52 protein-coding genes, 5 tRNA genes and 1 pseudogene (2 of these 58 running past the window's edge) are annotated in these 56109 nt (G+C 67.4%); 35 read left to right on the forward strand and 23 right to left on the reverse strand.

All coding sequences use genetic code 11. The features are described from left to right. Nucleotides 1–187: the beginning of a transglycosylase domain-containing protein gene (locus AC5RWG_RS12650; RefSeq protein WP_494074227.1), read on the reverse strand. The gene continues 2099 nt to the left of window position 1, outside the view; 187 of the gene's 2286 nt are visible here — the first part of the coding sequence; its start codon is at nt 185–187; the stop codon falls past the left edge of the window. A 463-nt stretch (nt 188–650) separates the two neighbouring features. After that, nucleotides 651–860, reverse strand: coding sequence for a hypothetical protein (locus AC5RWG_RS12655; protein WP_494013068.1), 210 nt, complete (start codon nt 858–860; stop codon nt 651–653). Between the two features lie 293 nt (nt 861–1153). On the opposite strand from AC5RWG_RS12655, the gene AC5RWG_RS12660 reads away from it, so the two are divergent. The 13 genes from AC5RWG_RS12660 (at nt 1154) to AC5RWG_RS12720 (ending at nt 11267) form a co-directional block, all read left to right on the forward strand. After that, nucleotides 1154–1342, forward strand: a complete 189-nt coding sequence (locus AC5RWG_RS12660; RefSeq protein WP_494013067.1) for a hypothetical protein — start codon at nt 1154–1156, stop codon at nt 1340–1342. A 126-nt stretch (nt 1343–1468) separates the two neighbouring features. Beyond that, the gene (locus tag AC5RWG_RS12665; protein WP_494074226.1) at nt 1469–1822 is read left to right on the forward strand and encodes an ArsR/SmtB family transcription factor; all 354 of its coding nucleotides are present in this window, start codon (nt 1469–1471) and stop codon (nt 1820–1822) included. Nucleotides 1823–2120: 298 nt separating this feature from the next. Then, nucleotides 2121–2729 carry a gluconate 2-dehydrogenase subunit 3 family protein gene (locus tag AC5RWG_RS12670; protein WP_494013065.1) on the forward strand — a complete coding sequence of 203 codons (609 nt, stop codon included), beginning with the start codon at nt 2121–2123 and terminating at the stop codon, nt 2727–2729. Next, on the forward strand, nt 2722–4440 hold the full coding sequence (locus AC5RWG_RS12675) for a GMC family oxidoreductase (protein WP_494048859.1): 1719 nt from the start codon (nt 2722–2724) through the stop codon (nt 4438–4440). Before AC5RWG_RS12670 ends, AC5RWG_RS12675 begins: the two co-directional genes overlap by 8 nt. Nucleotides 4441–4452: 12 nt before the next feature. Then, nucleotides 4453–4653, forward strand: coding sequence for a tautomerase family protein (locus AC5RWG_RS12680; protein WP_494013062.1), 201 nt, complete (start codon nt 4453–4455; stop codon nt 4651–4653). 83 nt (nt 4654–4736) lie between these two features. Then, nucleotides 4737–5549, forward strand: coding sequence for a cyclase family protein (locus AC5RWG_RS12685; protein WP_494024350.1), 813 nt, complete (start codon nt 4737–4739; stop codon nt 5547–5549). Between the two features lie 153 nt (nt 5550–5702). Beyond that, entirely contained in the window at nt 5703–7112 is a 1410-nt protein-coding gene (locus tag AC5RWG_RS12690) for an MFS transporter (RefSeq protein ID WP_494013060.1), read from the forward strand. A 74-nt stretch (nt 7113–7186) separates the two neighbouring features. Continuing rightward, nucleotides 7187–7585, forward strand: a complete 399-nt coding sequence (locus AC5RWG_RS12695) for a GlcG/HbpS family heme-binding protein (protein ID WP_494074225.1) — start codon at nt 7187–7189, stop codon at nt 7583–7585. A gap of 9 nt (nt 7586–7594) precedes the next feature. Next, complete coding sequence (locus tag AC5RWG_RS12700) at nt 7595–8350, forward strand: SDR family NAD(P)-dependent oxidoreductase (protein WP_494074224.1); 756 nt, start codon at nt 7595–7597, stop codon at nt 8348–8350. Between the two features lie 256 nt (nt 8351–8606). Next, a complete protein-coding gene (locus AC5RWG_RS12705) occupies nt 8607–8810 on the forward strand; it encodes a cold-shock protein (protein WP_494002279.1) in 204 nt (67 codons plus the stop codon). Nucleotides 8811–9138: 328 nt separating this feature from the next. Then, a complete protein-coding gene (locus tag AC5RWG_RS12710) occupies nt 9139–9318 on the forward strand; it encodes a zinc-ribbon domain-containing protein (protein ID WP_494074324.1) in 180 nt (59 codons plus the stop codon). Between the two features lie 269 nt (nt 9319–9587). Further along, nucleotides 9588–10895, forward strand: a complete 1308-nt coding sequence (locus tag AC5RWG_RS12715; RefSeq protein ID WP_494074223.1) for a Glu/Leu/Phe/Val family dehydrogenase — start codon at nt 9588–9590, stop codon at nt 10893–10895. Nucleotides 10896–11069: 174 nt separating this feature from the next. Continuing rightward, the gene (locus AC5RWG_RS12720) at nt 11070–11267 is read left to right on the forward strand and encodes a hypothetical protein (protein WP_494002281.1); all 198 of its coding nucleotides are present in this window, start codon (nt 11070–11072) and stop codon (nt 11265–11267) included. Between the two features lie 136 nt (nt 11268–11403). Here the strand turns inward: AC5RWG_RS12720 and AC5RWG_RS12725 are convergent. After that, a tRNA-Ser gene (locus AC5RWG_RS12725) sits at nt 11404–11491 on the reverse strand. Between the two features lie 61 nt (nt 11492–11552). Continuing rightward, nucleotides 11553–12032 carry a tRNA adenosine(34) deaminase TadA gene (gene tadA / locus AC5RWG_RS12730; RefSeq protein ID WP_494110395.1) on the reverse strand — a complete coding sequence of 160 codons (480 nt, stop codon included), beginning with the start codon at nt 12030–12032 and terminating at the stop codon, nt 11553–11555. A gap of 60 nt (nt 12033–12092) precedes the next feature. Between tadA and upp the strand changes: the two genes are divergently transcribed. Together upp and AC5RWG_RS12740 are read left to right on the forward strand one after the other, a co-directional pair. Continuing rightward, nucleotides 12093–12728, forward strand: a complete 636-nt coding sequence (gene upp, locus AC5RWG_RS12735) for a uracil phosphoribosyltransferase (protein WP_494002283.1) — start codon at nt 12093–12095, stop codon at nt 12726–12728. Nucleotides 12729–13297: 569 nt separating this feature from the next. Continuing rightward, nucleotides 13298–14161 (forward strand): winged helix-turn-helix domain-containing protein, encoded by an 864-nt coding sequence (locus AC5RWG_RS12740; RefSeq protein WP_494074221.1) that lies wholly within the window; start codon nt 13298–13300, stop codon nt 14159–14161. Between the two features lie 26 nt (nt 14162–14187). On the opposite strand, the gene AC5RWG_RS12745 is transcribed toward AC5RWG_RS12740, so the two are convergent. Further along, nucleotides 14188–15639 carry a dihydrolipoyl dehydrogenase family protein gene (locus tag AC5RWG_RS12745; protein ID WP_494074220.1) on the reverse strand — a complete coding sequence of 484 codons (1452 nt, stop codon included), beginning with the start codon at nt 15637–15639 and terminating at the stop codon, nt 14188–14190. 55 nt (nt 15640–15694) lie between these two features. On the opposite strand from AC5RWG_RS12745, the gene AC5RWG_RS12750 reads away from it, so the two are divergent. Next, the gene (locus AC5RWG_RS12750; RefSeq protein ID WP_494013019.1) at nt 15695–16216 is read left to right on the forward strand and encodes a SixA phosphatase family protein; all 522 of its coding nucleotides are present in this window, start codon (nt 15695–15697) and stop codon (nt 16214–16216) included. Nucleotides 16217–16282: 66 nt separating this feature from the next. Here AC5RWG_RS12750 and AC5RWG_RS12755 read toward each other — a convergent pair whose 3' ends face one another. The 3 genes from AC5RWG_RS12755 to AC5RWG_RS12765 form a co-directional block, all read right to left on the reverse strand. Next, nucleotides 16283–17371, reverse strand: a complete 1089-nt coding sequence (locus AC5RWG_RS12755) for an NAD(P)-dependent alcohol dehydrogenase (RefSeq protein WP_494074219.1) — start codon at nt 17369–17371, stop codon at nt 16283–16285. A gap of 101 nt (nt 17372–17472) precedes the next feature. Then, entirely contained in the window at nt 17473–18363 is an 891-nt protein-coding gene (sigJ, locus tag AC5RWG_RS12760; RefSeq protein ID WP_494167077.1) for an RNA polymerase sigma factor SigJ, read from the reverse strand. Nucleotides 18364–18678: 315 nt separating this feature from the next. Further along, nucleotides 18679–18755 (reverse strand) — tRNA-Arg (locus tag AC5RWG_RS12765). Between the two features lie 402 nt (nt 18756–19157). Here AC5RWG_RS12765 and AC5RWG_RS12770 point away from each other — a divergent pair. Together AC5RWG_RS12770 and AC5RWG_RS12775 are read left to right on the forward strand one after the other, a co-directional pair. Beyond that, entirely contained in the window at nt 19158–20996 is a 1839-nt protein-coding gene (locus AC5RWG_RS12770; protein ID WP_494002289.1) for a phosphoenolpyruvate carboxykinase (GTP), read from the forward strand. Between the two features lie 231 nt (nt 20997–21227). Continuing rightward, the gene (locus tag AC5RWG_RS12775) at nt 21228–21791 is read left to right on the forward strand and encodes a hemerythrin domain-containing protein (RefSeq protein WP_494002290.1); all 564 of its coding nucleotides are present in this window, start codon (nt 21228–21230) and stop codon (nt 21789–21791) included. 25 nt (nt 21792–21816) lie between these two features. Here AC5RWG_RS12775 and AC5RWG_RS12780 read toward each other — a convergent pair whose 3' ends face one another. The 3 genes from AC5RWG_RS12780 to AC5RWG_RS12790 all read right to left on the reverse strand — a co-directional run bounded on the left by AC5RWG_RS12780 (nt 21817) and on the right by AC5RWG_RS12790 (nt 24292). Beyond that, nucleotides 21817–22266 (reverse strand): RrF2 family transcriptional regulator, encoded by a 450-nt coding sequence (locus AC5RWG_RS12780; protein ID WP_494002291.1) that lies wholly within the window; start codon nt 22264–22266, stop codon nt 21817–21819. A 62-nt stretch (nt 22267–22328) separates the two neighbouring features. After that, nucleotides 22329–22817, reverse strand: coding sequence for a hypothetical protein (locus tag AC5RWG_RS12785; RefSeq protein ID WP_494002292.1), 489 nt, complete (start codon nt 22815–22817; stop codon nt 22329–22331). Continuing rightward, complete coding sequence (locus AC5RWG_RS12790; RefSeq protein WP_494074217.1) at nt 22814–24292, reverse strand: phosphohexomutase domain-containing protein; 1479 nt, start codon at nt 24290–24292, stop codon at nt 22814–22816. The genes AC5RWG_RS12785 and AC5RWG_RS12790 overlap by 4 nt, the downstream gene beginning before the upstream one ends. 70 nt (nt 24293–24362) lie before the next feature. Here AC5RWG_RS12790 and AC5RWG_RS12795 point away from each other — a divergent pair, with 70 nt between their 5' ends. The 4 genes from AC5RWG_RS12795 to AC5RWG_RS12810 all read left to right on the forward strand — a co-directional run bounded on the left by AC5RWG_RS12795 (nt 24363) and on the right by AC5RWG_RS12810 (nt 29945). Beyond that, complete coding sequence (locus AC5RWG_RS12795; RefSeq protein WP_494074216.1) at nt 24363–26552, forward strand: RecQ family ATP-dependent DNA helicase; 2190 nt, start codon at nt 24363–24365, stop codon at nt 26550–26552. 90 nt (nt 26553–26642) lie between these two features. Beyond that, nucleotides 26643–27005 (forward strand): PadR family transcriptional regulator, encoded by a 363-nt coding sequence (locus AC5RWG_RS12800; RefSeq protein ID WP_494002295.1) that lies wholly within the window; start codon nt 26643–26645, stop codon nt 27003–27005. Next, nucleotides 27005–28348, forward strand: a complete 1344-nt coding sequence (locus tag AC5RWG_RS12805; protein WP_494074215.1) for a permease prefix domain 1-containing protein — start codon at nt 27005–27007, stop codon at nt 28346–28348. Before AC5RWG_RS12800 ends, AC5RWG_RS12805 begins: the two co-directional genes overlap by 1 nt. A gap of 139 nt (nt 28349–28487) precedes the next feature. Beyond that, nucleotides 28488–29945, forward strand: coding sequence for an FAD-dependent monooxygenase (locus tag AC5RWG_RS12810; RefSeq protein WP_494074323.1), 1458 nt, complete (start codon nt 28488–28490; stop codon nt 29943–29945). 102 nt (nt 29946–30047) lie between these two features. Here AC5RWG_RS12810 and AC5RWG_RS12815 read toward each other — a convergent pair. After that, nucleotides 30048–30136, reverse strand: a tRNA-Ser gene (locus tag AC5RWG_RS12815). A gap of 65 nt (nt 30137–30201) precedes the next feature. Next, a pseudogene (locus AC5RWG_RS12820) lies at nt 30202–32268 on the reverse strand (prolyl oligopeptidase family serine peptidase). A gap of 58 nt (nt 32269–32326) precedes the next feature. Here AC5RWG_RS12820 and AC5RWG_RS12825 point away from each other — a divergent pair. Further along, nucleotides 32327–34330 carry an FAD/NAD(P)-binding protein gene (locus tag AC5RWG_RS12825; protein WP_494074213.1) on the forward strand — a complete coding sequence of 668 codons (2004 nt, stop codon included), beginning with the start codon at nt 32327–32329 and terminating at the stop codon, nt 34328–34330. A gap of 60 nt (nt 34331–34390) precedes the next feature. On the opposite strand, the gene AC5RWG_RS12830 is transcribed toward AC5RWG_RS12825, so the two are convergent. The 3 genes from AC5RWG_RS12830 to AC5RWG_RS12840 form a co-directional block, all read right to left on the reverse strand. Continuing rightward, nucleotides 34391–38803, reverse strand: a complete 4413-nt coding sequence (locus tag AC5RWG_RS12830) for an ExeM/NucH family extracellular endonuclease (RefSeq protein WP_494074212.1) — start codon at nt 38801–38803, stop codon at nt 34391–34393. Nucleotides 38804–39110: 307 nt separating this feature from the next. Next, nucleotides 39111–39611 (reverse strand): septum formation family protein, encoded by a 501-nt coding sequence (locus AC5RWG_RS12835; RefSeq protein ID WP_494002301.1) that lies wholly within the window; start codon nt 39609–39611, stop codon nt 39111–39113. Nucleotides 39612–39802: 191 nt separating this feature from the next. After that, nucleotides 39803–39890 (reverse strand) — tRNA-Ser (locus AC5RWG_RS12840). A gap of 88 nt (nt 39891–39978) precedes the next feature. Between AC5RWG_RS12840 and AC5RWG_RS12845 the strand changes: the two genes are divergently transcribed. The 5 genes from AC5RWG_RS12845 to AC5RWG_RS12865 all read left to right on the forward strand — a co-directional run bounded on the left by AC5RWG_RS12845 (nt 39979) and on the right by AC5RWG_RS12865 (nt 44697). Beyond that, on the forward strand, nt 39979–40959 hold the full coding sequence (locus AC5RWG_RS12845; RefSeq protein WP_494024634.1) for an NAD(P)H-quinone oxidoreductase: 981 nt from the start codon (nt 39979–39981) through the stop codon (nt 40957–40959). Between the two features lie 82 nt (nt 40960–41041). Then, nucleotides 41042–43339 (forward strand): carbon starvation CstA family protein, encoded by a 2298-nt coding sequence (locus tag AC5RWG_RS12850; RefSeq protein ID WP_494024633.1) that lies wholly within the window; start codon nt 41042–41044, stop codon nt 43337–43339. Further along, nucleotides 43339–43545: a YbdD/YjiX family protein gene (locus AC5RWG_RS12855; RefSeq protein WP_494014752.1), complete on the forward strand. Its 207-nt coding sequence runs from the start codon at nt 43339–43341 to the stop codon at nt 43543–43545. Before AC5RWG_RS12850 ends, AC5RWG_RS12855 begins: the two co-directional genes overlap by 1 nt. Before the next feature lie 52 nt (nt 43546–43597). Further along, nucleotides 43598–44236, forward strand: coding sequence for a bacterial proteasome activator family protein (locus tag AC5RWG_RS12860; RefSeq protein WP_494024324.1), 639 nt, complete (start codon nt 43598–43600; stop codon nt 44234–44236). Nucleotides 44237–44241: 5 nt separating this feature from the next. Beyond that, nucleotides 44242–44697, forward strand: coding sequence for a hypothetical protein (locus tag AC5RWG_RS12865; protein ID WP_494002306.1), 456 nt, complete (start codon nt 44242–44244; stop codon nt 44695–44697). Nucleotides 44698–44777: 80 nt separating this feature from the next. Here the strand turns inward: AC5RWG_RS12865 and AC5RWG_RS12870 are convergent. From AC5RWG_RS12870 to tmk, 4 genes are all read right to left on the reverse strand, one after another. Further along, nucleotides 44778–44853: transfer RNA gene (locus AC5RWG_RS12870), tRNA-Thr, on the reverse strand. 90 nt (nt 44854–44943) lie between these two features. After that, the gene (locus AC5RWG_RS12875; RefSeq protein ID WP_494024632.1) at nt 44944–46497 is read right to left on the reverse strand and encodes an alpha/beta hydrolase; all 1554 of its coding nucleotides are present in this window, start codon (nt 46495–46497) and stop codon (nt 44944–44946) included. 41 nt (nt 46498–46538) lie between these two features. Then, nucleotides 46539–47678 carry a DNA polymerase III subunit delta' gene (locus AC5RWG_RS12880; RefSeq protein ID WP_494024631.1) on the reverse strand — a complete coding sequence of 380 codons (1140 nt, stop codon included), beginning with the start codon at nt 47676–47678 and terminating at the stop codon, nt 46539–46541. After that, complete coding sequence (tmk, locus tag AC5RWG_RS12885) at nt 47675–48325, reverse strand: dTMP kinase (RefSeq protein ID WP_494024630.1); 651 nt, start codon at nt 48323–48325, stop codon at nt 47675–47677. The genes AC5RWG_RS12880 and tmk overlap by 4 nt, the downstream gene beginning before the upstream one ends. An 82-nt stretch (nt 48326–48407) precedes the next feature. Between tmk and AC5RWG_RS12890 the strand changes: the two genes are divergently transcribed. Beyond that, nucleotides 48408–49574: a trans-sulfuration enzyme family protein gene (locus AC5RWG_RS12890; protein WP_494074211.1), complete on the forward strand. Its 1167-nt coding sequence runs from the start codon at nt 48408–48410 to the stop codon at nt 49572–49574. A 38-nt stretch (nt 49575–49612) separates the two neighbouring features. Further along, nucleotides 49613–49936 carry a DUF2516 family protein gene (locus AC5RWG_RS12895; RefSeq protein ID WP_493976898.1) on the forward strand — a complete coding sequence of 108 codons (324 nt, stop codon included), beginning with the start codon at nt 49613–49615 and terminating at the stop codon, nt 49934–49936. Between the two features lie 12 nt (nt 49937–49948). On the opposite strand, the gene AC5RWG_RS12900 is transcribed toward AC5RWG_RS12895, so the two are convergent. Continuing rightward, entirely contained in the window at nt 49949–50767 is an 819-nt protein-coding gene (locus AC5RWG_RS12900; RefSeq protein ID WP_494024628.1) for a class I SAM-dependent methyltransferase, read from the reverse strand. Between the two features lie 159 nt (nt 50768–50926). Between AC5RWG_RS12900 and AC5RWG_RS12905 the strand changes: the two genes are divergently transcribed. After that, the gene (locus tag AC5RWG_RS12905; protein WP_494024627.1) at nt 50927–51685 is read left to right on the forward strand and encodes a phosphoglyceromutase; all 759 of its coding nucleotides are present in this window, start codon (nt 50927–50929) and stop codon (nt 51683–51685) included. A gap of 83 nt (nt 51686–51768) precedes the next feature. Here the strand turns inward: AC5RWG_RS12905 and phoU are convergent, their stop codons facing one another. Beyond that, nucleotides 51769–52428 (reverse strand): phosphate signaling complex protein PhoU, encoded by a 660-nt coding sequence (gene phoU / locus AC5RWG_RS12910; RefSeq protein WP_494002321.1) that lies wholly within the window; start codon nt 52426–52428, stop codon nt 51769–51771. 175 nt (nt 52429–52603) lie between these two features. Here phoU and AC5RWG_RS12915 point away from each other — a divergent pair, with 175 nt between their 5' ends. Continuing rightward, nucleotides 52604–53806, forward strand: coding sequence for a sensor histidine kinase (locus AC5RWG_RS12915; RefSeq protein WP_494074210.1), 1203 nt, complete (start codon nt 52604–52606; stop codon nt 53804–53806). Beyond that, nucleotides 53803–54483, forward strand: a complete 681-nt coding sequence (locus AC5RWG_RS12920; protein ID WP_494002323.1) for a winged helix-turn-helix domain-containing protein — start codon at nt 53803–53805, stop codon at nt 54481–54483. The genes AC5RWG_RS12915 and AC5RWG_RS12920 overlap by 4 nt, the downstream gene beginning before the upstream one ends. Before the next feature lie 81 nt (nt 54484–54564). Here AC5RWG_RS12920 and AC5RWG_RS12925 read toward each other — a convergent pair whose 3' ends face one another. Further along, nucleotides 54565–55137, reverse strand: coding sequence for a hypothetical protein (locus AC5RWG_RS12925; protein WP_494024625.1), 573 nt, complete (start codon nt 55135–55137; stop codon nt 54565–54567). A 256-nt stretch (nt 55138–55393) separates the two neighbouring features. Between AC5RWG_RS12925 and AC5RWG_RS12930 the strand changes: the two genes are divergently transcribed. Both AC5RWG_RS12930 and ispD read left to right on the forward strand, forming a co-directional pair. Continuing rightward, entirely contained in the window at nt 55394–55876 is a 483-nt protein-coding gene (locus AC5RWG_RS12930; protein ID WP_127513280.1) for a CarD family transcriptional regulator, read from the forward strand. Nucleotides 55877–55965: 89 nt separating this feature from the next. Beyond that, nucleotides 55966–56109: the 5' end (the start) of a 2-C-methyl-D-erythritol 4-phosphate cytidylyltransferase gene (ispD, locus tag AC5RWG_RS12935; RefSeq protein WP_494024624.1), read on the forward strand. 627 nt of this gene lie beyond the right edge of the window; the window shows 144 of its 771 coding nt (coding positions 1–144); it begins with the start codon at nt 55966–55968; its stop codon lies beyond the right edge, outside the window.

Raw genomic sequence — 56109 nt, forward strand, 5'->3', positions numbered from 1 at the left:
GCAGGCCTTCCCACAGGTCCAGCACGGAATCCGTGGCAGCAGAGAAGGCGATGGCCCCCGGCGCTACCAGGGATCCCGCGCTGAGCGCGACGACGGCGACCGCACCGGCCCATCCGGCCACGCGGATCAGGGTGCCCTGCCGGTGCTCCGGCCGGGCCGCAGGCCGCAGCAACTCATCCAGCCCCACGGTTTCCCGCCGCCGGGGCCACCACCGCCGCGTTTTTCTCCGCAGGTGGGCGGCGCTTGGGCCCGCCGGAGCCGGTGTGTGACCGGCAGCCGTTATCGGGGCGCCGCTGGTTGCGCTGCCCGCCGGATCACGATCCTCGTGGTTCACCCGTAGCCCCCGTCCCCCTCAGCAGGCCCTGGACGTCCCCCGACGCCACCACAGGGAAAACCTGCAGACGAATTACCTCAAGGAGGCGGCTCTCGTCAGCCGCCGCGACCTGTGAGGTGGTCTTAGCGTACGGCTAAAATTCCACGACTCAACCTCTTTTTCCGGCGCTTTTCGATAGCTGTCGAAATGTGACATGGGCGGCATTTTTGTGATGGATGTGAAAGGCCGGATTGCGCCTGAAAGCATTGACAGGACCGCTGCCTGGCACTAAAGATGGCACCCGCCCAAGCGCCATCCGCGGCATGGAAGCACGCTGCTAGAGCACGCGCTGGTGAACCACGGCCGACCCTTCGGCGGGTACCGGGACCGGTTGCGGAACTCCCTGCAGATAGACCAGGAAATCCTCGCTGTGCTGCCTTCGGTGGAATGCGGTCAGGACGCCGACATGCTCGTCCCCGTTGGCCGTGGTCACTGAGACGACCCGGCCGATGGCGGTGGGCTTCAAAGCCTTGGCAGGGGTGGCCATTCTCTTACCTCCGAAAGCCAGAGAAGGTGCATGGATCAAGGCTACGCCCCACGTGGCGCAGCGGCAGGATGTTCAGCGAGACCAAGGTCCCGTGAGGGTCGGGTTGGCCGCGCCCGAGGGGTTGTGGACGTGTGCCGGATCGGCGACAGTGATAAGGAGCCGTGCTACGGGTTGGATGAGGGCGTTTGAAAAGAGCGCTGGACATCGACGCCTTCGTTGCGGGCGTGCTCCGGGGCCCCTGACGAACACCTGGTAAATCAGCTAAACAAAGTATCTCCGGATCAGGAGCAGTAATGACGGAAAACGTTCAGCCCGGCGGCGAAGACGCCGTCAGCGAAAACATCGAAGAGTATCAGCAGGATGACCGGCTTACCCCGGCCGACCGCATGGACCTCATTGCCAACGCCGTCGCCGAGGACGCCGACCGGGACGACGAATCCCGCAACCCCGTCAAGGACGAAGGAGCCGGCGATTCCTCCTAGAGAACCTGCGGCACGCTGCGGGACCGGCGGGCAGCCGAGGTAACGGCAGGACAGGGCTACGGCGACCGCTCGCGCCGACAACCCGCGGGCCTGGCCCCTCCGGTACGTGTTGAGGAAACAAGCACCATGATCGACTCCGTCCGGGCATCGAGTCACGGGCACCCGATCGCACTAAACCGGCACCAGCTGGAGGGTGCCGCTGAGACGCTGCGGCTGCTTGGAGAACCCACGCGATTGCACCTGCTGTTGGTCCTGACCGCCGGACCGGCGGGTGTCGCGGAGCTGGTCGAGGCGACCGGTTCTGCCCGCACCATCGTGAGTCAGCACTTGGCGAAGCTGCGCCTCAGCGGCCTGGTCAGTGCCCGCAAGGAAGGGCGCAAAGTCATTTATTCGATAAGCGACAACCACCTGAATCGGTTGATTCAGGAAGCCATCAGTCACGCTGGCCACGCCACGCCCGGGCACCCCGAGAAGGACTGAGGGCAGGTATCGGCCGGGCTCCGACATCCAGCGTGCCGAACCGGCAGCACCACCCGACGGAGGCGCCGTTACGCCGTCCTTCAAGCCGCCACGGGCATCTTTTATTGGGCAAGGCACTCCCGTTGACACTGGGTAATTACGGGGTGGAAAATTCTGAACATACCGATAGGTGCGCAGTTGCGGGGATATTTTTGCAACGGCGCAAACCTTCGTCCGGGTCTTCCCTGGTGGCGCTGAGGCAACCGGAGCGTCGGCGCATCTCGCGATTTGACGCGGGCGACGCCGAAGGAGGCGTTCTATGGACGCGAAGGATGGATCTCGGGGCGCGGTTACCTTCCTCAACAGGCATGAGGCGGAGACCCTCGATGCGCTGGCAGGACTGATAATACCGGGATCAGAGGAAGATCCAGGGGCCCAGGAAGCGGGAGCGGTTATCTATATCGACCGCGCTCTTGCGGGGCCTTACGGGAAACTGCAGCGGTTGTACCGTGCCGGCCTCGCAGCCCTTGACGAGAGTTGCGTCCAGCGACAGGGGCGTACGTTCGTCGAGCTTGACGAGGGAGAGCAGAACTCCGTCCTGGAACAGCTTGCAGGAAGTGGGCTGGACAGTGCGGTGGGCGCCGAACGTGCGGAATCCGACGGGGCGGAGAGGCCCGACCTCGGATTGCTGCCGTATTTTTTCGCCGTAGTGAGGCAGCACGTGGTCGAGGGGACATTTGGAGACCCCGTCTACGGGGGCAACAGGAACGCCGTCGGTTGGCGATTAGTTGGATTTCCGGGCGCCCATTGGGGATACGGCGAAGACGAGATGGACTACGGATTCGACGCCGCGGCCCTGCCCGTCGTAACCCTTCAGGACCTGCGGCATGAGCGAGAGCAGCGTAAAGGAGAGCCGGACCATGGCTGAGCATGTGGACATCGTGATTGTCGGCCTTGGTGCAGCCGGCGGGGTAATGGCGAAAGAGATGGCTCAGGCCGGCATGAGGGTTGTTGCCCTCGACAAGGGTCCGCGCTATGTGGATGAAGATGTCGAGGTCAAGCACGACGAGTTGCGGTACTTCGTCCGGCAGGAAATTTCCCCCAACATGGGCAGCGACCCCGTGACGTGGCGGCCCAACAGGGAGGGAACCGCAAGCGTTTTGCCGTGGTCGGTCGGACCACTCGCTCTCGGTCCTTTGTTTGTGCCTCCCTCCATCGGGGTGGGCGGGGGAACGATCCACTGGGCCGCGTGGGCTTGGCGGTTCCGCGATGCGGAGCTGCGCCTGCGGACTACGCTGAGCGAGCGTTTAGGCGCGGAAGCAGTGGCGGACACCGCCATTGTTGACTGGCCGATGGGGTACGACGAACTCGAACCGTATTACGAGCGGGCCGAGTACGAGATCGGAGTCGCGGGTAAGGCAGGTAACCTCGACGGGGAGATTCAGGAGGGTGGGAACCCGTTTGAACCGCCGCGGAAGCGTGACTATCCCATGCCGCCGCTGCGGATGACGGCGGGTGACAAACCATTCTCGGAGGCAGCGAAGCGGCTTGGCCTGCACCCCTTCCCTGCTCCGGCAGCGGTGAACTCCGTGGAGTACCAGGGAAGAAGCGCTTGCGTGTACTGCGGATTCTGTCGGGACTACCCCTGCCACGTTGGCGCCAAGTCGAGCAGTGCGGTCGCCCTCCTTCCGCAGGCTCTCGAAACGGGCAACCTCGAGATCCGCCCGTACTCGCGTGTTTTCGAGGTGAAGCGGGATGCGACCGGGAGGGCCTCCGGTGTGCGATACATCGATCTCGTGCGGGAACAGGAACGAGAACTCGACGCCGACTACGTAGTGCTCTCGGCATACGCCTTGGAGAACACCCGGCTGCTGTTGGCTTCGGGCATCGACGGGAACGGCGTCGTCGGCAAGTACTTCATGACACATAACTACGGCTGGTTCACCGGCACTCTTCCGGACTGGACTAACCCGTTTGCCGGTCCCGCGGTTGCGACCAGCGTGATCGATGACTACACCTCGGAGCTCGTATCCGGTGACGGCGCGGTCTGGGGCAGCCCGATTATTGGCTTTGGCGGGGATGTTCAGCCGGTGGAAGCCACCCGGAATATGCCGGATTCGGCACCGAAATTCGGGCAGGGGTTCAAGGACTGGATGCGGGACAACTACCGGCGTACTTTCAGCATGTACCACCAGACCGCGACCTTCCCACGTGAAGACTTCTTTTGCGATCTGGATCCGAAGGTTAAGGACGCGTTCGGTCAGCCGGCGCTGCGGATCACCCATGACTGGACGTCGCGCGACGAACAGGACGTGCAGTTTATGCAAGGCAAGAAGCGTGAAATCGCACGTGAGATGGGAATGCTTGAGTGGTGGGAGGCGCCGACCGCGCCGCCTTACCACGTGTCCACCCACGAGGTAGGTACCCACCGAATGGGCGACGATCCGGGCACCTCGGTCGTGGATCGCTACGGCCAATGCCACTCCGTGCCCAACCTCTTAGTTCTCGGCGGAGGACAGTTTCCCACCTACGGCGCCTATAACCCCACGTTGACGATCTATGCGCTGGCTTACATGGCGGCCGATCATCTTCGGGCGGAGACCGGGGCGAAAGCGCGCGCCGAGGTTCCTCATCGCTGAAAGGTTGGAAAGATGCCGGTCGTACAGGTCCACATGCGGGCGGGCCGGTCCGCAGAGGACAAGCGCAGGCTCATCGAGTCCATTACCGACGTCGTGGTAGATGTCCTGGGCTCAAAGAGGGAAAGAGTAGTGGTCCTCTTGGATGAGATCGATCCGGGGAGCTGGGGTCAGGGCGGCCGGCTTCTTGCTGACGAGTTATCGGAGAAGACGTGATGGGTGGTTCCCATGTCCTGTCCGGTGAACGATCTTTCGACGCGGTTCCGTAGCTCGAAACCTGGCACAGGGCGGGCGATGAGATGACTGTTTCCTCGGTGGCCTCGCTGCTGGCGACGCTCAACCAGGCCACTGTCTACGACCTTGAACAGCCCCGGTACGCCGGTGCACCGATCTTTGCGGCGCACCGTCCCGGGTTCATTTACACACTCCACCGGCGGCATGAATCCGGGCTAGGTGAAGCCAGGACCAGTGCCTCCGGATTGATCGTCACCGCAGAGCACGCCGGCACGCACATTGATGCGCTCTGCCACCAGGCGGTGGACCTGCGGATGTTCGGAGGCCTGCCGGCCGACGCCAGGACGCAGACTTCTTCCGGTTTCACGGAACTTGGCGTGGAGACAATAGCTCCCATCATCGCCCGCGGCGTGCTGGTCGACATCCCGCGGCATCGCGACGTGGAGCGGCTTCCAGCAGGCACGGTCGTTGGAGCGGATGAGCTGGAGGCTGCCGCCTCAGAGCAGCGTGTTCGGGTGACCGCGGGCGACGTCGTCCTCGTCCGCACAGGCAGCGGGTCTCTTTGGAACGAACCGGATGAATATCTTCAAGGCGCCGGCCTTTCCGCCGAAGCCTCGGAATGGCTTGCGGATCGTCGGGTGCAGGCTGTAGGAGCTGACAACGTTGCATGGGACGCCGTGCAACCGGACCCCCGGCGCGGGAGCCTGCCGGGGCACGTGGTGCTCATCGTCCGCAACGGGATTTACATCATCGAGAATCTGCAGCTCGAGGAGCTCGCTGCCTCCGGCAGTCAAGAATTCATGTTCATATGCCTGCCGCTCAAGATGGTCGGCGTGACAGGATCACCTGTTCGCCCGTTGGCTGTGGTGCCGGCATGAACAGCCGGCTGGATGCCGCCTTGCGGGCTATCTGCCGAGCCGACCCTTGCCTGCGCGGCCGGTGCCTTCGGCGGCTCCCCGGGACCCAGGGCCAGGCTATTGCAGACGCGTCAAGACCACTACGGTGACCGCCTGAGGAAAGGAGAAGGCGAAATGGCACACAAGGACGTGCCGGCTACCGGGCCGGCACAGGAAGGTCCCAAGAATCGGGGCCGCGTTCCGGCAACCGCCGTTGGAGCGCTCATTTTCCTGTGGCTCGTCTATGCGATGAACGCAAATACGCGCCAAATCTTCTACTACGTCCTGCCCCCGATGGTTGAAGAGTTCGATCTGACGCCGGAGGAAGCCGGTGTCGTCAGTACGATCGTGACGGTAGCTGTGGCATTGGTGGCAATTCCCGCCGGCGCCTGGTTCGATCGGGGCGGACATGGCTGGGCCCGCAAATACCGCAACGCGATCGTCGCGGCCGGATACTTCCTGTTCTCCATTCTCACGGGCATAGTCGCACTCACGAAGACGATCTGGAACGTCGTCGTCATCCAGTCCATCAAGAACGCCTTCGGCGGCGCAGGCGAAGCGGTCGAGGTCACGTCGATGGTCGAGTGGTATCCCGTGGAAAAACGGGGTCTGGCGCTCGGGATACAGCACGCGGCATACCCTTGGGGCACAGGCTTGGGCGCCATCGCCACCGGGGCGATTCTGGCCACCTTCGGGCCGGAGAACTGGCGGTATGTATTCCTGATCATTCCGCTGGCGATGATTCCTATCTGGATCGGCTGGTGGTGGTATAGCTCTCCGAAGCGCTACGAAAAGTTCGAAGACGACACCCAGGCCGCGGGGCTAACCAAGCCTCTCGCCGGTGGGGCCGGCGCCGAGCAGCGGCACGCCGAACCCGGTGCGCTGCGCCGCAGCCTTGCGAATCCGAACATCTTGGTTCCCGCGCTGGCATCAATGTTCGGGATCATGATCTACACGGGGATCAGCTTCTGGCTGCCACAGTACATCGCCTTCGTGGGCGGTTTCAGTTTCGCGGAAGCCGCCGCCTACAGCGCCGTGTTCACGATCACCGGCGGTATCGGGCAGATCTTCTGGGGTGTCGTTTCCGATTACATCGGGCGAAAGCTGAGCCTGATCATCGCCTTTGTGTGGCTGGCGATCGGCCTCTATCTCCTGCGGTTTTCGGCGGTGAGCTTGACCGTTCTGATCGTGGTGCAGCTCATCGCAGGTCTTGCGACGAACGCCATCTTCCCTGTCCTTTACGCGTTCGGCTCTGACTCGGCAGAGCCTGGTGCCATGGGGACGGCGAACTCGATTCTCCTGTTCTTCCTTTACATTGGAGGCGTTTCCCCCCTCGTCCTTGGATGGCTGATTGGACTCGGAGGCGGGTTCGAAAGTGAAACCGGATACTTCTACGGCCTCTACTTCTTGGTGGCCGTGGCGGTCATCTCGGCAATCATCATTGCGCTGTTCACACGCGAGACGGTGGGGCGGTTTAAGGACCGCGATAGGGCTCTGGTCTCCCGCGAGCGCACCCACGTGCGTCCGGGGCTGCCCCAGGAGTAAGTCGTCACCCTTGCGTCCCCGGGCCGCGGCCCATGGCAGTGATCTCAATCGATGATAAGGAGAAACCGATGGGAATGAGTTACCAACAAGCACGGCAGGCGCTGGAAGCGGCGCTCGACAAGGCCACGGAGATCGGGTCCCCCTCCAGTGTGGCCATCGTCGACTCCGGGCGTGAATTGGTTGCGTTCGCGCGGCAGGACGGGGCGCTTCTGGCTAGCACCGAGATTTCGGTGGGCAAGGCCTACACAGCGTGTTCGATGAAGATGGCAACGAAGGACATCGGACCCTTGACCCAGCCAGGTCAACCCCTCTATGGGCTCGAGTACACGCACCATCGCCCCCTCGTTACCTTCGCCGGAGGACGGCCCTTGGAGATCGCGGGGGAGATCGTCGGTGGCGTCGGAGTAGCCGGGGGAACCGTCGACCAGGATGACGAGATTGCGGCCGCCGCGTTCGCGGCTCTCACCTCGTAGGAGGAATGCATGCAGCTCCAGGGGAAAAAGGCGATCATCACGGGGGCGGCAACGGGTATCGGGGCGGTCACCGCCAGGGCGTTTGCTCAAGAAGGTGCGGCCGTCGTTGTGGCCGACATCAACGAGGACAACGGCTGGCGTGTGGTCGAGGAAATCCGCAGTCAGGGCGGCGCAGCAGAGTTCGTCCGCACCGACGTAACCAAGGAAAGCGACGTAGAGGCGCTCGTGAAGCAAGGCGCAGAGACGCTGGGTGGTCTCGACGTCTTGTTCAACAACGCAGGGGCCCAGCGCTCGGGGGCCATCACCGGTTTCGAGCAGGATCAGTGGGACCTGCTCATGGCGGTCAACCCCCGCTCCTGCTTCTTCGGTGTCAAGCATGCCGTACCTGTCCTTCGCGAACAGGGAGGCGGGTCGATCATCAACATGGCATCGCTGGCTGCAGTAAAGGGAGGTGCCGGCTTGACTGCCTACTCCGCGTCCAAAGGCGCCATAGTGGCTTTCACCAAGGCACTGGCCCCCGAGCTCGCGCCTTACCGCATCAGAGTTAACAGCGTTTGCCCCGGATGGATCGACACTCCGTTCAACCGGCCGGCAATCGAGTTCATGGGCGGTGCGGAGGAGCAGGAACGCGTCGTCAAACAGATCGTACCCATGGGCCGTCAGGGAACGCCGGAGGAAATCGCGCCCATCGTGGTGTACCTCGCCTCGGACGGCTCCACCTATATGACCGGACAAGCACTGGTAGTGGACGGAGGCGTGTACTGACGGGGCGCTTTACGGGTTCGCGCATGGAGCGGGTCGGTGACCTCGTCGCTCGCCCTGCCAGCGGAGTGTGCAAGGCGGTAGCGGTGTGGCCGGGGCAGGAGCTCACCTCAAAGTAGGGGAATCTCCCACTGCTTCTTTTGCGGTCCGGGCGCCGGCTCTTGCTGCACGGCCGGTGCTCACCTAGGTTGAAGGTGGACGGTCGCGGGCAGGTTCCCGTTGGGGGAGTCGGCGCTGCCGTTCCAGAAGGAAGATCAGCATGGCAACAGGCACCGTCAAATGGTTCAATGCCGAAAAGGGGTTCGGCTTCATCAGCCAGGACGACGGCGGGCCGGACGTGTTCGCACACTTCTCGGCCATCGCCGCCAGCGGCTACCGCTCGCTGGAGGAAAACCAGAAAGTTGAGTTCGACGTCGTTCAGGGACAAAAGGGACTGCAGGCCGAGAACATTCGCCCGCTTTAACACACGCTCAAACCAACGCCCCGCTCTCCGAAAGTGCGGGGCGTTTGTGTTGTAGCCGCCGTGAACCGCACAGGCTAGGGGACTCATTACTTACGCTGCGTCATCTTGGCAGACGTGAGAGCCCTCGAATTCCTTTCGCTCCGCGCTGGTAGGTAATCGCCAAGTATGCTTACTATCTTGACAAGGGCGTCCTCTGCCAAGAGAACGGAGATCCATGTCTGCGATGCCCGCATCCCATCCGGGACTGACTGGAAACAACCTCTGAAAGGCACGCACAGTGTTTCTTCTCTTCGGTCTCAAGACCGCCCTTCGCGATCTGCCCGGACGGATGGCTACGTGCCAGTATTGCGGCCGGTTCGTGCACCATCGCCTGCGGGAACGCGCCACCAAACTCACAGTCTTCTTTATTCCGGTCTTCACAACATCCAGGGGCTTAGTCATCACCTGCACGAACTGCGGGCGGAGCTCCACAACGAAATCCCGACAGAAGAACGCACTCTTTAGCTAGCTGAGAGACTGCGTTTCACCTGGAAGGACATTTTTCCGAGGCGGCATAGGGCCTCGTTGTCTTGGCCGCGCCGTTCATACCGGCAGGCGCGCGGCGAAGCGGAGCGGGCGTCTCGTCGCCGCTGGCCGGGTCTCAGGCCGCGGCCGCTGTTGAAGCTGCTAGTTGCGTCACGCCGTTTTGTGCACTCGCACACTGACGTCCCTTTCGCGCCCTTGTAGCGTCACATGCACACCCTCCGAAAGACCTAAGCCAAGAAGGAACCTCTGTCGATGACGACACCTGTCTTATCTCTGTCAACCGCACCATCCGAGCACGGCACGTCGGCTCCCACCCAGGACGCGGGACCGCTGGAGAACGCCCACAGGCAGCTTGCTTCAGCAATCCGTACGCTGGGATACAGCGAAGGGCTGCACCAGTTGCTGGCCCAGCCGCGCCGGGAGCTTTCCGTGAGCATCCCCTTGCGCCGGGACAACGGCAGCGTTGAGGTTCTCACCGGTTACCGCGTGCAACATAATTTTTCCCGCGGACCCGCCAAGGGCGGACTGCGTTACAGCCCGCACGTCTCCTTGGACGAAGTGCGTGCACTGGCAATGTGGATGACGTGGAAGTGCGCTCTGCTGGACGTCCCTTACGGCGGCGCCAAGGGCGGGATCACTATTGATCCGCGGAATTACTCGCAGCAGGAATTGGAGCGCGTTACGCGCCGCTACACCAGCGAAATCCTGCCGATCATCGGCCCTGAGAAGGACGTGCCGGCGCCCGACATCGGCACTGACGAACAGACCATGGCATGGATGATGGACACCTATTCGGTCAACGTCGGATACACGGTTCCAGGCGTGGTGACGGGCAAGCCTGTCAGCGTTGGCGGTTCCCTCGGCCGTTCGAGCGCCACATCCAGGGGCGTCGTGCACGTTGCGCTGGCAGCGCTTGCCCACGCCGGGCTTGATCCACGGCATAGCACCGCGGCTGTTCAAGGCTTCGGCAAGGTGGGAGCCGGAGCCGCAGAGTTCCTTGCCGACGCCGGAGTCAGCGTTGTGGCTGTGGGCGACCAGTATGGGGCCATCCATAATGCTGACGGCTTGAACATCCGTGCCCTGCAAGACCATGTCAAGGAGACTGGCAGCGTCGTCGGCTTTGCCGGCGCAGGTGCCATGCCTTCGGATGAGCTGTTGGAGCTTGAGGTGGACCTGCTGGTCCCCGCAGCAGTAGAAGGCGTGCTGCACGGCGGCAACGCCAACAAGGTGCGCGCCAAGGTCATCGTGGAAGGCGCCAACGGCCCCACCACGGCGGCGGCGGACGTCATTCTGCAGGACAAGGGCGTGCTCGTTGTTCCGGACATTCTCGCCAATGCGGGCGGCGTCATCGTCTCCTACTTCGAGTGGGTGCAGGGCAATCAGGCCTACTGGTGGACTGCTGCCGAAGTTGAAGAAAAACTGGAACACCGGATGTTGGCGGCGTGGGAGAACGTCCTGTCCATTGCGTCCAAGCGCGGCCTGAACCTGCGCGAAGCCGCTACGGTGACGGCGGTCGACCGTGTGGCACAGGCGCACCTGACCCGCGGGCTCTACCCCTGATCCTGACTGCGCGCGTCGGCGGGGTTTCGCATGCCCCGCATCAGGGACCGGGCCGGTTGGGGGATGTTGCGGAACGATGGCGACATCCCCCAACCGGTGGCTGCACCCTCGTTTTGCCTCTCTTACCACCACGCAGCGGTCAAAATACTGCACAAGATTGAGGAAAGGTCTCCCATGACGGTAGACAATTGGAAAGACCTAACAGGCCAGCACGTTCAGATCCGCAAGGATGGGAAGGCCGTCCGGAAGGGCCGGGTCGAAGAGGTGACGCGGGCAGCGGACGCGTTGTGGCTGGAATGGCATGGCGGACACCTGAGGCAGCTGTATGAAAAAGCTGAAGGTTATTCGGTAGAGCTCGTTCCAAGCCCGTAAGGCGCGGAACAGAAGAAGCTCTGGCCGTTACGGGTGGTCGTCGAACGGCGACTCAAGGTTGGCAAACTGTCCCGATCTGCGGCGAAAGCAAAAGGCCCCACTTCCCTTCTTTAGGAGGGGAGCGGGGCCTTGCTAGTGGCGGTGACGGTGGGATTTGAACCCACGTTGGCTTTCACCAAACAACATTTCGAGTGTTGCACCTTCGGCCGCTCGGACACGTCACCAACGCGTCAACTTTACCCGCTGTTGGCCCTGAGCCCCAAAACGGCGCGGCCGGCACCTGAGTCAGAGGGGGAGATCGCCGCGGTGCTGCGCGAAGAACGCGCGCAGCATGGCGGCTGATTCCTCCGTGCGGACCTCAGGGTAGACCTCCACCCAGTGGTTCAGCCGACGTTCGCGCAGGATGTCGAAAACACTGCCGGCCGCGCCGGCCTTCTCATCCCACGCCCCGAAGACAACTTTCGGGATGCGGGCGAGCACGATGGCGCCGGCGCACATGGCGCAGGGCTCCAGCGTGACCACCAGCGTGCAGCCGTCCAGGCGCCAGGAGCCAAGCTTTCTGGCCGCCTCCCGGATGGCCACCATTTCGGCATGGCCGGTCGGGTCGTGCAGCGCCTCCCGTTCGTTGCGTCCGGAACCCAGCACCGCGCCGTCGGGACCCATCACCACGGCGCCGATCGGCACGTCGGAGGTCTCCAGGGCCAACCGGGCCTGGTCCAGGGCAAGACCCATCCACTGGTGGTGCTGCGGATCAATTGGGCCCATGCCACCATTCTGGCAGGCCGATGTTTGTCCCTGCTATCCGGCTGCCGGTAGTTTTGTGGAATGCGCGTACTCGAAGTGGATCATCCCCTTGTTGCCCACAAACTCACCGTTCTCCGCGACAAGACCACTCCGTCGCCCGTATTCCGCCAACTCACCGAAGAACTGGTGACCCTGCTGGCCTACGAGGCCACCCGCGACGTCCACACCGAGCCGGTGGAAATCGAGACCCCGGTCACCCGGACCATCGGGACCGCCTTCACCAAACCAACCCCGCTGGTGGTGCCCATTCTGCGCGCGGGCCTCGGCATGCTCGAGGGCATGACCAAGCTGGTGCCAACCGCCGAGGTCGGTTTCCTGGGCATGGCGCGCAACGAGGAAACGCTGGACATCATTACTTATGCCGAGCGGTTGCCGGCCGATCTCACCGGCCGTCAGGTATTCGTGCTCGACCCCATGCTGGCCACTGGCGGCACGCTGCGCGAATCCATCAAGTTTCTCTTCGCCCGAGGCGCCGCCGACGTCACCTGCATCTGCCTGCTGGCGGCACCGGAGGGTCTGCAGGCCCTGCGCGATGAGCTCGAAGACAAGAACGTGTCGATTGTGGTGGCGTCCATCGACGAGCGGCTGGATGAGAAGGCCTACATCGTGCCCGGCCTGGGTGACGCAGGGGACCGGCTGTACGGCGTTGCCGGCTGAACCAGCCGGCGAGGTGGCACCACTCACGGAACTGCCGGCTGAACCAGCCGGCGAGGGGCACCACGCAGGAACTGCTGGACCGAAGATCGGGGGCCCGCACGTTCCAGTGCGTGTCCACATTTTGGACGGTTTGCAAACGCCGGCGCTTTGCATCTAGTGCGCCTCACCACGAGGCAAAACCAACAATGCATATTTATTCATTGGCGCCCCGCATGAGCGGTGTTCGGCTGATATTTATGCACGGGCGTGGTGTGATGTGTGGCACAAAAGCACTGTTTCTTCTCACTATGTGAGACAAGCAGGCTTATATTACTTGCACGTAGGCATTGTTACGCGCCAAACTCATGGTTGTGAACAACAACGCAACAGCATCTGCAGCCGCAGCCTTCAGTTACGGGACGTATCCCGGCGCACTGGCGGACTGTTGCCGAATGCAGGCCTAACTCACCACCCCTCGAGTTATTCCAGGCAATTCATCTGTCCAATGGCGGGCGCCAGAAACACATCCCGTGCGGGCATACCCATGCATTCGCGCCGTGATGACGGCCATTTTCACACATGAGGTTCTAATGTCAGTTTCATCCGGATACGTCCACATCTCCGTCCGCAACGCCCAGAACCGTGCGGCAGCCGCGCAGCGACAGGCAGCCGGGCAGAACCCGCAGTTCGCCGGACAGCCGTCTTACCCGGGGGAGCAGCAGGCCTACCGCGTGCTGCGTGCTGTTCCCGGCCAGTTCGACGCCGCTGCCCCCCATCCGACCACTGCCCCCACCCCCGTGGTCACCCCCAATGGAATTCCCGGCCCGCAGGCGGTGTCGAATGACACTGTTGCCCGCGGGTTCGTTCTTTATGTCGGCCTGGACGAGGAGGCTGCCGCCGCCCAGGGGACCACGCTGAGCAAGCTGGCTTCCCAGGTGCGCGCCTACGTGCAGTCGCTCGCTCCCGACGCACAGAGCCACGGGGCCGTGGCACTGGCGCCGGCCGATGCCCCGGGCGAGAACATTGACGTAGTGCGCCAAGCCCTGGGCGATCCGACCGTCAGCCGCCGCCCGCGGACCGCGGCCGTGGAAATCCAACGCCAGCCGCAGCCGGCCTCGCATGCCAGCCGTCCCAGCGGCGTCCTGATCGATCTGTCCCGCCGCGAGGTGCACCTGGACGGCGAGACCCTGAACCTGACGTTCAAGGAATTCGAGCTGCTCAACTACCTCGTGGAGAACGCCACCCGCACCGTCGGCCGCGAAGAGCTGCTCTCCGGCCTGTGGAAGAACGCCGAGGAAGTCCCGAACGAACGCACCATCGACGTGCACATCCGCCGGCTCCGGTCCAAGCTGGGCCGCCTGGCCAACACCGTGCGCACCGTCCGCGGCCAGGGCTACCGGTTCTACGAGCACCCGGAAGTAGTCGTTTGGGCTGCCCCGGAGTACTCGATCTAGGTCCTGCCTGACTTCGCCCCGCCGCGCTACAGCCCGTAAGCCTCGAGCAGGCGGAGCCAGACTTCGCTGATGGTGGGGTAGGAGGGCACCGCGTGCCAGAGCCGGTCCAGCGGGACCTGGCCGACGACGGCGATGGTCGCCGAGTGCAGCAACTCGCTGACACCGGGGCCGGCGAACGTCATGCCCACGATGACCTGGCGGTCCTCGTCCACCACCATCTGGGCCCAGCCCTGGTAGCCGTCGGCATACAGCGAGGAGCCGGCGACGGCGATCGGCAGTTGGGTCGCGGACACGGCCAGCCCGCGCTCCCGGGCCTGCTCTTCGGTGAGACCGACGACGGCGACCTCCGGATCGGTAAAGATCACCGAGGGAACCGCCGCGTCGTCGGCGGTGCTGGCGAAGCGGCTCCACGCTTCCGGGTCGCCGTCCAGCTCGCCGGCCGCCCGGGCGGCGATCGCGTCCCCCGTGGCCCGCGCCTGGTACTTGCCCTGGTGTGTCAGTTGGGCTTTGCCGGCGGCGTCTCCGACCGCATACAGCCAGCCCCCGTCGACGCCGACCACGCGTCCGCTGGCGTCGACCTGCAGCCGCTTCGGATCCTGTCCCAGCTCCTCCAGGCCAAGGCCGGAGAGGGCAGGCCGTCGTCCGGTGGACACCAGGAGCTTGTCGGCTGTGAAGGTGCCCGCCGCACCGGTCTCCCCGTCCGCACCCGCAGCCGTCAGGGCGAGGCTGACGCCGCCGTCGTGCGCAGCCACCCGTGACGCCGCCGTGTGGAGCCGGAGCCGCACCCCGTCGCGGCGCAGCCCGGCTTCCACCAGCCGCCGCGCGGGTTCGGGGACGCTCGCCAGCAGGTCTCCGCGTGCCACCAAGGTGACGTCGGTGCCCAACCGGGCATACGCCTGCGCGAGCTCGCAGCCGGAGACGCCGCCGCCCAGCACCAGCAGGCTCTCCGGAACCTCCTGCGCGGCGGTGGCTTCGCGGGTTCCCCAGAAATCGACGCCGTCCAGCCCGGGCAGCGGCGGCACGTTCGGGGAGGAACCGGTGGCCAGCACGACGGCGTGCCGTGCGGTGATGCGGGTCAGCGTCCCGTCGTCGTCCGTTGCCGTCACTTCGCGCGGACCGCTAAGCCGGGCGGTGCCCCGGACCAGTTCGATGCCGGCGCCCTTCACCCACTCCACCTGCGAGGCGTCGTCCCAGCCGGAGGTGAAGGAATCGCGGCGGGCCAGCACGGCCTCCGCCGCCAGGCCGCCGGTCACGGCTTCGGCCGCGCCCTTGACGCTTCGCGCGGCCTGCAGGGCCGTGCCCGGGCGCAGCAGGGCCTTGGAGGGCATGCAGGCCCAATAGGAACACTCGCCGCCGACCAGCGCCGATTCCACCAGGATGGTCTTAAGTCCGCCGCGGGTGGTCCGGTCCGCCACATTCTCGCCGACCGCCCCGGCCCCGAGTACCACGACATCCGCTTCCAGGGTCCGCTCTGCCATGTCCCGAGCCTCGCATCGCGCGGAGGCGCTGACAAGGGCCGCATACACTCGTGGTGTGAACGACCACCACCTGAAGAAGCTGATGATCATGCGCCACGCCAAGGCCGCGTGGCCGCTGGGCGTCGAGGACCACGAGCGGCCGCTGGCCCAGCGCGGCCACGACGAGGCGCCGCAGATCGGACGGTGGATGGTGGAGCACGACTGCATCCCGGACTTCATCCTGTGCTCGTCGGCACTGCGGACCCGCCAGACCTGCACCTGGGTGTGCAGCGAGCTGGGGGAGAAGGCGCCGACTCCCATGCTGTCCGACGAACTCTACGATGCGCCGGCCGTGCGCGTGCTGTCCGAGATCAACCGGCTGCCCGACACCATCACGTCCCTGCTGGTGGTGGCCCACATGCCGGCGGTGCAGGACCTGGCGATGCGGCTCGCATCGGTGGATTCGGACGAGGAGGCCGTGGTGGACATGGCCACCCACTATCCGACCTCGGGCCTGACCGTACTGCAGCACGGCAAGAGCTGGGCGGAGCTGGACGGCCGCGACGCCGCGGTGACGGACTTCGTGGTGCTGCGCTGACGCGTGGCCGGCCGGCGCCTGGTGCGGACGCGTTTCAGCCGGGCGCGGATCCCGCCGGTCAGCCGGTCAGAAGAGGAGGATCGGCTTGATCGTGGAACCGCCGGCCGAATCCTCGAACCCCTGGTTGATGTCGGCAAAGGGGTAGGTCTTGACCAGCTTGTCGTACGGAAACCGTCCTTGCTTCCACAGCTCGATCAGGCGCGGGATGAAGACCTGGTACACCGAGCTGCCCTGGACGTTCATTTTAAATGTCCATCCCTTCACCTGGGACTCGCCGATCTCGAACGGTGCCTCGGTGCCGAAGGTCGTGTTGCCCACGGCCACGAGCGTGCCGCGGAAGGCCAGCGCGCGCGCAGCCTGGTTGAGCACAGCGGGCACCGAGGTGGTATCGACGATGTAGTCCACACCCTCCCCGCCGGTGATGCGGTTCAGTTCCTCGCCCATGTCCGTCTTGGCGGAGTTAATGGTGTGGGTGGCGCCGAGTTCGAGGGCCGTCTCCAGGCGGTTGTCGTGCAGATCCACCGCGATCACCGTCGTGCAGCCGGCGATCTTGGCCGCCATGATCGCCGCCGAGCCGACCGCCCCGGCGCCGATCACCGCCAGCGATGATGCCGCCTCCGGCCGCAGCTCGTTGAGCACCGCCCCAGCACCGGTCTGCAGCCCGCACCCCAGCGGGGCGAGCATCTCCAGCGGAACGTCGGGGTCCACCTTGACCACGCAGCGCTCCAGCACGTTCGCGTACGACGAGAAGGACGACTGGCCGAAGAAGTGGGAGGCCACGGATTCACCGTCGGCCGAGAGCGCGGTACGGCGACCACTGAGATTAATGCCGATGTAGTGCTCGCAGTAGGCCATCTCCCCGCGGCGGCACTGCTTGCACGTACCACACGATGCCGGCGCCAGCACCACGTGGTCACCGGCCTTGACGCTCGTCACCGCTATGCCCACATCCTCCACAACGCCGGCGCCCTCGTGTCCGAGCACCGCCGGCCATTGGAGGGGATACGCCCCGTCGCGTGCGGTCGAATCCGTGTGACAGATGCCGGTGGCGACCATGCGGACCCTCACCTCGTCGGGCCGGAGATCGGCGAGCTCCAGTTCTTCGACTGAAAGCGGTGCGCCCGTCTCGCGTACGACGGCGGCGGTGACCTTCATGGGTATTCCTCCTCAATACGGGACCAACACATAACAGGAGCGCACACGATGGCGCGGACTCCTGTTTCAACCGTCTCATGACGGCCGGGTCAGTGCACCTGCTAGATGCGGATGCGGCCAAGCTTGTCCGGGTTGCGGATGAGGAAAATTTCGCGGACCAAGCCCTCATCGATCCGGAAGCCGGCGACCGTGTCCACTGCACCGTCCGCGTCAACGGCCACCAACCCGGGCAGCCCGTTGACGTCGGCGACGTGCAGGTGGAAGGGGGCGTCCGGCTTGCCGGTGACGCCGAGCAGGAAGCGCAGCACCTTCTCCACCCCGAAGATGGGCCGCAGCGCCGAGGTCTTCTGTCCGCCGCCGTCGCTGGTCAGCACAACGTCCGGGGCCAGCAGGCCCAGCAGCGGCTCGATGGCCCCGGTGTTGGCCGCCTGCAGGAACTGCTCGGTGATCCTCCGGTGCAGGGCAGGATCCACCTGGTTCCTGGCTTGCCGGCTGGCAACGTGGCCGCGGGCACGCGAGATGAGTTGCCGCACCGCCGCGGGCGAGTGGCCCAGCGTCCGGGCAATCTCCGGTGCCGGGTAGCCGAAGACCTCGCCCAGGATGTAGGCCGCACGTTCCAAGGGGGAGAGCTGTTCCAGGACCACCAGCATGGCCAGCGAAACATCGTCGGCCAGCACGGCGGCTTCGTCCGGTGCGGGAGGGCTCGGCGCATCCGGCAGGGAACTGACCGGCTCGGGCAGCCAGGGCCCGACGTAATTTTCGCGACGGCGCTGCTGGGCGCGGATCTGGTTCAGCGCCAGATTGGTTACCGTTCGCAGCAGGAAGGCACGCGGTTCCCGGACATGGTCCTGCGGCACGTCGGAGAACCGCAGCCATGCCTCCTGCAGGACGTCCTCCGCGTCGGCGGCGCTGCCCAAGAGGCGGTACGCCGCCCCAAAGAGCAGCCCGCGGTGCTGCTGGAACACGGCCAGGTTTGCCTGGGTCGCCGTCATCTCAACCTCCTACGCTGCAGGTTTCCGTGAAGCCCTGGCTGGCCAGGCCTAGGCCTAACGCGGCGTTGACCCTCGACCGCTGGTGCTCCACACACCGAGCACATCGCGCTCCAGCTGAGTGTAGACGGTAGCCGGTGTGCCAGCGCGGAACCTCCCGCAGTTTCTCCGGGTCCACGCCCTGGTGATGAAATTCCCAGTATCCGAAGTTGAGACACTGGAGCCCGGAGAGGGGAGTGGCCGGTAAAACCGCTGGAGCCGCGGCACGTTGCCGGCAAAGAAAAATGCAGCCCGGTCGATGACCGGACTGCATTTCGTTGGTGCGCCCAGAGGGATTCGAACCCCCGGCCTTCTGTTCCGTAGACAGACGCTCTATCCAGCTGAGCTATGGGCGCTTGGCCTCGCGGCCGGATACAACTGTAGCGTGTTTGCCGGACAGTCGCCAAATCGAGGGAGCCCCGCCCGCCTCCGCCCCGGAATTCCGCGCATCGCTGCTTGTGGGAGCGCCACCTCACCCCTCGAGGCCCGTCTGCCTGACCCAGAGGAGTCTCCATCGCCGGCCCGCCGGGCGGCCGCTGATCGCGGGAAGCCGCGTCGGGCAGCCCCTGAAGGGACACATTAACTAGACCGGTCTATATGACCTTAATCACACCTGTGGGCCTTGACACGTAGAAAATCCCCGGATTTCCGGGCTCTACCCATCTAGCCAGACCTATTTTCCTTTTTCTGCAGCCCGCTGGTCTAGCCATCGACCCATAGCATCTAGAAACACCACTGGCCCAGGAAAGGGATGAGTCATGGGCGATATCACGCGTCAGCCGGTTCTTGAGGAAACACTTATGGATGCCCCAACTACACACGCAAAGCTTCTGGCCTGGGTTGCCGAAGTTTCAGAGCTGACGCAGCCCGACTCTGTCTATTGGGTGGACGGCTCCGAAGAGGAGTACGCCCTCCTGACCGATCAGCTGGTCGAGGCCGGGACGCTGAAGCGGCTGAACCCGGAGCTGTTCCCGAACTCTTTCGTCGGCTTCTCCGACCCGAAGGACGTCGCCCGGGTCGAAGAGCGGACCTTCATCTGCTCCGAGAAGGAGGCAGACGCAGGGTTCACCAACAACTGGATGGACCCCGCGAAGATGAAGTCGATCCTCACGGAGCGCTTCGCCGGCAGCATGCGCGGACGCACGATGTACGTGATCCCCTTTGTCATGGGGCCTCTGGACGCGGAACAGCCGCAGTACGGCGTTGAAATCACCGACTCGGCCTATGTGGTCGCCTCCATGCGCATCATGGCGCGCATCGGCACCGACGTGCTGCGCAAGATGGAGCAAGAGGACGCCTTCTTCGTCCCCGCGCTGCATTCCGTCGGCGCCCCGCTGGAACCAGGGGAAGCCGACGTCGTCTGGCCGTGCAATGAGGAGAAGTGGATCGTGCACTTCCCCGAGGAACGGTCCATCTGGTCCTACGGCTCCGGCTACGGCGGCAACGCGCTGCTCGGCAAGAAGTGCTACGCCCTGCGCATCGCCTCGGTCATTGCCCGCGACGAAGGCTGGCTGGCCGAGCACATGCTGATCCTCAAGCTCACCAGCCCGCAGGGCAAGGCGTACAACATTGCGGCCGCCTTCCCCTCGGCCTGCGGCAAGACCAACCTCGCGCTGCTGGATCCGACCATTGAGGGCTGGAAGGCCGAGACCCTCGGCGACGACATCAACTGGATGCGCATCGGCAAGGAGGGCGAACTGCGCGGTGTGAACCCCGAGTACGGCCTGTTCGGCGTCGCACCGGGCACAGGCTGGAGCACCAACCCCAACGCCATGCGCGCCATCGCCAAGGGCAACTCCATCTTCACCAATGTGGCGCTTACCGACGACGGCGGCGTCTGGTGGGAGGGCATGACCGACGAAGTGCCCGATCACCTCATCGACTGGCAGGGCAACGACTGGACGCCTGACTCCGGCCGGCCGGCGGCGCACCCGAACTCGCGCTTCTGCACGCCGATCTCACAGATCGACATGCTGGCCCAGGAGTACTACAGCCCCGACGGTGTGGAGATCCATGCGATCCTCTTCGGCGGGCGCCGCAAGACCACCATCCCGCTGGTTACCCAGGCCCGCTCGTGGACCAACGGCATCTTCATGGGCTCCACCCTGTCGTCGGAGACCACCGCCGCCGCCGCCGGCGAAGTAGGTGTGGTCCGCCGCGACCCGATGGCCATGCTTCCGTTCATCGGCTACAACGCCGGCGACTACCTCAAGCACTGGGGCACCATCGAGGGCAAGGCCAACCCGGACCGCCTGCCCAAGGTATTCCTGGTCAACTGGTTCCGCCGCAATGCCGACGGCGGCTTCGCGTGGCCGGGCTTCGGGGAGAACTCCCGCGTGCTCAAGTGGGCCATCGAACGCATCGAGGGCACCGCGGACGCCGCGGAAACCCCGATCGGCTACATCCCGACCGGCGACTCCATCGACCTGACCGGGCTGGACATGACCCAGGCTCAGGTGGAAGAAGCCGTCAAGGTGGATCCGGCGGAGTGGAAGGAAGAGCTTAAGGGCATTGAGGAATGGTACGCGCAGTTCGGCGATTCCCTGCCCGATGAGCTGGACGCCGAACTCAAGCAGCTCCAGGCCCGCTTCGCCTGAGTGACTGAACGCGGGACGCCATGACAGGTTCCCGACATGAGGCCCCCGCGCACCTGCGCGGGGGCCTCATCCGCTTAACTGCGGACACACCGCGCGTCCGGTCTAGACCGGCTGCCCCGATTTCGCGCTCCCAACCCCGAAAGCGCTTCGGACCGTGGAATCGAATGCCGCTCGTTGGTATGTTGAGCCCTCCTACGCACGCTCACGAGCAACGACCCAAGGAGGGGCGTCATGGCCGATACGCAGGGCGGGGATGTCATCGATATCCTCACGACCGATCACCGCGAAATGATTGAACTGCTCAGCCAGATCGAGCAGACCGCCGACCCGGGCCAGCGCCGGGACCTGGCCGATACCGTCATCGCGGAGGTGATGCGCCACGCCGTCGCGGAAGAGATGCTCGTCTATCCCGCGATCGAAGAGCACGTGCCGAACGGCAAGGAAGAGGTTGAGCATGACAAGAAGGAGCACGATGAGATCGTCCAGCTGATGAAGCGGATGGAGGACGTTGACTCCTCCGACCCAACCTTCATGGAGCTGGTCAGGGAACTCGAAGGGCAGTTGCGCCACCACGCCAACGACGAGGAGACGGATCAGTTCCCGAAGCTGCGCGCCCACATCCCCCCGGAGCGGCTCGTTGAGCTGGGTGAAAAGGTCCAGAACGCCAAGAAAGTCGCGCCGACCAGGCCCCATCCCAGCGCCCCGCACTCCGAGCTGTTCCACAAGACCCTGGGCCCCGGCGTCGGCATGGTGGACCGGCTGCGCGACAAGCTCTCGGGCCGCCAGACCGGTTGAGTCCGTGGTGGTGGCCCGCCGCGGATCACGCGGGGCGGCGGTTCAGCAATGCCAAAAAGACGGGTTCCATCTGCGACGGGTGCGGCAACGAGGACACGACGAGGGGATCCAGTTCGCGGTAAAAGGCCTCGCGGGCCCGGCGCAGCGCCCCACGCAGCGCGCAGTTGTTGTTCATCGGGCAGTCGCCGCTGGCGGACTCGCAATCCACCAGGTCCTCCCGCGCGTCGAGAGTCCGCAGCAGGCCGCCCACCGTCGCCAGCCGCCCGGCGGCGCTGATCCGGATGCCGCCGGAGCGGCCGCGCACCGCCTCGACCAGTCCGAGCGAGCGCAGCTTCAGCACCGCCTTGCTGACGTGGTTGTACGGGGTGCCGACGCCGTCGGCGACCGCCTGCGTGGTCATCAATTCGCCCTCCGGCGCCGCGGACAGCAGCATCAGTGCACGCAGGCACACGTCGGAGAAGGCATTGATACGCATGCCGCCAATTTTAGCCGTCCGGCGCGGCCGGAATTGCCGCCGTTCCGCGCGGCGCCGGCGGATCAGCCCCGGGGAGGCCCGGCTTCTGCGTCGGGTTCCTCGTCGGGCCATACCAGGCGTTCCTGCGGGTCCACGAACGGGTCCGGGTAGCTCCAGGCGCCGTCGTCGTCGTGATGGTAGGGCTGTATGGCCGAGACCGCGATGCCGGCCGAGTGCTCCACGGCAATCTGGATCGCGTCGGCGTCCTCTTCGGGCAGGAAGATGTCGCTGATCACGGCGATGGCGCGGAAATCGGCGCGGTCATGGCGCAGGGTGGCGTACAGGTCCTCGATCATGCCATCCACGTTGACCTCGGCTGCCTCGGCGTCCAGGTCATCGGGGGAGACCACGACGAGCCGCAGGCCGCCGTCGTGCGTGGTGACCAGGGCCGCGGGCAGGAACGCCCCGTGCTCGGTCAACTGTTCCTGCGCCACCCCGAGCCCGGTTCCGAACAGCGTGTCGATATCGGCCAGGATCTCCGCGGGGATGCCCTCGCGCCACGAGGCGCTCATGCTGTTTCCCGGACGCGGGCCAGGACGTGCCCGCGGAGGGTGTCGAGCAGGCCGGGGCTGGTCGCCTCGGCGTTCAGCCGCAGGAAGGGTTCGGTGTTGGAGGGGCGCAGGTTGAACCACCAGGTTCCGTCGTCGGCGATCACGGTGGTGCCGTCGAGCCGGTCCACGCTCACGCCGGTGCCCGCGTAGGGGGCCGGGCAGCTGGCGGCGGTCGTGTCGGTTCCGGCCGCGGCGGGGTCGGACGCGAGGGCGGGGGCGAAGTCGGCCAGCACGCGGGCGATCGCGGCGTCCTTGTCTTCGACCTGGGAGTTCAGTTCGCCCGTGGCGTGGTAGGGGTCGTATTCGGCGGCAAGCTTGGACAGCGGTGCGTCCTGCTCGCCGAGGGCGGCGAGCACGTGCATGGCGGCGAGCATGCCGGTGTCGGCGTTGTAGAAGTCGCGAAAGTAATAGTGCGCGGAGTGTTCGCCGCCGAACACGGCCTTCTCCTCGGCCATGTGCGCCTTGATGAACGAGTGTCCCACCCGGGTGCGGACCGGGCGTCCGCCGGCGGCGGTGATGGTTTCGGGCACGGCGCGGGAGGTGATCAGGTTGTGGATCACCGCCGGGCTTTCTTCGCCGGCGGCGCGGGCGCGGGCGATTTCGCGCCGGGCGACCAGCGCGGTGATTGCCGAGGGGGAGACCACCGCCCCTGTCTCATCGATCACGAAGCACCGGTCGGCGTCGCCGTCGAAGGCTAGGCCGAGGTCCGCCCCGTGCTCGGTGACGGCGGCCTGCAGGTCCACCAGGTTTTCCGGTTCCAAGGGGTTGGCCGGATGGTTGGGGAACGTGCCGTCCAGCTCGAAATACAGCGGCACGACCTGAAGCGGCAGCGCCGGCAGCAGGGTGTCGCCGAGCACGGCGGGGGTGGTCATCCCGGCCATGCCGTTGCCGGCGTCCACGACTACCTTCAGCGGCCGGATGCCGGCCAGGTCCACCAGGGAGCGCAGGTAGGAGGCGTAACCGGCCAGCACGTTGGTTTCGCTGATGGTCCCGGGTTCGGTGCCGTCGGGGATCCCCGTCTCGAGGTACTTCTGCGCCAGGTCGCGGATGTCGAACATGCCGGTGTCGGAGGAGACCGGCACCGCCCCGGGCTTGGCCATCTTCAGGCCGTTGTACTGCGCAGGGTTGTGGCTGGCGGTGAACACCACCCCGGCGGCGTCCAGGGACCCGCAGGCGTAGTAGAGCTCATCGGTGGAGATCAGCCCCAGCATTTGGATGTTGGCCCCGCGGCCGGCCGCGCCGTGGGCGAACGCGGCGGCGAATTCCGGCGAGGACGGGCGCATGTCGCCGCCCACCAGCACGGTCTGCCCGGCCAGGGACAACACGTCCACGAACGCGGCGCCGGTCGCCTCGACGGTCGCCGCCGTAATGGTTTCGCCCACGATCCCGCGGACGTCGTACGCCTTGAAGGACAGGCCAAGATCTATGCTGCTCACTTCACCAGCTTATAAGGGGCTGCTGTGGAAAAGGGCCAGGTTGTCCTCGGCGGCTGCGATACTGGGCAGCATGGCTGAGCTGATCGACGGGACAACGGACGCGGTGACGACGGGAACGGCGGGGCCCCGGCAGGACGACGGCGGGCTGCGCGGGGAGGCCACCGCGCTGCTGCGTGCCCTGGTGGGCAATGACACGGCCCAGTTCCACGAGGGCCAGTTCGAGGCTGTCGAGGCGTTGGTTTCCGGCGGGCGCCGGGCGCTGGTGGTGCAGCGCACCGGCTGGGGAAAATCGGCGGTCTACTTCGTGGCGAGCCTCCTGCTGCGCCGCCGTGGCGCCGGCCCCACCCTGATCGTCTCGCCCCTGCTCGCGCTCATGCGCGACCAGGTGGCGGCGGCCGAACGCGCGGGGGTGCGGGCCGCGGCGATCAACTCGGCGAACCAGCTGGAATGGGGCCAGGTCCAGGAGCAGTTGGCCGCCAATACCGTGGACGTGCTGCTGGTCTCGCCCGAGCGGCTGAACAATCCGCGGTTCCGCGACGAACAGCTGCCGCAGCTGGTGCAAAGCTCCGGCCTGCTCGTGGTCGACGAGGCGCACTGCATTTCCGACTGGGGCCACGACTTCCGCCCGGACTACCGGCGGATCCGGGACCTGATCGCCCGACTGCCCGAGCGGGTCCCGGTACTGGCCACCACGGCCACCGCCAATTCCCGCGTGGTCCACGACATCGAGGAGCAACTCGGCGTGCATGCCGCCCCCGGGCACGACGGCGGAGTGCTCACCATCCGGGGCCCGCTCGCCCGCGCGTCGCTGCGGCTGGGAGTGCTCCGCCTGGCCAGCCCGCGTGCCCGGCTCGGGTGGCTGCTCACGCACCTGGACGACCTGCCCGGCAGCGGAATCATCTACGCCCTCACGGTTTCCGCCGCCGAGGACACGGCTCGGCTCCTCCGCGAGGCCGGCCACGAGGTGGCCGCCTACACCGGCCGGACCGATCCCGCCGAGCGGGAACAGGCTGAGGCGGCGCTGAAGGAGAACCGGGTCAAGGCGCTGGTGGCCACCAGCGCCCTCGGCATGGGCTTCGACAAACCCGACCTGGGCTTTGTGGTGCACCTGGGTGCGCCGAGTTCCCCGGTGGCCTACTACCAGCAGGTGGGGCGCGCAGGACGCGGAACTCCGAACGCCGACGTGCTGCTCCTGCCCGGTACCGAAGACCGGGACATCTGGGAGTACTTTGCCACGGCGTCGATGCCGAACGAGGGCACGGCAACGGCCGTGCTGCGCGAGCTCTCCGTCCCGGGGACCGTGCTGTCCACCGCGGCACTGGAGACGCTGGTGAACCTGAAACGGTCCCCGCTGGAACTCTTGCTGAAGGTCCTCTCCGTGGACGGCGCGGTGCGCAAGGTCAGCGGCGGCTGGGAGGGAACCGGCCAGCCCTGGACCTACGACGCGGAGCGCTACGGACGCATTTCGCAGGCCCGGGTGGCCGAACAGAACGCCATGCTGGACTACGAGAACACCTCCGGCTGCCGGATGGAATTCCTCGCCAGGGCCCTGGACGATCCCGCCGCCGCGCCCTGCGGGCGCTGCGACAACTGCGCAGGACCCTGGTACTCGGACACCATCGCGGCCGAGGCCACCGAAAGCGCCGGCGCCGCCCTGCAACGTGCCGGCGTCGAACTGGAACCGCGCGCCATGTGGCCCAGCGGCATGAACAAGCTGGGCGTGCCGGTCAAGGGCAAGATCCCGCCGGCGGAGGCCAACGGCAGCGGCCGCGCCCTGGCCCGGCTGACGGACCTGGGCTGGGGCGGAAAGCTGCGCGAAGTCTTCGCGGACGGGGCGCCGGACCGCGAAGTGGACCCGGCCATGCTGAACGCCTGCGTCCAGGTCCTGGCGCAGTGGGGTTGGGCACAACGCCCGGTCGGCATCGTCAGCGTCCCCTCCCGCAGCAGGCCGCTGCTGGTGCAGTCACTGGCCCGCGGCCTGTCCGAGATCGGCCGGCTGCCCTACCTGGGCGAACTCACCGTCCCGCACGGCGGACCCCGCAGCGGCCCCGGCGGCAACAGCGCCTTCCGGTTGGCCGATGTGTGGGACCAGTTCCAGGTCCCCGAGGGCGGTGAAGCCTGGTTGGCGCAAAACCGCGGCCCCGTGCTTCTGGTCGACGACGTCGCCGACAGCCGCTGGACCCTGACCGTGGCCGGACGCGCGCTGCGCCTCGCCGGGGCCGAAGCGGTCCTGCCCTTCGTTTTGGCCCTCAAGGCCTGAGCCCAAGACGGCCTGGCCGGACGGCCGCCCTCCCTGATACCTAGAGGTGCTAGGGTAATACCTTGCAGATCTAGGTATCAGGAGGACCCTTTGCGCATTGACAAGGACCTGGTCGCCGCTTCCGCCACCCCGCTCGTGCTGGGGATATTGTCGGAGGGCGAACTATACGGCTACGCCATCAGCAAGCGCGTCAGCGAACTGTCCGACGGAGGGCTGGAGTGGACGGACGGCATGCTCTACCCGCTGCTGCACCGACTCGAACGGTTCGGGTATGTGTCGTCCTCGTGGGGCATCTCGGAGGCCGGACGGCGGCGCAAACACTATGCCATCACCGCCCAAGGCCGGGAGGTGCTCGCCGAGCGGCAGCAACAGTGGACGGTGGTCGCCGAGACGCTGCGGCGGGTGTGGCAGGCAGTGCCGCCGCCCGCGGCCCCGGTCGAAGGGTGGGCCTGATGGAACCGCATGCCGAGTTGGAAGCACAGATAGACCGGTGGCGCGGGTATGTCCGGCGGCGGCAGGCGATCTCACCCGCGGACCTCGATGAACTCGAGGACCACCTGCGCGGACAAATCGCCGACCGCCAGGCGTCAGGGCTGGACGACGAGGAGGCCTTCCTCGTCGCGATCAAGCGCCTGGGCAATCTGGATGCGATCTCGCATGAGTTCGCCCGCGAGCACTCCGACCGGCTGTGGAAGCAGTTGGTGCTCGTCCCGCAGGACGCCGACTCCGCAGCGCCGCCATGGCGGGAGCTCGCTGTCGTCCTCGCGCTCGCCGTCGGGGCAGGAGTGGCCGTCAAGGCGGGCACCCTGTGGCTCGACGGCGCGGTCCTGGCGCGCAACCTCGGCCTCCTCGTCTTCCCGTTCCTTGCCGCGTACTTCGCCTGGAAACGCCGGTTGACGGTGCCCAAGGCGGCTGCGCTGCTCGTCCCGTTCACCGCGCTGGCCGTGCTGCTCAATGCCTATCCGTTCGCGGCCGCCGGTTCCACCGAGGTGCTCGCCGTGCTGCACGCCCCGGTCGTCCTGTGGCTGCTGGCGGGCGTGGCGTACGTTGGCGGCAGGTGGCGGGAGCACAGCCGGCGCATGGACTTTGTCCGGTTCAGCGGTGAGCTCGCGATCTACTTCACGCTGTTGGCCCTCGGCGGGGCTGTGCTGATCGGGCTCACCTTCGGCGCGCTGCAGGCTGTCGGCGTCGACTTCGAGCCCGCGATGGAGGCCTGGATCCTGCCGTTCGCCGTCCCGGGTGCGCTGGTCGTAGCCGCCTGGCTGGTCGAGGCCAAGCAGAACGTCGTCGAGAACATCGCCCCGGTGCTCACCCGCGTCTTCACGCCCCTGACCATCGTGATGCTGCTGGCCCTGCTGGCAGTACTCACGGCGGCCGGCGGCCTGGTGGACGTCGACCGGGGGCTGCTCATCCTGATGAACGCGATCCTCGTGCTCGTCCTGGCCCTGCTGCTGTACGCGATTTCTGCCCGCGACGCGCTGGCGCCGCCGGGCCTGTTCGACGGCCTGCAATTGGTCCTCGTCGCCGCCGCGGTCGCGGTCGACGCGGTCATGCTGACGGCGATGCTGACCCGGATCGCCGAATTCGGTACCAGCGCCAACAAGGTCGCCGCGCTCGGCCTGAACCTGCTGCTGTTGGTGCATCTGGTGCGGGCGGCGTGGCTCACCGTCGGGTTCCTGCGCGGGCGGCGGCCCTTCGCGGCGCTGGAGCGCTGGCAGACAGGGTACCTGCCGGTCTATGGTGCCTGGGCCGCCGTCGTCGTCGTGGCCTTCCCGCCGGTCTTCGGCTTCGCCTGACCTGCGGAGCCGGAGGTCTGCCGCCACTTCCAATGTAGCGCGCACCGGGGGGCTTGCTGCAAGGCCCCCCTCATGCCCCAAACTGGCCCGGACGTGCGCTGAAGAGGCGCACGACAAGGTTCGGAGAGGCGGGGTCGTGATGGTGGAGGTCATCGTTGCCGGGGGCGGTCCGACGGGGATGATGCTTGCCGGAGAACTGGCGCTGGCGGGCGTGGATACGGCGATCGTGGAGCGCCGCCCGACGCCGGAGCTGGTGGGCTCGCGCGCGGGCGGCTTCCACTCGCGGACCATCGAGATTCTCGATCAGCGCGGGATTGCCGACCGGTTCCTGGCTGAGGGCCAGCCCGTCCAGGCGGCGTTCTTCGGGAACACGGCGCTGGACGTCAGCGACTTTCCCACCCGCCACCCCTACACGCTCGGCCTGTGGCAGAACCATATTGAGCGGATCCTGGCCGGCTGGATCGAGGAACTGGGCGTGCCGGTCCATCGGGGCCTCGAGGTAACCGGCTTGGTCCAGGACGCCGCCGGTGTCGACGTGCATCTGGCCGACGGCGGGCCGATGCGCGCGCGGTACCTGGTCGGCGCCGACGGCGGACGCAGCGCGGTCCGTAAGGCGGCCGGCATCGGGTTCCCCGGCTGGGATGCGACGAAAAGCAGCCTGATCGCCGAGGTGGAGGTGACCGAGGAGACGCCGTCGGGCATGCGCATCGACGAGGTGGGGGTCCACGGGCTGCACCCGATGGAGGACGGGCGAACGGTGCGGGTGGTCGTGACCGAGAAGCAACTGGGGCCGGCGACCGAACCCACGCTGGCGGACCTCGGCACGGCGCTGTCCGAGGTCTACGGCACCGACTTCGGGATCCACCATCCGACCTGGATCTCGCGCTTCACGGACGCCACGCGGCAGGCCGCGGCCTACCGCAACGGACGCGTGCTGCTGGCCGGGGACGCCGCGCACATCCATGCTCCTTCAGGCGGGCAGGGGATCGGGCTCGGCATCCAGGACGCCGTGAACCTCGGCTGGAAGCTCGCCCTGGTGGTCCGGGGCAGTGCCCCGGACAGCCTGCTGGACACCTACCACGCCGAGCGGCACCCCGCCGGAGCCCGCGCGCTCAAGCACACAATGGCGCAGTCGGTGATGCAGCGGGCCGACCCGCGCGTCGGCGCCTTGGCCGACACGGTGGCCGGACTGCTCACAATCGACGAGGCCCGGAAGCGGCTGGCTGCACTCATCTCCGGCCTGGACGTCCGCTACGACCTCGGCGAGGGGCACCCGCTGCTCGGGCGGCGCATGCCCGATCTCGACGTGGTCACCGCCAAGGGCCCGCTGCGGGTGTTCACCCTCCTGCATGAAGCCCGCGCGGTGCTGCTGAACCTCGGCGCGCCGGGCAGCATCGGGTTGGGGCAGTGGGCGGACCGGGTGCAACTGGTGGACGCCAGGTACGACGGCGGGTGGAAGCTTCCCGTGATCGGTTCGGTCAGCGCTCCTGCCGCGGTGTTGATCCGGCCCGACGGGCACGTGGCGTGGACGGGGGAAGGGACCGGGCGGGGACTGGAGGACGCGCTCGCCCGCTGGTTCGGGCCCGGGCGGCCGTGACGCTGCGGCGGGCGGAGGAGGCGGGCCCTCATCAAGCGGCCGGGCCGCCGGAACGCGGGGACCAGACGCAAAAACTCCCCCGGTTTCCCGGGGGAGTTGACGCGGAGACGGGGGGATTTGAACCCCCGGTCGAGTTTAACCCCGACCCTTCATTAGCAGTGAAGTCCATTCGGCCGCTCTGGCACGTCTCCATACGCTATTGCTAGCCACACAAGACTACCCAGAATCCGGGGCCAAGAGCAAAACAGCGAACGGCTCAGCCGGTCAGCGCGCGCCACAGGAACGCGTGCGAGAGCGCCTGCAACCGGGCCGTCTGCTTGTTGTCGCTGGCGCCGGCGTGTCCGCCCTCGAGGGCTTCGTGGAACCAGACGTTTTCGACCCCGAGTTCCTGCATCCGGGCGGCCATCTTGCGGGCCTGCACCGGGCCCACCCGGTCGTCCGAGGTAGCGGTTTAGATGAGTGTGTCAGGATACTCCGTGCCCGGCTGGAGCAGGTGGTAGGGCGAGAAGGTGCGGATGAACTCCCACTGTGCCGGGTCCTCGGGGTCCCCGTACTCCGCGATCCAGGAGTAACCGGCGGAGAGTCGGGTGTAGCGGGCCATGTCCAGCAGCGGCACCCCGCACGACACCGCGCCGAAGAGGTGCGGGTAGCCGGTCAGCATGTTTCCCACCAGCAGGCCGCCGTTCGATCCGCCGGCGCAGCCCAGCCGCTCCCGGCGGGTGACCCCGCGGTCCATCAGGTCCTCCGCCACCGCGGCGAAGTCCTCGTAGGCGCGGTGCCGGTTGGCCTGGAGCGCCGCCCGGTGCCAGCCCGGGCCGTACTCGCCGCCGCCGCGGATGTTGGCCACCACGTACACGCCGCCGCGGCCCTCCTCGCTGCGCTGTTCCAGCCAGGCCCGCCCCACCGTGCCGCTGTAGCCGGGCGTACGCGCGACTTCGAACCCGCCGTAACCCGAGAGCAGCACCGGGTTGCCGCCGTCGTACGCAAGATCCTTGGGGCCCACCTGGAAATAGGGGACCTGCGTGCCGTCCTTGGAGGTGGCGAAGTGCTGCTGGACCTCGTAGGCGGAGGCGTCAAAGTACGACGGCGATGCCTTGACTTCCAGTGCCGGCCCGCCGATGGTGCCGCGCGAGAGGGTCGACGGCGTGAGGTAACCGGTGGCCACCAGCCAGTAGTCGTCGGATTCGTCGTCGTCCACCCCGGATGCATCCACGGCGTGCAGCGGCGGGCAGTCACGGAGTTCGGAGGCGGCCCACTGCGCGGCCGGATCCAGCACCAGGATCCGGGACGAGACGTCCTGCAGCAGGTTGAGCAGCAGGTAGTTCCGGGTCCAGCTCCAGGACTGCAGCGAGGTTGCCGCGTCGGGGGCGAAGAGGACCTGCAGGGAACGGTCGCCGGCCAGGAACGCCTCCAGGTCGGCGGCGAGCAGGGACCCGGCCGGGTGGACCGTGCCGTCCAGTTCCCAGTCGTCCCGCGGCCGCAGTAGCAACCACTGGCGGTGGAGATCCACGTTCACGTCGGTGGGAACGTCGATGGGCAGCCACTCGCCGTCGCGCCGCAGGTAGGTGCGGTAGTTGAAGAAATCGATGACGTCCACCGCCACGTCCCGTTCGAAGCCGGGGGTGGAGTCGTGGCCCACCTGGGCCAGCATGTGGTTTTGGGGGACGTCGAAGTACTCGGTGGCAGCCTCCGGAGCCTGGCCGCGGCGCAGGATGCGGCTGGTCCGCGGGTAGGAGGAAGTGGTCAGCGAGCCGGGGCCGAAGTCGGTGCCCAGCAGGATGTGGTCCTCGTCCAGCCAGGAGACATAGCTCTTGGCCACCGGGATGTCGAAGCCGCCGGGCACGAAGGCGCGGTCCTCGACGTCGAACTCGCGCAGCCGCACCGCGTCGCCGCCGTCGGGGGAGAGCCGCAGCATGGCACGCCGGTAGCTGGTGCCGTCGGCCGGGCGCAGGAAGGACGAACCGGCATAGACCCAGTCGACGCCCTCGGCGGCGGCCAGCGCGTCGACGTCCAGCAGCACCTCCCAGTCCGGGGAATCGGTCAGGTAGCTCTCCCAGCTGGTGCGGCGCAGCAGGCCGCGGGGGTTGGCTTTGTCCCGCCAGAAGTTGTAGTAGTGCGGGCCGCGCTTGATGACGGCCGGGATCCGGTCCTCCGCGTCCAGGACTTCCAGAATGCCGGCCTCCAGCGCCGTGAACGAGTCGTCCACGAGCTTGGCCTCGGTGCGCCGGTTTTGTGCCTTCGCCCACTCCAGGGGCTTGTCGCCGTAGATGTCCTCGAGCCAGATGAAGTCGTCCTGGGGCAGATGCGCGGTGTCCTTGGCCATGGACCCATCCTAGGCATGCCGCCACGGGGAGCCGGTTCCCAACCCGTAGGCTAGACGGATGGACAATCCGGGCAGTTACCGTGTGGCGATCGTGGGCGCCGGCCCGCGGGGCACCTCCGTGCTGGAGCGGCTGCTGTCCAACCACCGGGCCCACGGCGGGGCGCGCCTGCGGATCCACCTGATCGATCCCTATCCTCCCGGCGCCGGGCATGTCTGGCAGCCGGGCCAGTCCCGGTTGTTCCTGATGAACACCCCCTGCCTGTTCCCCACGGTGGTGCCGGCCCCGGGGACCCCACAGGTGGGCCCCGATCCGGTGGCGGGCATGACCTTCGAGGCCTGGCGCTCCGCGGTCGCGGCCGGCAGCTTTCCCGAGGTGCCGCAGGACGACCGCGAGGAGGCCGCTGCGCTGGGGCCGGCCGATTTCCCCAGCCGGGCACTCTACGGGCGCTACCTGACCTGGACCTTCGCGCAGCTGGCAGCCCGGACCGGGGCGGATGTGTCCCTCACCGTGCATTCGGCGGAGGCCACCGGTCTCTCGGAGCACGACGGCGAATGGCAGCTTGAGCTGGCCGACGGCGCCACCGTGGCGGCGGACGCCGTGGTGCTTGCCCTGGGGCACGTTCCCGCGGCGCTGAATCCGGAGCAGCAGCAGCTGCAGGATGCAGCGGCCCGGCACGGCCTGAACTACCTGCCGCCGAATGTGCCGGCAGACGTGGACTGGGATCGGCTCCCGCCCGGCCGCACGGTTCTGGTGCGCGGCATGGGGCTGAACTTTTTCGACCTGATGGTGCAGGTCACCGAGGGCCGCGGCGGGCGGTTCCTCCCGGCGACGGACACCGAGCCGTTGCGCTACGTCCCTTCGGGGAAGGAACCGCGCCTGGTGGCCGGCTCCCGGCGGGGCACGCCGTACCGGGCGAAGGCCAGGATCGACAGTTACATCCCGGCCGGCGTGGAGCTGCGGCATTTCACCACGCACGCGGCCAGCCTGTATGCCGAAGCCGGCGTGCAGCCCGGCTTCGACCACGATCTGTGGCCGATGCTGCACCGCGACGTCTACTGGGCCTATTACTCCACGCTCGGGCGGGTGGAACCGGAGTGCCTGAGCGTGCCGCCGGAGGAGCTGCTGGCCGGGCTGGAGCGGCTGCTGGCGGAGAAGACGGAGCCGGGCAGCCGCACCCTGCTGGTGCGGGCGGGGGCCTACCTGTCGGAACGGGTCGCCGGGCACCGGTTGCTGGACGTGGAGGCACTGGCCAAGCCGTTCAACGGGCGCAAGTTTGCCTCCGCGGCGGACTACCAGCAGGCGGTTCTGGACTATCTGGATGCCGATGCCATGGGTTCCGCCCGCGGCACCGACGATCCGCTCAAGATGGCCATCGGGGCACTCAACGCCGGGCGCTCGCTGTTGAAGAAGATTGTGGCTGACGGCGGCATCACGGAGGAATCGTGGCTTGCCGAACTGCGCGGCTGGTTCGAACCGCTGGTCGAAGGGCTGGCGAGCGGACCGCCGGCCCAGCGCATCGAGCAGTTGGCCGCCTTGGCGCGGGCCGGCATTGTCCGGTTCGCCGGGCCGGAACCGGTCTACGAGGTGGACCCGGACAGCGGCCGGTTCCGGGTGACGTCGCCGTGGGTCGACGGCGCCGAATACACCGGCGCGTACCTGGTGGAGGCGATGATGCCGGCCAACCGGGTGGCCCACAACCGGTCTCCGCTGCTGCGGCGGATGCTCGAGGACGGCCTGGTCCGGCCGAGGCTGATGATCGGGCCCAACGGACAGCCGGTGACCTCCTCGGGCCTGGACGTGACGCTGCCGCCTTACCGTCCGCTGGACCGAAACGGCCATCCGGCCCGGAGCCTGTACGTGATCGGACTGCAGCTGTCCTCGGTCCAGTGGGGCACGTCGATCGCCGCCGAGGCCGGGGCGCCGGGCGACACCGGCGGCCGTACGCTGCAGGATGCCGACCGGATAGCGCGCGCCATCCTGGCGGCGGCCGACAACAGGAGCCTGGCCGGCCCTGCAGAGGCGGGCACCGACGTGGTCGCCAGCGGGGTGCCGGGGTACTGACCCCGGCCATGGGCGCGGGTAGGCCCTCCCCGGCGGGGGAGGGCCCACGCGCGTGTTTGTCTAACGGGCGCTGCCGCCTGCCCTGTCCTTGCCCATGTCCAGGCCCACGATGATCGGATCGTGGTCGCTGGCCCGGTAGGGGTCCGGCGCATAGAAGTCGGTGGCGTTGTAGTTGTACCGGCTGTACTCCAGCGCGATCGACTCCACCGAGTTGATGTTCCAGATGTCGGCGCCAATGACCTTCGCGTCCGCGGCGGGCGAGGCGAAGATGTAGTCCAGCGAACCGACCATGCCGCCGAAGCTGTAGCTGTGCTCGCCGGTCTTGGCGCCCTGGTCGACGTACCCGGCGTCGGTCAGGACCCTGATCGGGTCCTCCTTCGCGTAGGAGTTGAAATCGCCGGTCAGCAGCACCTTGTTGGTCCGGAACTGCTCCTGCAGCCGATCCGCGAAGTCCACCAGGGAATGCGCCTGCGCGGTGCGGGCGGCGTTCCAGGCGCCCTGGCCGTGGTCGGCGTTCTCGCCCGACTTCGGGCCGGAGCCCTTGGACTTGAAGTGGTTGGCAATCACGATGAAGGTATCCGAGGCGCCGTTCTTGGCCTTGAACGCCTGCGCCAGCGGCTTGCGGGCGTTGGCGAAGGCTGCGGTGTCGTTGTGGATCACCGACTCTCGCACCGTCTTTACCCCGTCCTTCTTGTAGATGAAGGCCGTGCGGATGAAGTCCTCATCCGCCAGCGCCGGCAGCTCCTCCGGCGACCGGACGTAGTCCCACCCGCCGTGCTGAGGCCCCTTGCCCGAATGCTTGCCGTGGTGGCGGGTGTCGCCCAGGTCCGCATTCAGAGCCTCGGTCAGCGCGGCCAGGGCGGCGTCGCGGTCCTTGCCGAACTGCGCGGAGTTCTCGATCTCCTCCAGCGCCACGATGTCCGCGTCCAGCGCATTAATGGCTGCCACGATCTTGTCCTGCTGGCGTTCCAGGTTCGCCGCGTCCCAGGCGCCGCGGGCGTCGCAGTTCCGGGCCGTGACCGGGTTGCCATCACGGTCCGTGAAGGCACCGCATCCCGCCACCTGATCGCCGGTGGTCGTGAAGTAGTTCAGCACGTTGAAGGAGGCCAGCTTCACACCGCCAACCTGTTCCGGAGCATCAGTGCGGGTGTTCTGGAACGACGCCGGCTGGACGCTTTCCGCGTTCTCCACCGTCAGGTGTCCCAGCGGCTGGAAACGCCAGAGATCGAACCGGTAATCCAGCACTACGTTGGTGGTGAATGTGGCCGGGGACCCCACCCGGACCGGATCCTGGGCGGAGAGGTAAGGCAGCGGGATGTCCTTGTTGGCGTCGGCGCCCAGGTAGTTGACGCTTGAGCCGTCGTCCAGCGTGACGGCCAGGGCGGCGTTCTTCTCGGTTTCGGCCCAGAACGCGTCCGAACCGTAGGTCCCGACGGCGGTCGGCTGCACCAGCGGGGAGTTTCCGGCGGCCAGGCCGATTTCACCGTACTGGTTCAGGGAGTAGTTGTCGGTGACGGTGAAGCCGCCCTGGGGAGCCAGTAGCATGCCCTCGAACTTCTCGCGCTCGTCGTCGGTGGCGGGCCAACCGATGGCGGCCGCCTTCGGGGCCGCGGCCGCCTCGGTGAGCAGCTTCAGTCCGTCGGCGGCCACCGTGAGCTCGGTCAGGCCGTGGAACTCGCTGACCTTGCCCGTGACCTCCACGAAGTCGCCGGCCTTCACCTGGCCGACCGTGGCGGGGGAGTAGACGAAGACGGCATCGGACGCCGTCCGGGCTGCCGCGTCGGTGTCGCCGCCGGTGCCTTCCGTCTGGAGGTAGTAGCCGTCAAAGCCGCCCGTGGAGTAGGCGGCGGTGACCACGCCCCGGGTGGTCACGGTCTGGCCGGCCAGCGGGGACTGCGTGCCGGTGCCTTGGATGTCGGCGATGGCCACGGACCGCGGCTGCGGTGCGGGATCGCCGCCGCCGTCGCCCCCGCCGGCGCCCTGCGGGGTGATGTCTTCGCTGAGGCTGAAGTCCGCGGAGTTGTTGTCGGTGTCCGTTCCCTCCGCGCGGTTCAGCGACCGCACGTCCTGGTTGTTGTCCGGCGCTTGGGCCGCTTCGGTTTCAAAGGTGTTCGAGGTGCCGTAGCCCAACAGGTCCACCACGTTGGCGCGGTCGACGACCGAGCCGGTGCCCAGGTCCGCCACCGCACCGGCCTGGTTCGACAGCACCAGGGTGCCTCTCGTGCCGGACGGGGCCATGCCGGTCACCAGGTCAGGCTCCGGCAGCTCTTCGCCGTTGCTGCCGTTGGAGTTGGCCTGCACCAGATAGTGTCCGCCGGCCTTGATGCTGCCGGACAGTTCTGCCACGGCACTGGGGTTTCCGGTGCCGGTGGCCGAGCGGTATTGCAGCGACCAGCCGTCGAGGCTGATGTCGGCATCCGTGGGATTGTACAACTCCACAAACTTGTTCCGGTAGGCTGCGCCGGCGCTGCCGCCGGACAAATAGGCTTCGTTGATCACTACATGGTCGGCGCCGATGTCTCTGGCGATAAGGGTGGTGGGCAGCCGGAAGGTGGTTCCGGACGCGTCCGCGGTCAATGTGAAGTAGCCGCCGTCCAGCGCGGACGGTGCGGTGAACTCAAGGGAGGCAGCGCCGTCGGCCACCGGGAAGGTGCCCAGCGTGGTCCTGGTGCCGGCGGCGTCGACGTAGGCCAGCGACACCTCGGTGGTGACCGGGGCGCCCAGCGACGTCAGGTCCAGCTTGGCCACCTGCACGCTGACCTTTTGGCCGGGACTGACGGATTCCGGCGCGCCGGTGAGCTGCACGCTGCGCCGGGCGAAGTCCGGGGAGAGCGGGCTGTTGCCCCGGAGGTAGGTGATCCACGCGTCGCGGTCCACCAGTCCCGAGTCGCGGGTGTCGGTTCCGTCGTTGAAGATGTGGAAATTGTCGCCGCCCTGGGCAAGGAAGCTGAAGGTGCCCACGCGGTAGCCGCGTTCCGGGTCCAGCGGTTCGCCGTTGACCCAGACGCCGGTGATGCGTTCCCCCTCGGGCAGGGCCGGGTCGTAGGTGTAGTTGACGTTCTTGCTCAGGCCAAGCTGCAGGTAGGCGCGGCTCGGCACGTCGCCGGCGGCGGTGCGCTGCCACTGCTGCTCCAGCATGGCCTGGACCTGCGCGCCGGTCAGGGTGGTGGTCCAGAGGTTGTTCAGGAAGGGCAGCACCGCGTTGGCCTCGGCGTAGGTGACGGTGCCGTCGGGCGCGTAGTAGAGCTCGTTGCGCAGGCCGCCGGGGTTAACCACGCCGATTTCCGCGCCGCCGCGTTCGGCGGAAGACAGCGATGCCAGCAGCGAGTCGGCGACGAGGTTGCCCAGCGTCGATTCGGAGGCGCGGTCGTCGCGGTCCGGCTCCGTGCCGGCATCCGGCCCGTCGGGCAGGAACGCGGTGGTGATGTCGGCGGTGACGGAGCCGACGGGCTGGGCGCCGATCTCCGCGGCGTGCTCGAGTGCGGCCTGGACGATCGAGGATACCTCGGCCGCCCGCGGGTACGCGGCCACCAGGTCACCGTCGGCGGTCTTGGTGCGCGGCACCACGGCCCCGGTGTGCGCCACGACCTCGTCCGTCGCGGCGTCATAGCTCAGCTGCACCTGGCCGATGTTTTCGCCGTAGGAGCCTGCCTGCACCACGGGTCGGGTCTTGCCCTCCGCGCCCGGGACCGGGGCGTCGAAGCTGTAGGCCTGGTGGGTGTGGCCGTTGAAGATGACGTCAACGTCCGGGCTGGTCTCGTTGACGATCCGGTTGAACACGGCGCTGGCGCCTGCCGCGCCGCCCAGATCGGTGTTGGTGTTCGCTCCCTCGTGGAAGGACGCGATGATGACGTCGGCTTCGTCGCCTTCGCCGTCGGTCAGCTGGGCCGCCACCCGGTTGACGGCGTCCACCGGGTCGCCGAACTCCAGGTCCGCGATCCCGCCCGGGGACACCAGCGAGGAGGTTTCCTCCGTGACCACTCCAACCACGCCGACGCTCACGCCGCTGACCGTGACCAGCTCGTACTCGGGCAGGGCCGGCTCCGTGGTGTCGGCCCGGTACACGTTGGCGCCCAGTTGCGGGTAGTCGGACGCGGCCGCCACGCGGTCGGTCAGGTCCGCGAAGCCGCCGTCGAACTCGTGGTTGCCCACCGCCGTCGTCGCCAATTCCAGGGCGTTGAGCACATCGATGGTCGGTTGGTCCTGCTGCGTGGAGGACGCGAAGACGGACGCGCCGATGTTGTCGCCGGCGGAGGTGAACAGTGTCCCCTCGGGGTTTTGCGCGCGGAGCTGCTCCACGGTGCCGGCGAACTTGACGGTGTTCGCGTCGATCCGGCCGTGGAAATCGTTGATGCTCAGCAGGTTCAGCTCGACCGGGTCGGCCGCGTGCGCAGGCAACGCGGCGAAAGGCGCCGCCACCAACCCTGCCGTCAGGACCGCCGCCAGCGCGGTCTTCGGTGATGAAGTAGCCATGTGGCCCTATCTCTCAGGTGGAAGTAATGCTCCTCGAACCGCAGGGAAGGGCTGCGGCACAGCTGGTTGCACGGTGCACAGGGCGCACCGCCCCCAGTCCAGCGGGCACGGATGAACGGGAGGTTACCCGAGGGCTAGAAGCAGTGGAAGACTTATGCGAAAGAACGTTTAAATTCGCAGAGGAACGGCTCCCGCTCTTGACAGGAAGGCCGGGGCGACGTCCGGGTAGCTAGCTTTGGGACGCTAGCCGGAGCTACCTAGCCGCAGTTACCACCGGGAAGGTACCTCCAGGGCGACGGCCGGGACGTTACCGCCGGGCATCCTTCAGCGTGCCGGTGACGGGCTTCGAGCCTTCCTCGCCGAGCAGGCACAGCAGCTCCCGGTCCTCCTCGCCGGTCCAGCTGGCCTCGGTCGGGTTGAGGTAGGTCAGCTCCAGTGCCGAATCGTCGTAGGGGATGCCGGCGAAGGCCTCGAACTCGGCCACGCAGAACTCCTCGGCCTTGGCCGCCACTTCCTTGTCGCCGGGAAAATCGCCCTCGGGCAGGTTGCTGGCGGCAAACGCCTCCAGCTCGTGGGCCTGGTCGCACGGGACGAACTCCACCTCGGTCAGGCGGTCGGTGTCCGGATTGTTCAGGCAGTCGCCCACCTTGATGGCGTAGGCGCCGGCAGCGGCGGCCTCCGTCACCGCACCGGATTCATCCCGCGGCGGTTCCTCCGTTTCACCCCCGCAGCCACTAAGCAGCGCCAGAAGGACGACGGCGGTGGCCGCCTTGAGGGGGCGGCGGACGGGTGCTGGCTGACTGGGCACGGGTGGACTCCTCAAGCTTTGGTGCGAACGACTCCTAGCCGAGGGTATACCGGGGGACCGCCGGGCCAGAATACTTGACGCCGGATGGCCGGCGTCCGGACCATGCGCCCGACGGGCCCGGGACCGCGGCCGGGTGTGGGAGCCAAATGCAGCAGGTGCCCGGGCGAAACGGCCCGGACACCTGCTGGAAGCGGAAGGTATGGGATTTGAACCCATGAGACGGGGTTACCGCCTACTGGTTTTCAAGACCAGCTCCTTCGGCCGCTCGGACAACCTTCCTCACCTTGTAGTCTGACACGGAGGGGTCTACCCGGGCAAAGCGCGCAGGCACGGGGTTTTGATGCCCCGGACAAGGCGAAAGGCTGGTATGAAGGCGGTTTTCTACGACGGAGCAGGCGGACCCGAGGTCCTGAACATGCGGGAGACCGAAGCACCGCAACCAACCGAGGGCGAGGTGGTGATCGACGTCGCCGCCGCGGGAGTGAACCGCGCCGACGTCCAGCAGCGCCTGGGCGTCTACCCGCCGCCGCCCGGTGCGTCCGAGATCCCCGGCTTGGAGGTGTCGGGCCGGGTATCGGCGGTCGGCACGGGGGTCGGCGGGCTTCGGGTGGGCGACGAAGTATGTGCCCTCCTGGCTGGCGGCGGCTACGCCGAGCAGGTGGCGGTTTCGGCGGGTCAGGTGCTGCCGGTCCCGCGGGGAATCGATGTGGTGACGGCCGCGGCCCTGCCGGAGGTGGCGGCCACCGTCTTTTCCAATCTCTTCATGGCCGCGGGCGTGCAGGCCGGGGAAACGGTGCTCATCCACGGCGGCGCCGGCGGCATCGGCACGATGGCCGTCCAGCTGGTTGCCGCTTTCGGCGCGATCCCTGCCGTGACGGCTGGCAGCCGGGAAAAGCTCGACGTCGCGCGCGGGCTGGGTGCCGAGGTGCTGATCAACTACCGCGAGGAAGACTTCGTGGAACGGATCAAGGACGCCACCGGAGGCCGGGGCGCCGACGTCATCTTGGACGTGGTGGGTGCCAAATACCTGCAGCGCAACGTGGACGCGCTCGCCACCTCCGGGCGGCTGGTGGTGATCGGGCTGCTGGGCGGGGCCAAGGCCGAACTGAACCTCGGCCAGTTGATGGCCAAGCGCGGGGCGGTCATCGGCACGACCCTTCGGGCCAGGCCTGCTGAGGAGAAAGCCGCCATCGTGCGGGCGGTCGCCGAGCATGTCTGGCCGCTGGTCGTCTCCGGCGACGTCAAACCACAGGTGCACCGCACGTTCGCCCTGTCGGAGGCGGCGGCGGCCCACGAGTACTTCGATTCCGGCGAACACACCGGCAAGATCCTGCTCACTACCCCCTGAAATCGGCCTTCCCGTTCCCTCCAAGCGACGTCGCTGCTACGGTGCTTCGTAAAAGCGGACGGCGTTCCACGAGGGGAGCATCATGAGCGAGAAATTCAGCGGACCCCGGCCCGGGCAACCCGGGAGGAATGGTCCCGCATCCGACGTCCTGGTGCAGGATCCCACCCTGCCGCCGGTAGCGCTGGATCCGGCCGCGGAGGCCGAGGCCCACAGGTGGACCCCGACCAAGATCGTGATCTGGGTGGCCATCGCCCTGCTCGGGGCCGTGAGTTGGAGTATCCTCGCGTTTTCGCGGGGCGAAACGATTAACGCGATCTGGTTCGTCTTCGCGGCCGTCTGCACGTACTTCATCGCCTACCGGTTCTACTCCAAGTTCATCGAGAACAAGCTCACCCGCCCCAACGACCTGAGGGCGACGCCGGCAGAGTACAACGCGGACGGCAAGGACTACGTCGCGACGGACCGCCGCGTGCTCTACGGCCACCACTTCGCCGCAATCGCGGGCGCCGGTCCGCTGGTCGGGCCCATCCTGGCGGCGCAGATGGGTTACCTGCCGGGCACCCTGTGGATCATCGTGGGCGTGATCCTGGCCGGGGCGGTGCAGGACTACCTCGTGCTGTTCTTCTCCATGCGCCGGGGCGGCCGTTCGCTGGGCCAGATGGCCCGAGAGGAACTCGGCGTGATCGGCGGCACCGCGGCCCTGATCGCCACGCTGACCATCATGATCATCATCGTGGCGATCCTGGCCCTGGTCGTGGTGAACGCCCTGGGCGAGTCGCCCTGGGGTGTCTTCTCGGTGGCGATGACCATCCCCATCGCCATCTTCATGGGCATCTACCTGCGTTTCCTCCGGCCGGGCAAGGTCAGCGAGGTCTCCCTCATCGGCTTCGTGCTGCTGATCGCCGCCATCATTGGCGGCGGGATGATCGCGGACACCGAGTGGGGCGCGGCGGTCTTCACGCTGGACCGGACCACCATCGCCTGGGGCATCATCATCTACGGCTTCATCGCGGCGGTACTGCCGGTGTGGCTGCTGCTGGCCCCGCGCGACTACCTCTCCACCTTCATGAAAATCGGCACCATCCTGATGCTGGCGCTGGCCATCGTGCTCGTGCGCCCGGAAATCAACGTGCCGGCGTTCAGCGAGTTCGCGGGCCGCGACGACGCCCCCGTGGTGGCCGGTTCGCTGTTTCCCTTCCTGTTCGTCACCATTGCCTGCGGCGCACTCTCGGGATTCCATGCGCTGATCTCCTCCGGGACCACGCCCAAGATGGTGCAGAAGGAGAGGCAGACCCGCTTCATCGGCTACGGCGGAATGCTGATGGAGTCCTTCGTGGCCATCATGGCGCTGGTCGCGGCCATCTCGATCGACCGCGGTATCTACTTCGCGATGAACGCCTCCGCGGCGGCCACCGGCGGCACGGTGGAAGGCGCGGTAGCCTTCGTCAACGGCCTGGGCCTGGCCGGCGTCAACCTGACGCCGGACATGCTCACCGACCTGGCCAGCAACGTCGGCGAGGAATCGGTGGTTTCGCGCACCGGCGGCGCGCCCACCCTCGCCGTCGGCCTCGCACACATCATGCAGGGACTGATCGGGGGCATCGGGATGATGGGCTTCTGGTACCACTTCGCCATCATGTTCGAGGCGCTGTTCATCCTCACCGCGGTCGACGCCGGAACCCGCGTGGCCCGCTTCATGCTGCAGGACACCGTCGGCAACGTCCTGCCGAAGTTCAAGAACATGTCCTGGCGTCCCGGCGTCTGGATCTGCACGGCCATCATGGTGGCGGGTTGGGGCTACATCCTGATCCTGGGTGTCACCGATCCGCTGGGCGGCATCAACACGTTCTTCCCGCTCTTCGGCATCGCCAACCAGCTGCTGGCGGCCATCGCGCTCGCGGTCTGCCTGGCCATCGCGGCCAAGCGCGGGGCGTTCAAGTATCTGTGGATTATCGGGCTGCCGCTGGCCTTCGCCGCCGTGATCACCATCTGGGCCTCGATCCTGAAGATTTTCAGCTCGGATGTGAAGGTGGGCTACTGGGCCAACCACATCGCCCACCGCGAAGCCTTGGCAGCCGGCGAGACGAGCCTCGGAAACGCATCCTCCGTGCAGGAGATGGAGGCGGTGGTCCGCAACACCGCGGTGCAGGGCACGCTGTCCATCGTGTTCGTGGTGCTGACCATCATCGTCATCGCCACCGCCCTCATCGCCACCTATAAGTCCTGGCGGCTGGGCGGGGAACCCTCGCACGAGGACCCCGCGGTGGTCTCCGCCATCTACGCGCCGGCCGGCTTCCTGGCCAGCCGGCCGGAGAAGGAACTGGAAAGGCAATGGAACGAACTGCCGGCCGACACCGGGCGGGCCAAGGCGGGCCACTGATGTCCGGCGTCATCTGGCCCCGCGCCCGGAGCGGCTGGCAGAGGTTCGCCTGGTTCTTCCAAGGGGTGATGGGCGAGCACGCATACCAGGACTATCTTCGGCACCACCGGCGGGCACATCCCGGCACGGAGCCGATGAGCGAGCGTGAGTTCTGGCGGGACAAGACGGACCGGCAGGAGAACAACCCGCAGGGACGCTGCTGCTGACCGGGGCCGGCTATGCTCTGCGCCCGCTGTCCGTCTCTGGCAAGATGAAAACATGAGCGAAGAGCAGACGCCGCAGCCGGCAGAACCGGTCATCCTCCCCGCGCTGCCCAGCGGCCACAGCCCGGCCGGCGGAGAGCCCCCGAGCCCGGGGCCCGGTCCCGCCGCGCGGCGGCCCGGCCGCGGCAATTCGGCGCTGGCCGACCTGGTCGATGAACCGGCGAAGGTCATGCGGATCGGCACGATGGTCCGCCAACTGCTCGAGGAAGTGCGCAGCGCCCCGCTGGACGACGCGGCCCGGGTACGCCTGGCCGAAATCCATGAGCGGTCCGTCAAGGAGCTGGAGGACGGGTTGGCACCGGAGCTGATCGAGGAACTGCACCGGATCAACCTGCCGTTCACCGACGACTCCACGCCGTCGGACGCCGAGCTGCGCATCGCCCAGGCGCAGCTGGTCGGCTGGCTGGAGGGCCTCTTCCACGGCATCCAGACCGCCATCGCGGCGCAGCAGGCCCTCAACCAACAGATGGCGGCCCGCATGCAAATGCGCCAGCTGCCGCCCGGCACCATGATCGCGCCCGGCGTCGTGATTGGCGACGACGGTGAACCGCGACGGGCCACCGGAGCCGAGGGGGAGAACGCCGGCTCGGTGCAGGGCGGCGAACGGCACGCCGGACCCGGACAGTACCTGTAGGGCCGGTGGCGCTCTTCGGTGCCGCCCGGCAGGCCCGCCGGGAGGATAAGGAACTCGGCAAGGGCATTTGGCGCCGCGCGCACGACCGCTTCCGGCGCGCCTTGGAGCGCTACCACCAGGTCCTCGAGGGTGTGGAGGACGACGGCCTCTACGGCGAGCTGCTGCCGGTAGCCGACCAGCTCGCCGGCCTCCTGCCACGGGTGCGCAGTTGCTGCACGACCGCCCAGTCGCTGCATCCCACCGACGGACTGGATATTCCCGGCGGCGTGCTGGCAGATGTCCACCGCAGCCTTTCCAGGGCAGGCAACTCCCTGGCGGCGGCCGCACAGGCCGCGGCGATGGTCAGGCTCGGCGGCAGCCAAGGCTACGAAGCCGGCGTCGAGAACGTGCGCCGGCGCGCCGCCGTTGTGCTCGCGGACCTGGCCGATGCCGAGCGCCTGCTGGCCGGCCTGAAGCGCTGACCCACAGCCTGCCTACGCGCGGCGGAATCCGGGAAACAAAAAAGCCCTCCGCCGGCTGCCTGCCGTGCGGAGAGCTTCGATGGAGCCCCCTGCCAGAATCGAACTGGCGACCTTTTCATTACGAGTGAAACGCTCTACCGACTGAGCTAAGGAGGCGGGGATTGTGACCGTTTCCGGGCCGAATCCACGAAGAACAACTATATGGGAGCCGTGCCGGGCCGGTCAAAACGACCGGCCCGCGTTGGCTCAGGAGCAGACGGTGCCCTCGGCCGGCATGGTGCCGTCGGCGAAGTAGCTGTCCACCGCATCGCGGATGCAGGTGTTGCCCCGCCCGTACGCCGTGTGGCCTTCGCCCTCGTAGGTCAGCAGCGTGGCCGACGCCAGGTCTTCGGCCATGGATTCGGCCCACTCGTAGGGGGTGGCCGGGTCGCCGGTGGTGCCGATCACCAGCATCGGCGCGGCCCCCTCGGCGTGGATCGGGGCGCGTTCACCGGTGGGCTCGTACGGCCAGTTCTTGCAGTTCACCCCGCCGTAGGCCAGGTAGCGGCCGAGGGTGGGGGAGGCCTGCTCCAGTTCCTTGGCGTCCTCGCGCATGGCGGCCAAATCGGTCTCCATCGGATAGTCCAGGCAGTTGACCGCCATGAAGGCGAACGTGCCGTTGCTGGTGTAGCGGCCGTCGGGGGCGCGTCCGGCGCTGCTGTCTGCGAACGACAGCACGGTGCTGGGATCGCCCTGGAATGCATGCGTTAGCGCCTGCGTGAGACGCGGCCAGCTGGCGTCGTCGTACAGCGGCACCAGCAGGCCGGAGACAAAGGTGCCGACCGGGACCAGCCGGCCGTCCGACGCGGTGAGCGGGCTCTCCTCGACGGAGCGAATCAGGTCGCGCAGCTGGGCCACGGCGTCGTCCACGCCGCCGCTCATCGGGCAGCCGGCATTCTCCAGGCAAAACTCCGCGTAGGCGTGGATGGTGTCCTCGAAGGCGGCCGCCTGGCCCAGCGTGATCTGCTCGTTGCTCAGCGAGGGATCCAGCGCACCGTCCAGCACCATTCGCCCGGTCCGCTCCGGGAACAGCCCCGCGTAGGTGGCACCCAGGAACGTGCCGTAGGAGAAGCCCAGGTAGTTCAGCTTTTCGTCGCCGACGACGGCCCGGATGATGTCCATGTCCTTGGCGGCGCTGACCGTGTCCACGTGGCCCAGGACCTCGCCGGTCTTCTCCGCGCACTGGGCGGCGAGCTCGGCCGCATCGTCGATCGCCCGCTGGAGGTCCTCGACCGAGTCGCGGTCGTACTCCGTCTGCCGGGACTCGTCGCGTTCGGCGTCGGTCTGGCAGGTCACCGGCGCCGAGCGTTGCACGCCCCGCGGATCGAAGCCGACCAGGTCGTACTCGCTCCGCAGCTGCTCGGAAAACATCGTCTGGAGGCCGTCGCGCAGCAGGTCGTAGCCGGAGCCGCCGGGCCCGCCCGGATTGACCAGGATTGACCCCTGCGCCGAACCGCCGGCGTCGCTGCGGATGGCGGCGATCTGGATGCTTTCGCCGCCGGGGTCCGCGTAGTCCAGCGGCACGTCGACGTCCGCGCACTCCAATCCGCTCTCGCACGGCTGCCAGTCGACGTCCTGCGTGTAGTACGGCATCAGTTCTTCGGCCACCCCGTTGGTGACCTGCGCCGGGTCCGCGGTTTCGCGCTCCTGTTCCGGGGCGATCACGGAACAGCCGGTGCCCAGCAGGAGGACGACGGCGGCCAGCACCGCTGCTGGGGAACGGCGCGTTGAAGCGGGGTGCCTGGGGCGGGTGCGGGGCATGCGGGCGGCTCCTGGATAGTGCTGCGTGCGGGTCCGGGGACTCAGAGCAGGCTGACGGCCATGGCTTCCATGGCCAGGACGGGGGCAACGTTGGTGCCCAGGCGCTGCCTGGCCTGGGCAATGGCGTCCATCCTGCCCAACGTCTGTTCGGGGGTGGATCGTTCCGCGTAGGCGGTCAGATCCTGGCGCAGGTATTCGTTGACCAGTTCGGTGCCGGTACCCAGCTGGAGGGTGAGCACGTCGCGGAAGAACGTGCTCAGGTCGATCATCACCCGGTCCAGCGAGTCGCTGACACTGCGCTTGGCGCGGCGTTTCTGGTCTTCCTCCAGCCGCTTGAGCTGGCTGCGGATTGCCGGCGGCATGGCGCCCTTCTCGGGTGCCCCGAGCGCGACCAGCAGTGACTCGCGCTCGGCCTCGTTGCGCTGTTCGGAGGCGGCCGCGGCGTCGGCATTGGAGATCTCCACGAGTTCGCCTGCGGCGGTGACGGCGTCGGCCACACCGCGCAGCCGCAGCGGCAGCCGCACAATCGTGTCGCGGCGGTGGCGGGCATCGGCGTCGGTGGCCAGGCGGCGGGCGACGCCGATGTGGCTCTGCGAAACCCGGGCGGCGAAGCCGGCCAGCTCGGGATCCGCGCCGTCCCGGCGGACCAGGAGGGCGGCGACGTCGTCGGGCGGCGGAATGCGCAGGCTGACCGGGCGGCAGCGCGAGCGGATGGTCACCAGGACGTCCGCAGGGCTGGGCGTGCACAGGATCCAGATGGTCCGCGGGGGCGGTTCCTCGATGGCCTTGAGCAGCACATTGGTGGTGCGCTCGGTCATCCGGTCCGCGTCCTCGATGATGATCACGCGCCAGCGCCCCGAGGACGGCTTGTCCTGCGCCTTGCCGACCAGTTCGCGCATCTCCTGAATGGAGAACGTCACGTTCTCGGTGGCCACCAGGGTGGCATCGGCATTGGAACCGGCCAGCACCGTGCGGCAGGCATGGCAGGCCCCGCAGCCGCGTTCGGCCGGATCCGCGTGGTCGCACAACAGCGCCGCGGCGAAGGACTTGGCGGCGTTGCTGCGGCCGGAGCCGGGCGGGCCGGTAAAGAGCCAGGCGTGCGCGGGGCGTTCGGCGGCGGCCGCCCGGCTGAGCTGTTCGATTACCGCGGCCTGGCCGGGCAAGTCGGACCAGACGCTCATGCCAGCAGCTCCCGCACCCGGGCCATGATCGCCACGGTCAGGTCGTCGCGGTCGGCGGCGGCGTCCAGCACCAGGTACTTCTCCGGGGCTGCGTCGGCCAGTTCCACAAAGGCGTCCCGGATCCGGGAGTGGAAGTCGTCGGCCTCTGACTCCAGCCGGTCCTCGGCGGCATCCCCGGCCGTGCGCCGCTCGCGGCCCTGCTGCGGGGCAACGTCCAGCAGCACGGTCAGGTCGGGCAGCAGCCCGTCCGTGGCCCACAGGTTGAGCTCCCGCACCGCCGCCAGTCCGAGCCCGCGGCCGGCACCCTGGTACGCCACCGAGGAGTCGATGAACCGATCGCAGACCACCACATCGCCGCGCTCCAGCGCCGGCCGAATGACCTGTTCCACGTGGGCGGCCCGGGAGGCGGAGAAGATCAGGGCCTCGGTGCGGGCGTCGATCTCGCCGTGGCCGTGTTCGAGCACCAGCGCGCGCAGCTTTTCCCCCACGGGGGTGCCGCCTGGTTCCCGGGTACGGAGCACCGTCCGGCCCATCGCCTGCAGACGCTGTTCGACGGCGGCGGCCTGGGTTGATTTTCCGGCCCCGTCCCCGCCTTCGAATGCGATAAAGAGGCCGCGTGCGGTGGCGGGCTGGCGGTCGGAACTCACCTGATTAGCCTAGCGGGAATCGCCGGGGCCCGCGGGACGGTCACAGTTAGCGTGTGGATGGCGGTGGTACTAATGTGCTCTCATGACCGACGCCTTCTCCCACGGCCGCCAGGATGCCGGGCAACTCGCCCCGGACACCGTTGTGGTTTCCTCCGGACGGCCGCCCCGCGACCACGACGCACCGGTCAACCCGCCGCTGGTGTTGTCCTCCACGTTCTTCGGCCGGGGCGAAGTGGTGCAGGGGGACCGCGCCTACGGCCGCTACTCCAACCCGACCTGGGATCCGTTCGAAGAAACCCTGGCCGGGTTGGAAGGCGCGTCCCTGCCCGGACTGGTCTTCGCGTCCGGGCTCGCGGCCGTTTCGGCCGCGCTGTCGCTGCTCCCTCCCGGCGGCGTGCTGGTGATGCCGCGGCACAGCTACCAGGGCAGCCTGGCCATTGCCGAGCAGCTGGCCGGGCGCGGGGAACTGCAGTTGCGCACGGTGGACATCGCGGACACCGCCGCCGTCACGGCTCAGTTGGCCGGCGCCGACATGCTCTGGCTGGAAAGCCCGACCAACCCGATGCTCGAGATCGCCGAAGTGGAGGTGCTCGCCCGGGCTGCCCACGCGGCCGGCGCCCTGGTGGTCGCGGACAACACCTTCTCCACACCCTTGGGCCAGCGTCCGCTGGCGGCGGGGGTCGACGTCGTCGTGCATTCGGTGACGAAGTACCTGGCCGGCCATTCGGACGTGGTGCTCGGCGCCCTCGTGACGTCCGACGAGGACCTACGCTCGAAGCTGCTGGTGCACCGGTCGCTGCGCGGCGCCATCGCCGGACCGTTCGAGACCTGGCTGGCACTGCGCGGCGTGCGGACCCTGGCGCTGCGGGTGGAACGCTCCCAGGCCACTGCCGGCGAGCTGGCCCGGAAACTGCAGCAACACCGGGCCGTGGAGGCCGTGCGCTACCCGGGCCTGCCCGAAGACCCGGGGCACGCCCGCGCAGCGGCGCAGATGGACGGCTTCGGCTCCATCATCGCCATTCAGGTCAAGGGCGGGGCGGCGGCCGCGGACAAGGTCATTGACGCGCTCAGGCTGTGGCTGCCGGCGACCTCGCTGGGCGGCGTGGAATCGCTGATCGAGCGGCGCCGCCGCCATGTCAACGAACCCGGGAGCGTTCCGGAGAACCTGCTGCGGCTGTCGGTGGGAATCGAGAACCCCGCCGACCTCTGGGCGGACCTGGACCAGGCACTCGCCGCGGCGGACGTGTGAGGCTGCCGAAACGCACCCCCACCGGTTAGGCTTAAGCCGTGCTACTCGCCTACGACATCCAATACTGGCTCTACACGGTCCTGGGGCTGGTCGCCCTGGTGATCGAGATATGGGCGCTGGCGGATTGCGTGGGCCGCAAGGCCGACTACTTCCAGGCCGCATTCAAGAAGACCAAGGGCTTCTGGGTTGGCGTGCTGGCAGCCTCCACGGCGGTCGGGGCCCTGGCCGCGTTGGGCGCCGGCGGCCTGGGCACGTGGATGATCTTCCAACTGGCCGCCGTTGCCGCTGCCGGCGTGTACCTGGCGGACGTCAAGCCCGCCCTGATCGAGGTCAAGGGCGGCGGGTCCGCCTACCCCTGGTAGGTTCTGCCTCACTCACCCCGCGGGCGCGACGGCGTGCCACGCCACGGTGACTTCCCCCAGCCGCCACCTCGACGGCCCGTCGAGAAGCGGCCACCCGGCGTCGTGCATCCTCTGGCACATGGCCAGCCAGCGCTGCCGGGTTCCGAACGCGGCCAGCGGAGCCGCGTCTGCCCACGCGCGGTCCAGCGCCTGCAGGTAGCGGTGCACCCGCTCGCCGGGAACATTGTGGTGGATCAGCGCCTTGGGCAGCCGCTCGGCCACCTCGGAGGGCCGGCAGAAGGCGCCGAACCGCAGCGAGATGCTCAGCGAGAGCGGCCCTTCCGGCGCCACCGCGATCCAGGTGGCGCGGCGGCCGATCTCATCGCAGGTGCCGTCGATGAACAGCCCGCCCGGCGCCAGCCGTCCCCGCACCGTGTCCCACGCCGCGCCGTACTCGGATTCCGGGTACTGCCGCAGCACGTTAAACGCGCGGACCACCGCTGGCCGCCGGCCTGCCACCGGGATTTCGAAGCCGCCCTGCCGGAAGGTCAGGCCAGGCCGCTCCAAGGCCTTGGCCACGGCGACGCGTGCCGGCTCAATCTCGATCCCGATCACCTCAATGTCGAGGCGCACCCGGGACAGGCGGTGGTGGAGTTCGACGGCGGTGGTTGGCGCCGCCCCATAGCCCAGGTCGATGACGAGCGGGTCCGCCGACCGGCGGAGGCAGCCGGCGGCCGGACCGGCCAGCCAGCGGTCCGCGCGGCGCAGCCGGTTGGGACTGGTGGTGCCGCGGGTGGCCGTGCCGATGGGTCGGCGGACGGGACGGCTGGCGGCGGCGGTCGTCTGAGGCACGAGAAAAAAGAATAGGGGCACGGCGGGCCCGCACAGGCCGCTACGGGCCGGATGTGCGCAAGGTCACTGGGGGGAATCGCGGGACTGCCCCCGGGTTTGACTCCGTAATGTCATGCCGCTGCCGCCGGTGCCGTGCGGTGCTCCGCTAGGATGGCAGCCATGACTTCCACCTCGAAACACACGCTGGTCCTGTTGCGCCACGGGCAGAGCGACTGGAACGAAAAGAACCTGTTCACCGGCTGGGTCGACGTCCCGCTGACCGACCTGGGACGCAAGGAAGCGCACCGCGGCGGCGAGCTGCTGGTCGAGCACAATCTGCTTCCCGACGTCCTGTACACCTCGCGGCTGAAGCGGGCCATTGTCACGGCCAACCTCGCGCTGGAGGCCGCCGACCGCAGCTGGATCGACGTCAAGCGCAGCTGGCGGCTGAACGAGCGCCACTACGGCGCCCTGCAGGGCAAGGACAAGGCGCAGATCCGCAATGAGTTCGGCGAGGAACAGTTCATGGTCTGGCGCCGGTCCTACGACACGCCGCCGCCCGCCCTGGACGACGCCAGCGAATGGTCGCAGGTCAACGACCCCCGCTACGCGGATCTGGGGGACGCCGTGCCGCGGACCGAATGCCTGAAGGATGTGCTGGAGCGCTTCCTGCCGTACTGGGAATCGGACATTTCCGTGGACCTCAAGGCGGGCAAGACCGTGCTCGTGGCCGCGCACGGCAACTCGCTGCGCGCCCTGGTCAAGCACCTGGACGGCATCAGCGACGAAGACATCGCGGGGCTGAACATCCCCACCGGCATCCCGCTGGTGTACGAGCTGGACGAGAACCTGAAGCCCGTCACCGCCGGCGGCACCTACCTGGATGCCGCGGCCGCGGCGGAAGCCATCCAGGCCGTGGCGAACCAGGGCAAGAAGTAGCCACACGCCAAGAAGTTGCCACACGCTTAAGCAGGAAGGCCGGCTCCCCGCGGGGAGCCGGCCTTCCTGCTTAAGGTCCTGCGTTACACGGACTGGCCGTTGGGACGCCACTCGCCGGTGACCAGGTAGGTCACCTTGCGGGACACGGAGACGCCGTGGTCGGCGAAACGCTCGAAGTAACGGCTCGCCAGCGAGACGTCCACGGTGGTCGGCCCGGAGGAGTTCCAGGCCGGATCGGCAATCGCCTTGAAGACGCCGGCATGCAGCTCATTGATGCGGGAGTTGTACGTGTCGATCTGGGCGGCGAGGTCCAGGTCGCGGGTCTCGAGCAGCTCGGTCAGCTTCTCGGAGATCGCAATGTCCTTCTCGGCGAACTCCCGGAACGTGTCGCGCAGCGAGGCGGGGATCACGAGGTCGGGATAACGCAGCCGGACCAGTTGCGCGATGTGCCGGGCGAGGTCGCCCATCCGCTCCAGCGAGGCGCTCATCCGCAGGGCGCCGACAATCATCCGCAGGTCCGAGGCGACCGGACCCTGCAGCGCCAGGATGTCGATGGAACGCTCGTCCAGGTCCGTCTGGAGGAAATCGATCCGGGCGTCGGCGGCAATGACTTCCTGGGCCAAATCGATGTCGGCGGTGTCGAGCGCCGTGGTTGCCTTCTGCATCGCCTCGGTGACCAACCGGGAAATCTCTACCAGCTGCTCTCCGACTTGATGGAGTTCGGCCTGGAAAACCTTGCGCACTGGCGTCCTTTCGCTTGTGTACGTGGAGCATAGGGGTCCTAGCATCCCACTGGCTTCATACCCTCTCAGCCCGCGGTGAACTATTACGCCACCTCAAGTGAACGTTAGTTGAACGGGGAGGCGATTGCTACCGGAACGGCCCTGGGACGTGCCCGGCTGCGCCTAAGCTAGAGGCGTGGATCCACTGATATTCGGCTTGCTGGCAGGGCTCGTGGGCTTGGTGCTGGGCAGCTTCGGTGTGCTCGCCTTCGGCCTGAGCGATCGCCAACGGCGGCGCCTGCAGGAAGTGGACGAACCGACGCTGCCGGACGGTGCCGCCGAGGTGCTGTCCGTCGTCGGCCGCGCCTATGTAGTGGTGGACGCGATCGACGGCGTGGTCCGGGCCAGCCCCGCCGCTTATGCCTTCGGTTTGGTCCGCGGGCACACCGTGGTGCATTCCGAGTTGCTCGACCTGACCGCCCGAGTGCGCCGCGACGGCGTGATCGAGGAGCGGCAACTGGAGCTACCGCGCGGTCCGCTCGGCCAGGGCACGATTGTGGTCCAGGTGCGCGTGGCACCCATCGGCGAGGAGTACATCCTGCTGCTGGCCGATGACCGGACGGAGATAACCCGCACCGAAGCGATGCGCAACGACTTCGTGGCCAACGTGTCCCACGAATTGAAGACCCCGGTCGGAGCCATCTCGCTGCTGGCCGAGGCCATCGACGACGCCGCCGACGACGAGGAAGCGGTGCGCCGCTTCGCCGGCCGCATGCACAAGGAGTCGCGCCGGCTGGGCGCCCTGGTGCAGGACATCATCGAGTTGAGCCGGCTGCAGGGCGCGGACGTGGTGCAGGACGGTACCGAGGTGGACCTGAATGCCGTGGTGGCCGAGGCCGTGGACCGCAACAAGCTGATGGCCGAAAGCCGGCACATCGAACTGTCGGTGGGCGGGAAGATTGACGGGCCGGTCTTCGGCGATGCCGAACTGCTGACCACCGCGTTCCGGAACCTGATCGACAACGCGATCCGCTACGCGCCCGAACGGAGCAAGGTGGGTGTGGGGCTGCGCATGCGCGAAGGGCTGGCCACTGTCTCGGTGACCGACCAGGGCCCGGGCATCACCCCCGATCAGCAAGACCGCATCTTCGAACGGTTCTACCGGATCGACGATGCCCGCTCGAGGCAAACCGGGGGAACCGGCCTGGGCCTGAGCATTGTCAAACACGTCATCTCCCAGCACGGCGGGGAAGTGTCGGTGTGGTCGCAGCCCGGACAGGGCTCAACCTTCACCGTGCGGCTGCCGGAAATGGAGCAGGAAGACGGCGGCACCACAGAATCCGTGGAGCCGCGCACGCAGGGCGCCGGTGTGGCGCATGAACAAGGAGTCGGTGCTTGACCCGCATTCTGGTCGTCGAAGATGAAGAATCGCTGAGCGATCCGTTGAGCTATCTGTTGGGCAAAGAGGGCTTCGAAGTCGAGGTGGTGGATAACGGATTGGACGCCATTGTTGCGTTCGACCGCTCCGGAGCGGACCTGGTCCTGCTGGACCTGATGCTGCCGGGACAGTCCGGAACCGAGGTGTGCCGGCAGCTGCGGCAACGCTCCGCCGTTCCGGTCATCATGCTCACCGCCAAGGACTCGGAAATCGACAAGGTGGTGGGGCTGGAACTCGGTGCCGACGACTATGTCACCAAGCCCTACTCCTCGCGCGAGCTGGTGGCCCGGGTCCGCGCGGTACTGCGCCGCCAGGCCGAACCGGAAGAACTGGTGCCCAATGCAGTCTCTGCCGGACCGGTGCGGATGGACGTGGAACGGCACGTGGTCAGCGTGGACGGCGAGCCGGTGTCGCTGCCGCTGAAGGAGTTCGAACTGCTGGAGATGCTGCTGCGCAACTCCGGCCGGGTCCTGACGCGCGGGCAGCTGATCGACCGCGTATGGGGCTCCGACTACGTGGGCGACACCAAAACCCTGGACGTGCACGTCAAGCGGCTGCGCAGCAAGATCGAACCCGATCCTTCCGCGCCCCGCTACCTGGTCACCGTGCGCGGGCTGGGCTACAAGTTCGAACCGTAAACCGAGGGCCTCAGCACGGCAAAAGGCCGGGCAGCTTCCCGAAAGGGAAGCGGCCCGGCCTTTTGTGAAGCGATGGCAGGGTTAGGCGCCGGCCTCTTCGGCGGGCTCGCCGGTCGGCTCTTCCGTGGCGCCGTCTGTCGGTGAGGCGGTCTCGGCAGGCGCCGCGGTTTCCGTGGGCTCGGCCGACGGAACGAAGTCCCGGTACTCCGGCAGCGTGCCGTCGAGCACCGGCACCAGCACGTCGGCGGACTCGTTGTTCACGCGGACGGTGATGTCCACCAGGGCGCCGGGAGCGGCACCCGGGCTGCCGACGATGGTCTCGTTCTCATCCTCTTCGAAGATGACCTTCCCGTCTGCCGGGATGGTGACGGTGGCGGTGCTGCCCGGGCCGGTCAGGGCCATCTGCACGGGAGAATCGGAGGTGTTGAAGGCGGTACCGAGGACACGGGCGGGGGCGTCGGCAGACTCTGCGACGACCAGCAGGTTGCGCAGTCCGATCGAGCCGACGTTGGCCACGATGCCGTCGCTGGCGGAGTAGGACTTGGTGGTGGCCTGTTCGTTGATTGCGCCGCATCCGGTCGATGCGAGCAGGGTGAGCGCGGCGGCGCCTGCTACAAGGGTGCGCTGCACACGGTTCTTCGGCGCAATCTTCACGGCAGAAACTCCTCAGTCAAAGTCAGGGTGCGGTGCTGCAGATCTAGGCAGCTTGCCTCGCCTAGCCTATCGGCAAACCGGTGAAAAGTAGGATTCGACGCCGGTAGGTACCCGCGGGCGAAGCACCAAATCCGCTATCCGTCAAGGGGGCAAAGCGCGGCATTCTAACGCTCGGACGGGCGTAGAGGCCTGCAAACTCGCGGAAGTGGCCAAACCATCCGTGATAAACTGGTGGTCGGGAAAGGGGATACTACAGATGGTATTTGAGGTCGGCGAGACAGTTGTTTACCCTCACCACGGTGCCGCAAAGATCGAAGAGATCAAAATGCGCACCATCAAAGGTGAAGAGAAGATGTATCTCAAGCTCCGGGTTGCCCAGGGCGATCTGACGATTGAAGTACCGGCGGAAAACGTGGATTTGGTCGGCGTCCGCGATGTGGTGGGCAAGGAAGGCCTCGAGCATGTGTTCGATGTGCTCCGTGCCGAGTTCACCGAGGAACCGACCAACTGGTCCCGCCGCTACAAGGCGAACCTGGAAAAGCTGGCCTCCGGCGATGTCATTAAGGTGGCGGAAGTTGTCCGCGACCTGTGGCGCCGGGACCACGACCGCGGCCTTTCCGCGGGCGAGAAGCGGATGCTGGCCAAGGCGCGCCAGATCCTGGTTTCCGAACTCGCCCTCGCGGAGAAGACCGACGAAGACAAGGCAGCCGAGGTCCTCGACGAGGTTCTCGCCTCCTGACCACGCTCCAAGCGGCCGGCGTCCAGCACTGGAAGCCGGCCGCTTTTTCGTGGCCGAACCGCCCGGCCGCGCCCCATTAGGCTAAAGGGGTGAGCACAGCAAGCACGTCCCTGGGCGTGATCATCGTGGCGGCCGGCTCGGGCACCCGCCTCGGCTACGGCCTGCCCAAGGCCCAGGTCCCGTTGGCCGGCGAACCGATCCTCTCCCACGCGCTGCGGGGAGTGCTGGCGGCC

This window comes from Arthrobacter sp. Y3221160 (assembly GCF_059092585.1).

Coding starts and splice junctions, on each gene's coding strand:
- AC5RWG_RS12805 (WP_494074215.1), top strand. CDS start 27,005: ATGGAACCGCATGCCGAGTTGGAAGCACAGATAGACCGGTGGCGCGGG.
- AC5RWG_RS12695 (WP_494074225.1), top strand. CDS start 7,187: ATGAGTTACCAACAAGCACGGCAGGCGCTGGAAGCGGCGCTCGACAAG.
- AC5RWG_RS12680 (WP_494013062.1), top strand. CDS start 4,453: ATGCCGGTCGTACAGGTCCACATGCGGGCGGGCCGGTCCGCAGAGGAC.
- AC5RWG_RS12860 (WP_494024324.1), top strand. CDS start 43,598: ATGAGCGAAGAGCAGACGCCGCAGCCGGCAGAACCGGTCATCCTCCCC.
- AC5RWG_RS12830 (WP_494074212.1), bottom strand. CDS start 38,803: ATGGCTACTTCATCACCGAAGACCGCGCTGGCGGCGGTCCTGACGGCA.
- AC5RWG_RS12795 (WP_494074216.1), top strand. CDS start 24,363: ATGGCTGAGCTGATCGACGGGACAACGGACGCGGTGACGACGGGAACG.
- AC5RWG_RS12755 (WP_494074219.1), bottom strand. CDS start 17,371: ATGAAGGTCACCGCCGCCGTCGTACGCGAGACGGGCGCACCGCTTTCA.
- AC5RWG_RS12685 (WP_494024350.1), top strand. CDS start 4,737: ATGACTGTTTCCTCGGTGGCCTCGCTGCTGGCGACGCTCAACCAGGCC.
- AC5RWG_RS12660 (WP_494013067.1), top strand. CDS start 1,154: ATGACGGAAAACGTTCAGCCCGGCGGCGAAGACGCCGTCAGCGAAAAC.
- AC5RWG_RS12810 (WP_494074323.1), top strand. CDS start 28,488: ATGGTGGAGGTCATCGTTGCCGGGGGCGGTCCGACGGGGATGATGCTT.
- AC5RWG_RS12875 (WP_494024632.1), bottom strand. CDS start 46,497: ATGCCCCGCACCCGCCCCAGGCACCCCGCTTCAACGCGCCGTTCCCCA.
- AC5RWG_RS12715 (WP_494074223.1), top strand. CDS start 9,588: ATGACGACACCTGTCTTATCTCTGTCAACCGCACCATCCGAGCACGGC.
- AC5RWG_RS12890 (WP_494074211.1), top strand. CDS start 48,408: ATGACCGACGCCTTCTCCCACGGCCGCCAGGATGCCGGGCAACTCGCC.
- AC5RWG_RS12740 (WP_494074221.1), top strand. CDS start 13,298: ATGTCAGTTTCATCCGGATACGTCCACATCTCCGTCCGCAACGCCCAG.
- AC5RWG_RS12655 (WP_494013068.1), bottom strand. CDS start 860: ATGGCCACCCCTGCCAAGGCTTTGAAGCCCACCGCCATCGGCCGGGTC.
- AC5RWG_RS12665 (WP_494074226.1), top strand. CDS start 1,469: ATGATCGACTCCGTCCGGGCATCGAGTCACGGGCACCCGATCGCACTA.
- tadA (WP_494110395.1), bottom strand. CDS start 12,032: ATGGGCCCAATTGATCCGCAGCACCACCAGTGGATGGGTCTTGCCCTG.
- AC5RWG_RS12690 (WP_494013060.1), top strand. CDS start 5,703: ATGGCACACAAGGACGTGCCGGCTACCGGGCCGGCACAGGAAGGTCCC.
- AC5RWG_RS12700 (WP_494074224.1), top strand. CDS start 7,595: ATGCAGCTCCAGGGGAAAAAGGCGATCATCACGGGGGCGGCAACGGGT.
- AC5RWG_RS12775 (WP_494002290.1), top strand. CDS start 21,228: ATGGCCGATACGCAGGGCGGGGATGTCATCGATATCCTCACGACCGAT.
- AC5RWG_RS12785 (WP_494002292.1), bottom strand. CDS start 22,817: ATGAGCGCCTCGTGGCGCGAGGGCATCCCCGCGGAGATCCTGGCCGAT.
- upp (WP_494002283.1), top strand. CDS start 12,093: ATGCGCGTACTCGAAGTGGATCATCCCCTTGTTGCCCACAAACTCACC.
- AC5RWG_RS12825 (WP_494074213.1), top strand. CDS start 32,327: ATGGACAATCCGGGCAGTTACCGTGTGGCGATCGTGGGCGCCGGCCCG.
- AC5RWG_RS12670 (WP_494013065.1), top strand. CDS start 2,121: ATGGACGCGAAGGATGGATCTCGGGGCGCGGTTACCTTCCTCAACAGG.
- AC5RWG_RS12845 (WP_494024634.1), top strand. CDS start 39,979: ATGAAGGCGGTTTTCTACGACGGAGCAGGCGGACCCGAGGTCCTGAAC.
- AC5RWG_RS12770 (WP_494002289.1), top strand. CDS start 19,158: ATGGGCGATATCACGCGTCAGCCGGTTCTTGAGGAAACACTTATGGAT.
- AC5RWG_RS12905 (WP_494024627.1), top strand. CDS start 50,927: ATGACTTCCACCTCGAAACACACGCTGGTCCTGTTGCGCCACGGGCAG.
- AC5RWG_RS12675 (WP_494048859.1), top strand. CDS start 2,722: ATGGCTGAGCATGTGGACATCGTGATTGTCGGCCTTGGTGCAGCCGGC.
- AC5RWG_RS12705 (WP_494002279.1), top strand. CDS start 8,607: ATGGCAACAGGCACCGTCAAATGGTTCAATGCCGAAAAGGGGTTCGGC.
- AC5RWG_RS12880 (WP_494024631.1), bottom strand. CDS start 47,678: ATGAGCGTCTGGTCCGACTTGCCCGGCCAGGCCGCGGTAATCGAACAG.
- AC5RWG_RS12850 (WP_494024633.1), top strand. CDS start 41,042: ATGAGCGAGAAATTCAGCGGACCCCGGCCCGGGCAACCCGGGAGGAAT.
- AC5RWG_RS12710 (WP_494074324.1), top strand. CDS start 9,139: ATGGCTACGTGCCAGTATTGCGGCCGGTTCGTGCACCATCGCCTGCGG.
- AC5RWG_RS12745 (WP_494074220.1), bottom strand. CDS start 15,639: ATGGCAGAGCGGACCCTGGAAGCGGATGTCGTGGTACTCGGGGCCGGG.
- AC5RWG_RS12720 (WP_494002281.1), top strand. CDS start 11,070: ATGACGGTAGACAATTGGAAAGACCTAACAGGCCAGCACGTTCAGATC.
- AC5RWG_RS12780 (WP_494002291.1), bottom strand. CDS start 22,266: ATGCGTATCAATGCCTTCTCCGACGTGTGCCTGCGTGCACTGATGCTG.
- AC5RWG_RS12855 (WP_494014752.1), top strand. CDS start 43,339: ATGTCCGGCGTCATCTGGCCCCGCGCCCGGAGCGGCTGGCAGAGGTTC.
- sigJ (WP_494167077.1), bottom strand. CDS start 18,363: ATGACGGCGACCCAGGCAAACCTGGCCGTGTTCCAGCAGCACCGCGGG.
- AC5RWG_RS12930 (WP_127513280.1), top strand. CDS start 55,394: ATGGTATTTGAGGTCGGCGAGACAGTTGTTTACCCTCACCACGGTGCC.